General features: G+C 72.2%; 49 protein-coding genes (1 of these 49 cut by a window edge). 28 read left to right on the top strand and 21 right to left on the bottom strand.

All coding sequences use genetic code 11. From position 1 onward, the window contains the following. Nucleotides 1-1,051, bottom strand: the 5' portion of a protein-coding gene (locus ACTZWW_RS07915) for an ATP-binding protein (RefSeq protein ID WP_444780401.1). Its footprint begins 1,007 nt before the window's first position; 1,051 of the gene's 2,058 nt are visible here — the first part of the coding sequence; its start codon is at nt 1,049-1,051; its stop codon lies beyond the left edge, outside the window. Between the two features lie 222 nt (nt 1,052-1,273). Between ACTZWW_RS07915 and ACTZWW_RS07910 the strand changes: the two genes are divergently transcribed. The 8 genes from ACTZWW_RS07910 to ACTZWW_RS07875 all read left to right on the top strand — a co-directional run bounded on the left by ACTZWW_RS07910 (nt 1,274) and on the right by ACTZWW_RS07875 (nt 13,191). Beyond that, nucleotides 1,274-6,526, top strand: a complete 5,253-nt coding sequence (locus ACTZWW_RS07910; protein WP_444780400.1) for an alpha-2-macroglobulin family protein — start codon at nt 1,274-1,276, stop codon at nt 6,524-6,526. A 13-nt stretch (nt 6,527-6,539) separates the two neighbouring features. After that, a complete protein-coding gene (pbpC, locus tag ACTZWW_RS07905; protein ID WP_444780399.1) occupies nt 6,540-8,663 on the top strand; it encodes a penicillin-binding protein 1C in 2,124 nt (707 codons plus the stop codon). Between the two features lie 216 nt (nt 8,664-8,879). Beyond that, complete coding sequence (gene rplM, locus ACTZWW_RS07900) at nt 8,880-9,341, top strand: 50S ribosomal protein L13 (protein ID WP_029031177.1); 462 nt, start codon at nt 8,880-8,882, stop codon at nt 9,339-9,341. Nucleotides 9,342-9,343: 2 nt separating this feature from the next. Next, nucleotides 9,344-9,823 (top strand): 30S ribosomal protein S9, encoded by a 480-nt coding sequence (rpsI, locus tag ACTZWW_RS07895; protein WP_444780398.1) that lies wholly within the window; start codon nt 9,344-9,346, stop codon nt 9,821-9,823. 320 nt (nt 9,824-10,143) lie between these two features. After that, complete coding sequence (locus ACTZWW_RS07890; RefSeq protein ID WP_444780397.1) at nt 10,144-10,353, top strand: hypothetical protein; 210 nt, start codon at nt 10,144-10,146, stop codon at nt 10,351-10,353. 11 nt (nt 10,354-10,364) lie between these two features. Further along, on the top strand, nt 10,365-11,108 hold the full coding sequence (locus tag ACTZWW_RS07885) for an iron-containing redox enzyme family protein (protein ID WP_444780396.1): 744 nt from the start codon (nt 10,365-10,367) through the stop codon (nt 11,106-11,108). Further along, nucleotides 11,105-12,109 (top strand): NAD/NADP octopine/nopaline dehydrogenase family protein, encoded by a 1,005-nt coding sequence (locus ACTZWW_RS07880; RefSeq protein WP_444780395.1) that lies wholly within the window; start codon nt 11,105-11,107, stop codon nt 12,107-12,109. The genes ACTZWW_RS07885 and ACTZWW_RS07880 overlap by 4 nt, the downstream gene beginning before the upstream one ends. Then, a complete protein-coding gene (locus tag ACTZWW_RS07875) occupies nt 12,085-13,191 on the top strand; it encodes an NAD/NADP octopine/nopaline dehydrogenase family protein (RefSeq protein ID WP_444780394.1) in 1,107 nt (368 codons plus the stop codon). The genes ACTZWW_RS07880 and ACTZWW_RS07875 overlap by 25 nt, the downstream gene beginning before the upstream one ends. Before the next feature lie 97 nt (nt 13,192-13,288). Here the strand turns inward: ACTZWW_RS07875 and ACTZWW_RS07870 are convergent, their stop codons facing one another. After that, nucleotides 13,289-14,470, bottom strand: coding sequence for a YbfB/YjiJ family MFS transporter (locus tag ACTZWW_RS07870; RefSeq protein WP_444780393.1), 1,182 nt, complete (start codon nt 14,468-14,470; stop codon nt 13,289-13,291). A 221-nt stretch (nt 14,471-14,691) separates the two neighbouring features. Between ACTZWW_RS07870 and ACTZWW_RS07865 the strand changes: the two genes are divergently transcribed. From ACTZWW_RS07865 to ACTZWW_RS07855, 3 genes are all read left to right on the top strand, one after another. Next, a complete protein-coding gene (locus ACTZWW_RS07865) occupies nt 14,692-16,464 on the top strand; it encodes an SLC13 family permease (protein ID WP_444780392.1) in 1,773 nt (590 codons plus the stop codon). Nucleotides 16,465-16,585: 121 nt separating this feature from the next. Continuing rightward, complete coding sequence (locus ACTZWW_RS07860) at nt 16,586-18,277, top strand: GNAT family N-acetyltransferase (RefSeq protein WP_444780391.1); 1,692 nt, start codon at nt 16,586-16,588, stop codon at nt 18,275-18,277. 76 nt (nt 18,278-18,353) lie between these two features. After that, on the top strand, nt 18,354-21,116 hold the full coding sequence (locus ACTZWW_RS07855) for an HAD-IC family P-type ATPase (RefSeq protein WP_444780390.1): 2,763 nt from the start codon (nt 18,354-18,356) through the stop codon (nt 21,114-21,116). Between the two features lie 85 nt (nt 21,117-21,201). On the opposite strand, the gene ACTZWW_RS07850 is transcribed toward ACTZWW_RS07855, so the two are convergent. The 11 genes from ACTZWW_RS07850 to ACTZWW_RS07800 form a co-directional block, all read right to left on the bottom strand. Continuing rightward, nucleotides 21,202-21,993: a cyclase family protein gene (locus ACTZWW_RS07850; RefSeq protein WP_444780389.1), complete on the bottom strand. Its 792-nt coding sequence runs from the start codon at nt 21,991-21,993 to the stop codon at nt 21,202-21,204. 125 nt (nt 21,994-22,118) lie between these two features. Beyond that, nucleotides 22,119-23,081, bottom strand: a complete 963-nt coding sequence (locus ACTZWW_RS07845; RefSeq protein ID WP_444780388.1) for a ChaN family lipoprotein — start codon at nt 23,079-23,081, stop codon at nt 22,119-22,121. Between the two features lie 74 nt (nt 23,082-23,155). Next, the gene (locus tag ACTZWW_RS07840) at nt 23,156-23,773 is read right to left on the bottom strand and encodes a helix-turn-helix domain-containing protein (protein ID WP_444780421.1); all 618 of its coding nucleotides are present in this window, start codon (nt 23,771-23,773) and stop codon (nt 23,156-23,158) included. Nucleotides 23,774-23,913: 140 nt separating this feature from the next. Then, complete coding sequence (locus ACTZWW_RS07835) at nt 23,914-24,312, bottom strand: hypothetical protein (RefSeq protein WP_444780387.1); 399 nt, start codon at nt 24,310-24,312, stop codon at nt 23,914-23,916. Between the two features lie 4 nt (nt 24,313-24,316). Beyond that, a complete protein-coding gene (locus ACTZWW_RS07830; RefSeq protein ID WP_444780386.1) occupies nt 24,317-24,787 on the bottom strand; it encodes an META domain-containing protein in 471 nt (156 codons plus the stop codon). Nucleotides 24,788-25,015: 228 nt separating this feature from the next. After that, nucleotides 25,016-25,996: an ATP phosphoribosyltransferase gene (gene hisG, locus ACTZWW_RS07825; RefSeq protein WP_444780385.1), complete on the bottom strand. Its 981-nt coding sequence runs from the start codon at nt 25,994-25,996 to the stop codon at nt 25,016-25,018. Beyond that, nucleotides 25,993-27,120 carry an ATP phosphoribosyltransferase regulatory subunit gene (locus ACTZWW_RS07820; protein ID WP_444780384.1) on the bottom strand — a complete coding sequence of 376 codons (1,128 nt, stop codon included), beginning with the start codon at nt 27,118-27,120 and terminating at the stop codon, nt 25,993-25,995. The genes hisG and ACTZWW_RS07820 overlap by 4 nt, the downstream gene beginning before the upstream one ends. Before the next feature lie 86 nt (nt 27,121-27,206). Beyond that, nucleotides 27,207-29,324, bottom strand: a complete 2,118-nt coding sequence (locus tag ACTZWW_RS07815; protein WP_444780383.1) for a dipeptide ABC transporter ATP-binding protein — start codon at nt 29,322-29,324, stop codon at nt 27,207-27,209. A 4-nt stretch (nt 29,325-29,328) separates the two neighbouring features. Next, nucleotides 29,329-30,270, bottom strand: a complete 942-nt coding sequence (locus ACTZWW_RS07810; protein WP_444780382.1) for an ABC transporter permease — start codon at nt 30,268-30,270, stop codon at nt 29,329-29,331. A gap of 13 nt (nt 30,271-30,283) precedes the next feature. Further along, a complete protein-coding gene (locus ACTZWW_RS07805; protein ID WP_444780381.1) occupies nt 30,284-31,216 on the bottom strand; it encodes an ABC transporter permease in 933 nt (310 codons plus the stop codon). 51 nt (nt 31,217-31,267) lie between these two features. After that, nucleotides 31,268-32,971 carry an ABC transporter substrate-binding protein gene (locus ACTZWW_RS07800; RefSeq protein ID WP_444780380.1) on the bottom strand — a complete coding sequence of 568 codons (1,704 nt, stop codon included), beginning with the start codon at nt 32,969-32,971 and terminating at the stop codon, nt 31,268-31,270. Nucleotides 32,972-33,443: 472 nt separating this feature from the next. On the opposite strand from ACTZWW_RS07800, the gene ACTZWW_RS07795 reads away from it, so the two are divergent. Beyond that, nucleotides 33,444-34,286, top strand: coding sequence for an AAA family ATPase (locus tag ACTZWW_RS07795; RefSeq protein ID WP_444780379.1), 843 nt, complete (start codon nt 33,444-33,446; stop codon nt 34,284-34,286). Between the two features lie 33 nt (nt 34,287-34,319). Here the strand turns inward: ACTZWW_RS07795 and ACTZWW_RS07790 are convergent, their stop codons facing one another. Together ACTZWW_RS07790 and ACTZWW_RS07785 are read right to left on the bottom strand one after the other, a co-directional pair. Then, nucleotides 34,320-35,519: a DUF3800 domain-containing protein gene (locus ACTZWW_RS07790; RefSeq protein ID WP_444780378.1), complete on the bottom strand. Its 1,200-nt coding sequence runs from the start codon at nt 35,517-35,519 to the stop codon at nt 34,320-34,322. A 55-nt stretch (nt 35,520-35,574) separates the two neighbouring features. Next, nucleotides 35,575-35,952 (bottom strand): hypothetical protein, encoded by a 378-nt coding sequence (locus ACTZWW_RS07785; RefSeq protein WP_444780377.1) that lies wholly within the window; start codon nt 35,950-35,952, stop codon nt 35,575-35,577. 50 nt (nt 35,953-36,002) lie between these two features. Between ACTZWW_RS07785 and ACTZWW_RS07780 the strand changes: the two genes are divergently transcribed. The 6 genes from ACTZWW_RS07780 to ACTZWW_RS07755 all read left to right on the top strand — a co-directional run bounded on the left by ACTZWW_RS07780 (nt 36,003) and on the right by ACTZWW_RS07755 (nt 39,433). Next, nucleotides 36,003-36,215, top strand: a complete 213-nt coding sequence (locus ACTZWW_RS07780) for a ribbon-helix-helix domain-containing protein (protein WP_444780376.1) — start codon at nt 36,003-36,005, stop codon at nt 36,213-36,215. Between the two features lie 23 nt (nt 36,216-36,238). After that, nucleotides 36,239-37,408 carry an AAA family ATPase gene (locus tag ACTZWW_RS07775; protein WP_444780375.1) on the top strand — a complete coding sequence of 390 codons (1,170 nt, stop codon included), beginning with the start codon at nt 36,239-36,241 and terminating at the stop codon, nt 37,406-37,408. A gap of 97 nt (nt 37,409-37,505) precedes the next feature. After that, nucleotides 37,506-37,784 (top strand): acylphosphatase, encoded by a 279-nt coding sequence (locus tag ACTZWW_RS07770; protein WP_444780374.1) that lies wholly within the window; start codon nt 37,506-37,508, stop codon nt 37,782-37,784. A 101-nt stretch (nt 37,785-37,885) separates the two neighbouring features. Beyond that, nucleotides 37,886-38,062, top strand: a complete 177-nt coding sequence (locus tag ACTZWW_RS07765) for a hypothetical protein (RefSeq protein WP_444780373.1) — start codon at nt 37,886-37,888, stop codon at nt 38,060-38,062. Between the two features lie 169 nt (nt 38,063-38,231). Beyond that, nucleotides 38,232-38,786, top strand: a complete 555-nt coding sequence (locus ACTZWW_RS07760) for a sigma-70 family RNA polymerase sigma factor (protein ID WP_444780372.1) — start codon at nt 38,232-38,234, stop codon at nt 38,784-38,786. A gap of 11 nt (nt 38,787-38,797) precedes the next feature. Beyond that, nucleotides 38,798-39,433 (top strand): NrsF family protein, encoded by a 636-nt coding sequence (locus tag ACTZWW_RS07755; RefSeq protein WP_444780371.1) that lies wholly within the window; start codon nt 38,798-38,800, stop codon nt 39,431-39,433. A 13-nt stretch (nt 39,434-39,446) separates the two neighbouring features. Here the strand turns inward: ACTZWW_RS07755 and ACTZWW_RS07750 are convergent, their stop codons facing one another. The 3 genes from ACTZWW_RS07750 to ACTZWW_RS07740 all read right to left on the bottom strand — a co-directional run bounded on the left by ACTZWW_RS07750 (nt 39,447) and on the right by ACTZWW_RS07740 (nt 42,208). Beyond that, nucleotides 39,447-40,955, bottom strand: coding sequence for a sensor histidine kinase (locus ACTZWW_RS07750; RefSeq protein WP_444780370.1), 1,509 nt, complete (start codon nt 40,953-40,955; stop codon nt 39,447-39,449). A 13-nt stretch (nt 40,956-40,968) separates the two neighbouring features. Continuing rightward, entirely contained in the window at nt 40,969-41,784 is an 816-nt protein-coding gene (locus ACTZWW_RS07745) for a Crp/Fnr family transcriptional regulator (RefSeq protein ID WP_444780369.1), read from the bottom strand. Nucleotides 41,785-41,890: 106 nt separating this feature from the next. Further along, nucleotides 41,891-42,208, bottom strand: coding sequence for a hypothetical protein (locus ACTZWW_RS07740; protein WP_444780368.1), 318 nt, complete (start codon nt 42,206-42,208; stop codon nt 41,891-41,893). A gap of 259 nt (nt 42,209-42,467) precedes the next feature. On the opposite strand from ACTZWW_RS07740, the gene dapD reads away from it, so the two are divergent. The 4 genes from dapD to ACTZWW_RS07720 all read left to right on the top strand — a co-directional run bounded on the left by dapD (nt 42,468) and on the right by ACTZWW_RS07720 (nt 46,176). Continuing rightward, nucleotides 42,468-43,304: a 2,3,4,5-tetrahydropyridine-2,6-dicarboxylate N-succinyltransferase gene (dapD, locus tag ACTZWW_RS07735; protein WP_444780420.1), complete on the top strand. Its 837-nt coding sequence runs from the start codon at nt 42,468-42,470 to the stop codon at nt 43,302-43,304. A gap of 7 nt (nt 43,305-43,311) precedes the next feature. Next, nucleotides 43,312-44,472 (top strand): succinyl-diaminopimelate desuccinylase, encoded by a 1,161-nt coding sequence (gene dapE / locus ACTZWW_RS07730; protein WP_444780367.1) that lies wholly within the window; start codon nt 43,312-43,314, stop codon nt 44,470-44,472. Nucleotides 44,473-44,608: 136 nt separating this feature from the next. Further along, nucleotides 44,609-45,550: a ring-cleaving dioxygenase gene (locus ACTZWW_RS07725; RefSeq protein WP_444780366.1), complete on the top strand. Its 942-nt coding sequence runs from the start codon at nt 44,609-44,611 to the stop codon at nt 45,548-45,550. 14 nt (nt 45,551-45,564) lie between these two features. Then, on the top strand, nt 45,565-46,176 hold the full coding sequence (locus ACTZWW_RS07720) for an alpha/beta hydrolase (RefSeq protein WP_444780365.1): 612 nt from the start codon (nt 45,565-45,567) through the stop codon (nt 46,174-46,176). Here the strand turns inward: ACTZWW_RS07720 and ACTZWW_RS07715 are convergent, their stop codons facing one another. Next, a complete protein-coding gene (locus ACTZWW_RS07715) occupies nt 46,177-47,157 on the bottom strand; it encodes a LacI family DNA-binding transcriptional regulator (protein ID WP_444780364.1) in 981 nt (326 codons plus the stop codon). It abuts the gene before it with no gap. A gap of 424 nt (nt 47,158-47,581) precedes the next feature. Between ACTZWW_RS07715 and araD the strand changes: the two genes are divergently transcribed. From araD to ACTZWW_RS07685, 6 genes are read left to right on the top strand one after another with little or no spacing between them, the layout of a single operon-like run. Beyond that, the gene (araD, locus tag ACTZWW_RS07710; protein WP_444780363.1) at nt 47,582-49,318 is read left to right on the top strand and encodes an L-arabinonate dehydratase; all 1,737 of its coding nucleotides are present in this window, start codon (nt 47,582-47,584) and stop codon (nt 49,316-49,318) included. Between the two features lie 7 nt (nt 49,319-49,325). Beyond that, entirely contained in the window at nt 49,326-50,132 is an 807-nt protein-coding gene (locus ACTZWW_RS07705; RefSeq protein ID WP_444780362.1) for an HpcH/HpaI aldolase family protein, read from the top strand. A 23-nt stretch (nt 50,133-50,155) separates the two neighbouring features. Then, a complete protein-coding gene (locus ACTZWW_RS07700; RefSeq protein ID WP_444780361.1) occupies nt 50,156-51,055 on the top strand; it encodes an aldose 1-epimerase in 900 nt (299 codons plus the stop codon). Continuing rightward, complete coding sequence (locus ACTZWW_RS07695) at nt 51,052-51,945, top strand: SMP-30/gluconolactonase/LRE family protein (protein WP_444780360.1); 894 nt, start codon at nt 51,052-51,054, stop codon at nt 51,943-51,945. Before ACTZWW_RS07700 ends, ACTZWW_RS07695 begins: the two co-directional genes overlap by 4 nt. Nucleotide 51,946: 1 nt before the next feature. Then, nucleotides 51,947-52,732, top strand: a complete 786-nt coding sequence (locus tag ACTZWW_RS07690; protein WP_444780359.1) for an SDR family NAD(P)-dependent oxidoreductase — start codon at nt 51,947-51,949, stop codon at nt 52,730-52,732. 13 nt (nt 52,733-52,745) lie between these two features. After that, nucleotides 52,746-54,761, top strand: a complete 2,016-nt coding sequence (locus ACTZWW_RS07685; RefSeq protein WP_444780358.1) for an alpha-glucosidase — start codon at nt 52,746-52,748, stop codon at nt 54,759-54,761. A gap of 82 nt (nt 54,762-54,843) precedes the next feature. Here ACTZWW_RS07685 and hemF read toward each other — a convergent pair whose 3' ends face one another. Further along, complete coding sequence (hemF, locus tag ACTZWW_RS07680; RefSeq protein ID WP_444780357.1) at nt 54,844-55,758, bottom strand: oxygen-dependent coproporphyrinogen oxidase; 915 nt, start codon at nt 55,756-55,758, stop codon at nt 54,844-54,846. Nucleotides 55,759-55,995: 237 nt separating this feature from the next. Then, the coding region (locus ACTZWW_RS07675; protein WP_444780356.1) for a hypothetical protein at nt 55,996-56,650 on the bottom strand (655 nt) is incomplete at its 5' end.

Raw genomic sequence — 56,650 nt, 5'->3', positions numbered from 1 at the left:
GATCGGGATGGTGGCGGCGCACGAGCGCGATGCCGGCGAGAATCACGTGCAGCACGTTGTTGACGTCGTGCGCCACGCCGCCGGCGACGCGCCCGAGCGCCTCCAGCCGCGCGGTCCGCTCGCGGGCGAGCGCCTCGTCGCGGCTCACCTTCAGCTCGCGCCGGAACAGCCATGCGAAGGTCGCCGTCAGCACGATCGCGGCGAGGCCTCCGACGGCGACGAGGCCTGCCGAGCGCACCAGCGGCTCGCGATAGAGGGCGAGGGGGATGGAGACGTGGCTCGACCAGCCGGTCGCCGGGTTCCGCACGAAGGCGGTGACGACCGGATCGCCGGAGGGCGTCTCTCCGGCGTAGATGCCCTCGTCGCCGCTCGCCCGCGCAGAGACCGCGTTCGCGCCCGCGGGCTCGCCGATCACCTCGGGCGCCGCCGTCGCCGCGGCGATGCGGCCCGATCCGTCGATCAGGAAGGGCCGCCAGCCCGCCGGTGTCTCGCTCGAGGCGAGGATCGCGCGCAGCCGGTCGAGGGAGACGACGGCCACCAGCACGTAACGTACGAGCCCCTCGCGCACGACCGGCACCCTCAGCGTCGCCCGCGGCAGCCCGTCCTCGCTGAAGGGGCCGGGGCCGGTGAGGTCCCCGATCTCCGAGCGGCCCGACTCCAGCGCACGGCGATGGCCTTCGCGATCGACCACGGCCGGCAGCGGGGTGCCCTCGGGGACGAAGGAGTTGAAGATCTGCCGCTCGTCGCGGTCGCTCACGATGATCCGATCGATGATCGGCCACGCGCGCTCGATCCGCTCGGCGAGGATGCGCAGGCGCACGAGGTCGGGCGTCTCCTCGTCGAACAAGGGCGACTGCGCCAGGATGCCGAGAACCTCGAGGTAGCTGTCGAGCTCGCGGTCGACGTCCGCCATGATCGCGCCCGCTTCGGCGAGCGCGCTTTCGCGCATGGCCTCCTGCTGCTGGCGCAGGGTGGCGAAGCCGAGCCCCGCGGCGAGGAGCGCGAGCGGGACGAGCGCGGCGAGCGCGAGCAGGATCAAGGGGCGCCGCATCGCAGCCGCTCTCGAGATGTCGCGTTCCGTCCCGCTGCGCCGATCCTCACGATGTGCCCGCCGCCCTCTGCCGTGCTTCCCACGATGGTGTATGGCGCGACCGGCCCGGCGGCAAGCCGCGGGCGCGCAGGTGGCCCGATGATCCGGGCGAATGCGGATGCGCTCCCGGGTGCGCGCCGCTGCTGGTAAGCTCGCGTGCTCATGTTCGCACGAGGCACCGCCATGACCTCCTTCGCCCCTGCGCTCGCTCGCACGCTCGCCGCTCGCGCCCTCGGCGCGATCGTGCTCGCCTGGCTCGCCTGCGCATGGCTCGCGCTCTCCCCCGCCGCGGGGCAGACGCGCGCCTACGAGAACGCCGCGCTCGCCGCGATGACCCGGCAGGTCGAGGCGCAGATCACGCAGGAGACGCCGCGGCCGGAACGCTCGAGCCGGGAGCTCCTCGTGGAGGGCCGCGGCTTCCTCGCCGCCGGCGCGCCGCGCGACGCGCTGTGGAGCTTCGCCCAGGCGATCCGGGTCAACCCGGAAAGCTACACGCTCTGGTCCGCCTACGCCCGCGCCGCGTTGGCCGTGCCCTACCAGGACTGGAACGAGCGCTGGCGGATGCAGGAGCGGGCGACGGTGGCCGCCTACATCGCCTGGGGCCACGCCGAGGACGACGCCGAGGCGGCGGACGCGCTCGCCGCGCTGGGCGAGGCCTTCGCCGCGCGCGAGATGTGGCGCGATGCGCTCACCGCCTACAAGGCGAGCCTCGCGACCCGAGCCGTCCCCGCCGTGCAGAACGTGCACGACTTCCTGCGCACCCGCCACGGCTTCCGCATCCTCGACTACCGGGTCGAATCGGACACGCCGGCCCCGCGGGCCTGCTTCGTCTTCTCCGAGACGCTGCCGCCGCGCGTCGACCTCGCGCCCTACGTCGCCGTCGCCGGCACGAGCGGCGTCGCGGTGACGAGCGAGGGCAACGAGGTGTGCGTCGACGGTCTCGTCCACGGCGAGCGCTACGCGATCGTGCTCCGGCAGGGGATACCCTCGACCGTCGACGAGGTGCTGGAGCGCGCCGCCGACTACGAGGTCTACATCCGCGACCGGGCGCCCCAGGCCCGCTTCACGGGCCGCAACTACGTCCTCCCGCGGCTCGGCCAGGAGGGCATCCCCGTCGTCTCGACGAACACCGACGCGGTGGCCGTCGCGATCTACCGCATCGGCGACCGCAACCTCCTGCCGACCCTGCGCGGCGGCGACTTCCTCGACCAGATCTCCGGCTGGACCGAGACGCGCATCGCCGAGGAGCGCGGCGCCCCGATCTGGTCGGGCACGCTCGACGTCGCCATGGAGCGCAACGTCGACGTCGTCACCGCCTTCCCCGTGTCGGAGGCGGTGGGCGCGCTCGAGCCCGGCGTCTACGTCATGACCGCGCGCGCCGACGCCACGATCGCGCCGGACGACGACTGGGACGATCGCGCCACGCAGTGGTTCGTCGTCTCCGACGTCGGCCTCACCGCCTTCTCGGCGAGCGACGGCGTGCACGTGCTCGTCCGCTCGCTCGCGAGCGCCGAGCCGGTGTCCGGGGCGCGCGTGCGGCTGGTGGCGCGCAACAACGACGTTCTCGGCGAGCTGACGACGGACGCGACGGGGCACGCGCGCTTCGACCCGGGCCTCGCCCGCGGCTCGGAGGGGCTCGGGGCCGGCATGGTCACCGCCGAGAGCGGCGGCGACTACGGCTTCCTCGACCTCGGCCAGGCGCCGTTCGACCTGACCGACCGCGGCGTCGCCGGGCGCCCGCCGGCGGGGCCGATCGAGGCTATGGTCTTCCCCGAGCGCGGCGTCTACCGCTCCGGCGAGGAGGTGCACCTCACCGCGCTCCTGCGCGACGGCGAGGCGCGGGCCGTCCCCGCCGTGCCGCTCACGCTCGTGATACGCCGGCCCGACGGCCTGGAGCATACGCGCATCCTCGGCCGCGACGCCGGCGACGGCGGGCGCGTCCACACGCTCGCGCTCCTCGACGACGCCATGCCCGGCACCTGGCGGGTGAGCGCGCACGTCGACCCGCAGGCGCCTGCGATCGGGGAGGCGGCGTTCCTCGTCGAGGACTACGTGCCCGAGCGCATCGCGCTCGAGCTCACCCCGGCGGACCCGGCGGTGACCGCGGGCGCCCCCGCGATCGTCGACGTCGCCGCGCGCTACCTGTTCGGCGCGCCGGGCGCCGATCTCGCGATCTCGGGCGAGGTCTCGGTCTCCGCCGCCGACGCGAGCGCGGTGCCGGGGCTCGCGGGCTTCGTCGTCGGCCTCTCCGACGAGCCGGTCGAGGGAGCCTATGCCGCGCTGCCGGAGGACGGGATCACCGGGGCGGACGGCGCGGCGCGCGTCACGGTTCCCGTGCCGGCGCCGGCCGCGGCGCGGCCGCTCGCTGCCGAGATCACCCTGCGCGTCGCCGAGCCCGGCGGACGCGCGGTCTCCCGCAGCCTGACCCTGCCGATCCTGCCGGACGCACCGGTGATCGGCGTGAAGCCGCTCGAGAGCGATCTCGCCGAGGGTGATCTCGCCGCCTTCGACGTCGTCGCCGCGCGGCCCGACGGCTCGCGCCTCGCGGGCGAGGCGACGTGGAACCTGCTGAAGGTCGAGCGCCGCTATCAATGGTACCGCAGCGGCGGCGAATGGGGCTTCGAGCCGGTGACCACGACCGAGCGCATCGCGAGCGGCACGCTCGCGCTCGCGCCAGACGTGCCGGCGCGCATCGAGGCGCCGGTCTCCTGGGGCACGCATCGGCTCGAGGTCGTCGCCGCCGATCCGGCGGTGCTGCCCACGAGCGTGACCTTCGACGTCGGCTGGTCCGGCGACGCGACGGCGCGCGCGCCCGATCTGCTGCCGCTGACGCTCGACAAGGCGGCCTACGCCGCCGGCGACACGCTGGTGGCGACGATCGACGCCGCCTTCGAGGGCGAGGCGACGCTCGCCGTCGTCTCGGACCGGGTGCATACGCTCGAGACGATTCCCGTGACGGGGGAGGGGACCCGCGCCGAGCTCGTGGTCTCGCCGGACTGGGGCGCGGGCGCCTATCTCGTCGCCATCGCCCACCGCCCGCTCGACGAGGCCGCGCGGCGCCAGCCGGGCCGTGCCATGGGGCTCGCCTGGTTCTCCGTCGACCGCGAGGCGCGCGATCTCGCCATGACGCTCGCGCCGCCCGCGGAGATCCGCCCACGCGGCACGCTCACCGTGCCCGTGCGTCTCGACGGGATCGCCCCCGGCGAGAGCGCCCACGTGGTGCTAGCCGCCGTCGACGTCGGAATCCTGGCGCTGACGGACCACCGGGCGCCGGACGCCACCGAGTTCTTCCTCGGCCAGAAGCGTCTCGGGGCCGAGGTGCGCGACCTCTACGGCTTCCTCATCGACGGCATGCAGGGCACCCGCGGCGCGATCCGCTCGGGCGGCGATTCCGCGCCCGCCGGCCTCGCCGCCCCGCCCCCGGACCAGCCGCCGCTGGCGCTGTTCTCCGGCATCGTGGAGGTCGGGCCGGACGGCACGGCGACGGTGGACTTCGCCATCCCCGCCTTCAACGGCACCGTGCGCGTGATGGGCGTCGCCTGGTCCGCGGGGAAGGTCGGCGACGCCGCCGCCGACGTCCTCGTGCGCGATCCCGTCGTCGTCGCGGCGACCGCCCCGCGCTTCCTCAACGCCGGCGACGAGAGCCGCCTGCACGTGCGCCTCGACAACGTCTCCGGCCCCGCCGGGACCTACACCCTCGAGGCTCTGCCCCTCGGCTCGGTCGACATCCCCGTCGGCCGTCGCCTCGCCGAGGTGACTCTCGCCGAGGGCGCGCGCGGGGAGGCGACCTTCCCGCTCACCGCGGGCGATCCGGGGGCGTCGGGCGTCTCGCTGACGCTGACCGGGCCGGGCGGCCTCTCGCTCGCGCAGGACGTCGCGTTCCCCGTCGCCCCGGGGACGGACGGCGTGGTGCGCCGGGAGATCGCGCGGCTCGCGCCCGGCGAGAGCCTGCGCGTCACGAACGACCTCCTCGCCGACATCCAGCCCGGCACGGGGCTCGTGAGCGTCGCCGTGACGCCGATCGCCCGGCTCGACCCGCCGGGCATGATCCAGGCGCTGGCGCGCTACCCCTACGGCTGCACCGAGCAGCTCGTCTCCCAGGCGCTGCCGCTGCTCTACGCGGCGAGCCTCGTCGGGCCCGAGGCGCTGGCGCTGCCGCGCGACCGCGAGGAGACGATCCGCGACGTCGTGGCCCGCGTGCTCGGGCGCCAGACGCCGTCGGGCTCGTTCGGCCTCTGGTCGGCGCGCGGCACCGACGATCTCTGGCTGACGGCCTACGCGACGGACTTCCTCACCCGGGCGCGCGAGGAGGGCTTCGAGGCGCCGCAGGCGGCGCTCGACCGGGCGCTGGAGCGCCTGCGCAACCACGTCGCCAACACGACCGAGGTCGAGGGCGACGAGGGCACGGCGCTCGCCTACGCCGCCTACGTCCTCGCCCGCAACGGTCGCCCGGTGATGGGCGACCTGCGCTACCTCGCCGACGCGCGGCTCGACGACTTCGCGACGCCGCTCGCCCGCGCGCAGATCGGGGCGGGCCTGGCGCTGCTCGGCGATTCCGGCCGCGCCGAGGTCGCCTTCGCGTCCGCGGCGCGGGCGCTCGACGGCGGTGGGCGCGAGCGCGGCTGGCGCTCGGACTACGGCTCGCGGCTGCGCGACGCCGCCGGCATCCTCTCGCTCTCGGGCGAGGCGGGGGTCGCCGCAGACGCGCTCGGCCCGATCGCGGACGCGATCGAAGAGGAGAGCGCGGAGAACCCGCTCCTCTCGACGCAGGAGATGGCCTGGATGGCGGTCGCCGCGCGGACCGTCGCGGACGAGGCGCGGGACATCCGGCTCGAGGTCTCGCGCGGCCTCCACGAGGGACCGCTCTCCGTGGGCTGGGACTCGGCCGCCCTCGGGGGCGGCGGCATGGTGATCCGCAATACGGGGGCGAGCGCCGTCGACGTGGCGTTGACCGTGACCGGCAATCCCCTGTCGTCCGAGCCGCCGCTCGAGCAGGGGTACACGATCACGGGCACCTACTACGACCTCGAGGGCAACACGGTCGATCCGGCCGAGGTCGTGCAGAACACGCGCCTCGTGGCCGTGCTCGAGGTGACCGAGGCCGACGGGCTCGCGGGGCGGCTCCTCGTGGTCGACCGCCTGCCCGCGGGCTTCGAGATCGACAACCCGGCCCTGGTCGACGGCAGCGACGTCTCGGCGCTGCCCTGGCTCGCCGAGGAGCGCGTTCCCGATCGCGTGGAGTTCCGCGACGACCGCTTCGTTGCCGCCTTCGACTCGCTCGGCAGCGGCATCGGCACCGTGCGGCTCGCCTACATGGTGCGCGCCGTGACGCCCGGCACCTACCTGCACCCGCCGGCGAGCGCGGAGGACATGTACCGTCCCGAGCGCTTCGGCCGCACGGGCGCGGGCACGGTGACCGTCCTTCCGGCGCGCTGAGGGGAGGGGCGGCGTGCGGAGCCTCCTGCGCCGGCGCGGCCTGCGCCTCGTCGCTGGGGCGCTCGCCGTAGCGCTGATCGTGACGGGGCTCGCCGGGGCGGCGAGCGTCGTGGGCTACCGCCACTTCGCCGCGTCGCTCGGCCCGCTCGATCTCGCGCCCGCGCAGGCGCGCTCCGTCCTCGTGCTCGACCGCGGAGGCGCGCTGCTGCGCCCCTACGCCACGCCGGAGGGGCGCTGGCGCCTCCCCGTCGGCGTCGCGGACGTCGACCCGACCTACCTCGCCATGCTCCTCGCCTACGAGGACGCGCGCTTCCGCGCGCATGGCGGCGTCGACGTCCGCGCGCTCGCCCGCGCCGCCGGCCAGCTCCTCGCCAACGGGAGGATCGTCTCCGGCGGCTCGACGCTGACGATGCAGGTGGCGCGCCTCGTCGAGCCCCGGGCGGAGCGAAGCCTCGCCGCGAAGCTGCGCCAGATCGTGCGGGCGGGCGAGATCGAGGCGGCGATGGGGAAGGACGAGATCCTCGCTCTCTACCTCTCGCTCGCCCCCTACGGCGGCAATCTCGAGGGCGTGCGCGCCGCGAGCCTCGCCTATTTCGGCCGCGAGCCCAAGCGGCTCTCGCATGCCGAGGCGGCGCTGCTGGTGGCGCTGCCGCAGAGCCCCGAGACGCGCCGGCCGGACCGCTATCCCGAGGTGGCCCGCGCCGCGCGTGACCGCGTGCTCGATCGCGCGCTCGCCCGGGGCGTGATCACCGCCCGCGAGCGGGAGGCCGCGGCGCGCCAGCCCGTGCCGACCGCACGCATCGCCTTCCCCATGCTCGCGGCCCACGCCGCCGACGCCGCCCGCGCCGAGCGGGCGGATGCCGACGTCCACCGGCTGGCCATAGACGGCGCGCTCCAGGCCGGCCTCGAGCAGCTGGTCGCCCGTCGCCTCGCGCGGCTCGGGCCGGATCTCTCGGCCGCGATCCTCGTCGTCGACAACGCGAGCGGCGAGGTCCTCGCCCATGTCGGCTCGGTCGGCTACCTCGACCGCGCGCGACGCGGGGCCATCGACATGACGCGCGCCGTGCGCTCGCCCGGCTCGGCGCTCAAGCCCTTCATCTACGCGCTCGCCTTCGAGACGGGCCTCGCGCACCCCGAGACGATCCTGGAGGACCGGCCGGTGCGCTACGGCGTCTACGCGCCGGAGAACTTCGACCTCGGCTACCAGGGTGCCGTGACCGCGCGCCGCGCGCTGCAGGAATCGCTCAACGTGCCTGCGGTGGCGCTGCTCTCCGAGCTCGGCCCCGCCCGCTTCGTCGCGCGGCTGCGCCAGGCCGGCGCGCGGGTCGTCGTGCCGCGCGAGACCGCGCCGGGGCTGGCGGTCGGCCTCGGCGGGCTCGGCATCACGCTCGAGGACGTCGCGCGGCTCTATTCCGGCCTCGCCCGCGGGGGCTCGGTCCCGACGCTCGCGACCCGCGCGGACGCGCCGCCCGTCCCCGGGGGGCTCGCGCCCTCGGTCGCCGATCCGGTCGCCGCCTGGTACGTCTTCGACGTGCTGCGCGGCGCGCCGGCGCCGGAGAGCGCGCTCGGCGGACGGATCGCCTACAAGACCGGCACGTCCTACGGCTTTCGCGACGCCTGGGCCGTGGGCTTCGACCGGGGGCTGACGATCGCGGTCTGGGTCGGGCGCGCGGACGGCGGGGCCACGCCGGGCCTGACCGGCCGCAACGCGGCGGCGCCGCTCCTGTTCGACGCCTTCGCCCGGACCGGGCGCGAGCCGCAGCCGCTCGCGGTCCCGCCGCACGCGCTCCTCGTCGGCACCGCCGACCTGCCGCCGCCCTTGCGCCACATCCGTCGCGACCGGCCCAAGACCATCGCGGCGACGGCGGTGGCGCGCCTCGCCATCGCCTTCCCGCCGGACGGGGCGCGCGTCGATCTCGGCCTCGTCGACGCGGCGGGCGGCGCCCGCGAGCCGCGCCTCGCGCTCAAGGCCCAGGGCGGCGCGCTGCCGCTGACCTGGCTCGTCGACGGCGTGCCGGTCGGGGCGGCGAGCCTCAGGCGCGAGGCGGACTGGCGCCCCGACGGTGCCGGCTTCGCCCGCATCACGGTGATCGACGCCGCCGGCGAGACGGACACCGTGTCGGTGCGGCTCGAGTGAGGACCGCCGGACGGTATTCTGGTACGCAATGATGTGGTATCTCGGTAAGAGCGTGCCGAACCGTTGCCTGCCAAGGCTTTCGGGCTCGCGTTTTCGTCGAGCGGGGCTTGACGGGGCGCCCGTTCGCGCATAGACACCGCCCACCTGCCGCCGGGTCCGCCCGGCGGCTTCTCGTTTCGCACGGGGCCGACCGGCCCCCGACAGGGAACCAGCGCGATGAAGACCTTTTCGCTGAAGCCCGCCGACGTCGAGAAGAAGTGGGTCGTGATCGATGCGGACGGGCTCGTCGTGGGCCGGCTCGCGTCGATCGTGGCGATGCGCCTGCGCGGCAAGCACAAGCCCGCGTACACGCCCCACGTCGATTGCGGCGACAACGTCATCGTCATCAATGCCGACAAGGTGAAGTTCACTGGCCGCAAGCGCGAGCAGAAGGTGTACTACCACCACACCGGCCATCCGGGCGGCATCAAGGAGCGCACCGCGCGCTCGATCCTCGAGGGCCGCTTCCCGGAGCGCGTGGTCGAGAAGGCCGTGGAGCGCATGCTCCCGCGCGGCCCGCTCTTCCGCAAGATCATGGGCAACCTGCGCGTCTACCCGGGCACGGAGCATCCCCACGAGGCGCAGCAGCCCGAGGTGCTCGACGTCGCGGCGATGAACTCGAAGAACGTGAGGATCTGACGATGGCGACCCTTCAGTCCCTCTCCGATCTCGGCCAGGCGCAGACCACGACGCCCGCCGAGGAGCGTCCGGTCCACGTCCAGAAGCTCGACGCCTACGGCCGCGCCTACGCCACCGGCAAGCGCAAGGACGCCATCGCCCGCGTCTGGATCCGCCCCGGCACCGGCAAGATCACCGTCAACGACCGCACGCTCGAGGTCTACTTCGCGCGCCCGGTCCTGCGGATGATCCTCAACCAGCCGCTCCAGCTGACGAACCGTGTCGACCAGTACGACATCACCGTCACGGTCGCCGGCGGCGGTCTCTCCGGCCAGGCCGGCGCGGTGCGCCACGGCCTGTCGAAGGCGCTGACCTACTACGAGCCGGAGCTGCGCGGCGTGCTCAAGAAGAACGGCTTCCTGACGCGCGACTCCCGCACGGTCGAGCGCAAGAAGTACGGCAAGGCCAAGGCCCGCCGCTCGTTCCAGTTCTCCAAGCGCTGATCTCGTCGCGAGCGTTTCGCGATCGGAGGGGCCCGCGTTCGCGCGGGCCCCTTTTTCGTTTCACGCGCCGATCCGCGGCATCGCACACGCGCCTCGGCGGCGGTCTCCGAATCCACCCCTCAGTCAATCGCGACGATTACCTACTACCTTATGTTTATCGAATGGCGTAAGCTGAAATTGCGTCGACCGAGGGAGGTCCAATCGGGGCCGTCGCAGAGCCCTCGTCTTCGGCCGGCCCTCCGCGGTCGGGCCGATCGTCTCGCTCGTCGCCGGTCGCCCGTGCGGTGCGATCGCCATCATCGACGTAGGGATACGCGGACATGAGCAAGCGGGACGTGAGCAGCGCCGACCTGAAGGCCGTGCAGGCCCGGGTCGCGGAGAGCAACCTGTCCGACGGGGACAAGTCCGTCCTCGCCGGCATGCTGGACAGCGCGATCGAGCTGAAGGCGCTGCTCGAGAACTCCAGCAAGGATCACGGCGGGAAGAAGGTCATCGCCAGCCTTCCCTTCGGCTTCGACATCGTCAAGTGACGGTGCGGGCCATGGGCGTCCTTTCCGTCGCGCAGGTCGACGGCATCCTCAGCGGCCGCATGGCCGCCCAGATGCTCGCCGTCCGAAGCTCCTCGACAACGGCCGACGCCTTCGCGACGGACCCACGACGTCTCTCGGCGTGGGTTCTCGCCCGGCACTCGGCCGAGCACGTGATCCGCATCCGGCAGTTCCGGCAGCTGGACAGCGAGGCGACGCGGATGATCGCGCAGGCGGATCCCCGTGCCGCCGAGATCTGGGCCGGCTACGCCCGGTCCGAGGCCGTCCACGATCGCTACTACCTCCGCGACCTGGAGGGCATGGGGATCGGGCGCGAGGCGGTCGATGCGCTCGAGCCGCTCGCGGCCACGCGCGCGCTCGTGGCGTACGTCCGCGGCGCGATGGCGCTGCACGGCCCGCTCCCCGTGGTGCTCTACTCCTTCTGGGCGGAGAAGTGCTCCGACCTCGGCTCCACGCCCGTGATCGAGACGGTGCGCGCGCGCTTCGGCGACGCCGCGGTGCGCGGTGCGAGCAAGCACCGGGCGCTCGACGAGAATCTCGATCACGCCGAGGTCGTCGCGGAGGTGCTGGCCACGCTCGTCGGCGACACGCGGCGGCTGTTCGCGGCCGATGCGATCCTCGCCGGCATCTCGCGGCTCGTGGCCGACTACTTCGCCGAGCTGGAGGCGCTCGACCACCTGTGGCACGCGCGCACGCCCGCCGGCGGAGATCCCGCGGGAGGCGCCATCCGGCGATGACGGCCGTCGCGATCCTGGGCAGCGGCGGGATCGGGCTCGCGCTCGCAGCGCTCCTCGGAGGGAGGGCGGACCTCGAGGTCTCCCTCTGGGGGCGTCGCGCGGTCGGGCTCGGCTCGCGGACATTCCGCTGCGTCAATGCGGGTGCGACCTGCGCGGCCGGCCGCGCGACCGTGCGGCCGGACCCGCGCAGCGCCGTCCACGACGCCGCGGTCGTCGTCCTGGCGGTGCCGACCGACGCCCGGCCGGACCTTCTGCGCATGCTCGCGGGCGCCATGCCCGCGTGCCGCGTCCTCCTCGCCTGGGAGGGGACCGGGCCGTTCCGCGAGGAGCTCGCGGCGATCGATGCGCTCTGGCCCGCCTGCGCGGGCCTGCAGCGCAGCCCCCTCGTCGCCCGCCCGCTCGCGGACGGTACGGGCTGCGACCTGCGCGGCGTGCGCAGCTCCGTCGTCGCCGCGGCGGTCGACGCGGACGATCGCGCGCTCGTCGGCGATGTCCTCGGCGCGCTGCTCCCGGTCGGGATCGAGATGGCGCCGTCCTACGACCATGTCAGCGTGTCGCCGGGCAACCCGTTGATCCACCCCGCGCGCCTCTGGGCCATCGCCAGCGGCCCCGGCGAGGATCGCGCCGCCGACGGGGGAGGGTTCTACGCGGGCTGGGACGACCGCGCGTCCGAGATCCTCCTCGCCCTGCACGGCGAGCTCGCTCGTCTTCGCGACGCGCTCGGCCTGTCGCGAAGCCACGTGCGGACGCTCGTCGACCGCGATCCCGTGCCGAACCCGGCGCGGGTCACCGCCGAGATCCGCGGCGAGGCGGCGCTCGCGGAGGTGCCCGTGCCGATCCGAATCGTCGACGGACGCCCCACGCTCGACCGGGAGCACCGCTTCGTGCGCGAGGACATAGGACGCGGCCTCGCCTACGTCGTCGCGCTGGCGCGGCGTGCCGGACAGGCGATGCCGACGGCGGAAGCCATCGTGGCGTGGCAGTCTCGGACGGGGAGGTGAGCGTGCTGCGCGTCGTCGTGTGCGGGGAGGGTCCGATCGCCCATTCCGTCGCCTTCGCCGCGGCGCTCGCGGGGCACGGCGTGCGGATGCTCGTTCCCGCGCCGGGCGCCTGGTCGGACCGGCTGCGGGGCATCCTCCCGGACGGACGCGCGGTCGACCTGCCGCTGCGCGGTGCCTTCCAGCGTGCGCAGGACTGCATCCCCGGCTGCGACATGGTGCTCGTGTGCGTTCCCCATGCGGAGATCCCGGCCGCGCTCGCGGCGATCGCGCCGCATCTCGACGCCCGAACCCTGGTGGGCGGCGTCCCCGGCTTCGGCGGCTTCGGCATCGTGGCGCGCCGGCTCCTGCCCGTGGAGAGCTGCGTCTTCGGGGTCCAGCGGATACCTTTCGTGGTGCGCGCGCACGAGGCCGGACGGCTGGTCTCCCTCTCCGGCGTGAGGCGGCAGAGCTACGTCGCGGCGATGCCCGCGGAGCGCTCCGCCCCGGTCGCCGAGCTGGTGGCGCGGCTCCTCCAGGTGCGGACCGTGCCGGTCTCGCACTACGTGAACATCGAGCTCAGCCCGTCGAACTCCGTCGTCAACCCGGCACGGCTCTACGCGCTCTTCGAGACGGGGAGGCGGCCGACCGGGAGCCTGGAGTTCTTCACCGATTGGGACGAGGACGCCACCCGCGTCCTCCTGCGCCTCGACGCCGAGCTCCAGGCGGGGCGCCGGGCGATCCCGCGCGACACGTCCTTCATTGCGCCGATCCTCTTCCAGTACGACGCGAACGACGCCGCGACGCTGACGCGGCGCTTCCGAGGCCTGCACACCCTGTCCGGCCGCCCGGCGCCGATCCGTCCCGCGGCCGAGGGGGGTGGGATCGCGCCGTCGTCGCCGTACGTCACCGAGGACATCGACCACGGGCTCGCCTGCGTGCGCGCGATCCTGCGGCTCGCCGGCGCAGCGACGCCGTGCGCCGATGCGATCCTGCGCTGGCGGGCGACGCTGGAGCCGGACGCGCCGCCGCCCGAGGCGCTCCCCGGTACGGCGCTGGTCGCGCCGTTCGACGGGATCGAGGCGTTGATGGCGGCGCTGGGTTGAGGCGCATGCAAGATCAGTCGTGCAATCGGCACTGCGTGATTTCCAACGCTTGGTCGGCGCCCCTTCGAGGGCGGCCTCGGCTACAGTCGCCGCTCGCTCACCCCCGCCCGAGCATCCGCACGGCCCCGATCGCCGCCACACCGCCGACGGCGAGCACCGCGGCGCCCGCCGCGAACAGCGGCAGGTGCGAGCCGCTCGCGGCGAACAGCGCCGAGAGCGCGTAGGCCCCCGCCGCCTGGGCGACGGCGAAGGCGATCGTCATCGTCCCGAACAGCCGTGCCTGGGCCGGGCCGCTCGCGAGGCTCGCCGTGAGGCCCGCGGCGAGGGCGACCATGCCGGGCGTCAGCGCGCCCGCGACGAGCGCCGAGAGCCAGATCGCCGCGGTCGCGGTGGAGACGAGGGGCAGCGCCACCGCGAGCGCCTTGACGAAGAGCGCGCCCACGAGCGCGCGCCCGGCACCGATGCGCGTCGCGACGAGCCCGGACAAAGGCGCGCCGACGAGGGCGCCGATGCCGAAGGCCGTCCAGGCGAGCCCGCCCGCGGCCTCGCCCCGGCCGAGCCCGCGGGCGACGAAGTCCGACAGGAAGAGCGTGTGGGGGATGAAGCCCGCGCCGTCCGTGGCGTAGGCGAGGACGAGGAGCGCGATGGCCGCGGGGGCCCGCTTCGGCATCTCCCCGCCGACGGACGCGCCCGCGCCGTCCGGCCAGCGCCGCCAGGCGATCGCGGTCAGCAGGAGCGCCATCCCGGCGAGCGCGAGCCAGGTGGCGACGAGCCCGAGCGTCGCCAGCGCCGGCAGCAACGCGCCCGAGAGCACGATGCCGACGCCGACGCCCGCGAAGACGATGCCCGACACCCGGCTCTTCGCCTCCGGCGGCGTGCGCGAGAGGATGGCGGAGGGTCCGAGCACCATGACGAGCCCGCCGGCCACGCCGGCGAGGAAGCGGAACGCGGAGAGCCAGAGCGCACCGAGCGGCGCCGCGCAGGCGGCGAGCGAGACGACGGCGAGGGCGAGCGCCGTGTTGAGGATCGCGCCGCGCTCGGGCCGTGCGGCGAGCGCCTGCGCGAGGAGGGCACCGACGAGGTAGCCCGCGAGGTTCGCCGCGCCCGCGAAGGCGGCCTGCGGCGCGCTCACCCAGTCGCGCTCGACGAGGAGCGGCAGCAGCGGCGTGTAGGCGAAGCGCGCGAAGCCGATGCCCACGAGGACGGCGAGCAGCGCCGGCAGCCACGGCGCGAGACCCTCGCCGACGGCGGCGCGCCGTGCCCCGAGCTCGTCCGCCATGTGCGCCTCCCGTGCGTCTCCGGCAGACAGGGGTAGGGCGCGCCGGTTGCGACCGCAAGGCGCGGGGCGGCAGGGTCGTCATGTCCGGGGCGCGGCTCCCCGGGGCTTGCCCGACGTGCCGATGTGTGTTCGAACTTCGCTCGAAGCGCGGCGCTCGCGGACGAGGCGCCGCGCGGGAGGCCGTCGCCCTTGCCCGCAGCTCGGATCGGTGGGAACGGCCCATGACGGCGCCTCAGGTCATGATCCTGGCGATCATCGCGGTCGCGATGGGCCTCTTCCTCTGGGGCCGATGGCGCCACGATCTCGTCGCGGTGGCGGCCCTGATCGCCTGCGTACTCGTGGGCCTCGTGCCGGCCGAGGCGGCGTTCACGGGGTTCGGCCATCCCGCCGTGATCACGGTCGCCGCCGTGCTCGTCCTCAGCCACGGCCTCGCCGCGAGCGGCGCCATCGACCGTGTCGTGCGCCGCGTCCTGCACGAGGGCGCAGGCGCCTGGTCGATCATCCTCACGCTGTGCGCGCTCACCGCGTTCATGTCCGCCTTCATGAACAACATCGGCGCGCTCGCGCTGATGATGCCCGCCGCGCTCGCCGCCGCCCGCAGGGCGGAGGTGGCGCCGGGGCAGATCCTGATGCCGCTCTCCTTCGCCTCGATCCTGGGTGGCATGACGACACTGATCGGCACGCCGCCGAACCTCATCGTCGCCGGCTTCCGGGCGAGCGCGACCGGCACGCCCTTCGGCATGTTCGACTTCGCGCCCGTCGGCGTCGCGGTCGCCGGGGCGGGCGTGCTCCTCGTGGTGCTGGGCTCGCGGTTCCTCGTGCCCAACCGTCCCCGCGGCGCGGGGCAGAATTTCGACATCGGCGCCTACCTCACCGAGGCACGGGTGCCCGCCAAGGCGCGGGCGGTGGGCATGACGTTGAAGGAGGTCGAGGAGACGCTCGCTGCGGCGGAGGCGCAGGTCGTGGGCCTCGTGCGCGACAACGCGCGCATCCCCGCCCCGCAGAACTGGCGCAGCCTGCGCGAGGACGACATCCTCGTCATCGAGGCGGATTCGAAGAACCTGCCCCAGGCGCTCGCCAAGCTCGGGCTGACCCTCGAGGAGGACAAGCGCACCGGCGTGCGTGCGCTCGAGGCCGAGCACACGGTGATGGCCGAGGTGGTGGTGCGCCCGGGCTCGCCGCTGATCGGGCGCACGGCGCAGCACCTCAAGCTCCGCTCGCGCCATGCGATCAACCTCCTGGCCATCTCGCGCCAGGGCCGGCGCTCGATCTCGCGGCTGCGGCAGACGCGCCTCGCGCCCGGCGACGTGCTGCTCCTCCAGGGCACGCCCGAGACGCTCGCCGATTTCTCCGCCCATTTCGACTGCGTGCCGCTGGCCGAGCGCGCGCTGCGCTTCCCGGCGAAGCGCGACGCCTGGCTCGCGACCGGCATCATGGCCGCGGCGGTGGGCGCGACGGCGCTGGGAATCCTCCCCGTCGAGATCGCCTTCACCCTCGCCGCGCTCGCCTACGTCCTCGCCTCCATCGTGCCGACGCGCGAGCTCTATGGAGCCGTCGAGTGGCCGGTGATCGTGCTGCTGGGAGCGCTCATCCCCGTGGCGGGCGCCGTCGCGTCGACCGGTGCTGCGGACGCCGTTGCGCGCGGGATGATGGGGCTGATCGGGGAGGGGAGCCCAGTCCTGGTGCTCGTCGGCCTCATGGTGATGACGATGTGCCTCACGGATTTCATGAACAACGCGGCGACCGCGACGGTCATGTGCCCGATCGCCATCGGGATCGCCGGCGTGATGGGGGCGAACCCCGACCCGTTCCTGATGGCGGTGGCGATCGGTTCGTCCTGCGCCTTCCTGACCCCGATCGGCCACCAGAACAACACCCTCATCCTCGGCCCCGGCGGCTTCCGCTTCGGCGACTACTGGCGCCTCGGCCTGCCGCTCGAGATCGTCGTCCTGTGCGTGGGGATCCCGATGATCCTCGTCGTCTGGCCGCTGTGAGATCGAGGCCTCGGCTGCGGCGCCGGCTTTCCCGTGCGGGCGACCGGTATCCAATCCGGGCCGACTTGCGCTAGTCTGTTCGAGGCTGCCGGCACGTCCGGCGAAGACGAGTGAGGCTTTCGTGACCGAGAACGCCGGCGACACGACCCCGACGCGCATGCGCGACGGCTCAGGAGAGGCGACCCCCGGGACGGCCGTGAAGCGCGCCGCCGCCAAGGCGTCGAACGCGCGCGCGGCCAAGGCGAAGGAACGCGCGGAGACGCGGCCCAAGCTCTTCGTCCGCCCCGCGCTCCTCAAGGACATGCGGGCCATCCAGGCCCTGTGCCGGCGCGCCTATCCGTCGATGGAAGCCTATTCCCAGGCGCACCTGCGCGGACAGATCCAGATGTTCCCCGAGGGTCAGTTCGTCGCGATCTACGAGGACGAGCTCGTCGGCTACGCGGCGACCTTCCTCATCGACGAGCAGACCGCACTCGCGCCGCACGATTGGAAGACCATCACGGGCAACGGCTTCGCCTCCCGCCACGACGACGACGGGGACATCCTCTACGGCTTCGAGGTGATGGTCGATCCCAAGCACCGGGGCCTGCGCATCGGCCAGCGCCTCTACAACGAGCGCAAGCGCCTCGCCATCGACCTCAAGCTCAAGGGAATCGTCTGCGCCGGCCGCATGCCCGGCTACGCCAAGGCGAAGCGCCGGAAGCAGGTGGCGAGCCCGGAAGAATACCTGGAGGCGGTGGTCGAGCAGGGCCTGCGCGATCCCGTCATCTCCTTCCAGATGCGCAACGGGTTCGAGCCGCTGCGCGTGCTGAACGACTATCTGCCGATGGACCAGGAGAGCCGCGGCAACGCCGTGCATCTCGTCTGGTGGAATCCCGCCGTCGCGCCGGACCCGAACGCGCGCCACGCCAAGCAGCGCCGCAGGCCGCAATCGACGGTGCGCGTCGCCTGCATCCAGTATCAGCAGCGCAAGGTGGATTCCTTCCAGGAATTCGCCGATCAGGTCGAGTATTTCGTCGATGCGGTGGCGGACTACAAGTCCGACTTCTGTGTCTTCCCGGAGCTGTTCACGCTCCAGCTCCTCTCGATCGACAACGAGAACCTCCCGCCCGACAAGGCGATCGCGCAGCTCTCGCGCTATACCGAGCGCCTGAAGGAGATGCTCTCGCGGCTGGCGGTGCACTACAACATCAACATCATCGGCGGCTCGCACCCGACGCGGGACGAAGACGGCGACATCATCAACGTCTGCTACGTCTGCCTGCGCGACGGCTCGATCCACGCCCGCGCGAAGATCCATCCGACGCCGAACGAGCGCTATTGGTGGTCGATCGTCGGGGCCGACGAGGCCGACACGATCATGACCGATTGCGGGCCGATCGGGGTGATGATCTGCTACGACTCGGAATTCCCCGAGCTCGCCCGGCATCTCGTCGACCAGGGCGCGCAGATCCTGTTCGTGCCGTTCTGCACTGACGAGCGCAAGTCCTACCTACGCGTGCGCTACTGCTGCCAGGCGCGGGCGGTGGAGAACCAGGTCTACCTGGCGCTCGCGGGCAACGTCGGCAACCTGCCCAACGTCGAGAACATGGACATCCAGTACGCGCAGAGCTGCATCCTCACGCCCTGCGACTTCCCCTTCGACCGGGACGGCATCGCCGCCGACACGACGCCCAACTCGGAGATGGTCGCCATCGCCGACCTGAACCTCGACACGCTGCGCCAGGCCCGCGCCAACGGCACGGTCCAGAACCTGCGCGACCGGCGCTTCGACCTCTACTCGGTGCAGTGGAGAAAGGAGAAGTCGCGGTGATCCGTCCCTGTCCGGCGCCTCCCCGACGGGTGGTGCCGGCGCGGTGCTTCCGAACTGACGGTGATCCCTCCACGCCATGGCTTCCTCGGACGACGTGACTCCGGACGACGTGCCCCGCCCCGCCGACGCCCACCCCTGGCACGCCATCCCCCACGACGACGCGCTCGCCCGCCTCGACACCGCCCCGCACGGCCTCACGCAGGAGGAGGCGGCGCGGCGGCTCGAGCGTCACGGGCCGAACCGCCTGCCGCAGGCGAAGCAGCGCGGGCCGCTGCAGCGGCTCGTCGACCAGGTGAACTCGGTCCTCATCTGGATCCTGCTCGCCTCGGCGGCGGTCACGGCGCTGCTCGGGCACTGGATCGACACCGCCGTCATCCTCGCCGTCGTCGTGGCGAACGTCGGCATCGGCTTCGTCCAGGAGGGCAAGGCGGAGGCTGCGCTCGAGGCGATCCGCGGCATGCTCGCGCCGCAGGCGGCGACACTGCGCGACGGCGAGCGCGTCGGCATCCCCGGCGAGCACCTCGTGCCCGGCGACGTCGTCCTCGTCGAGGCGGGCGATCGCGTGCCGGCGGACCTGCGCGTCGTCGAGGCGCGCAACCTGCGCATCGAGGAGGCCGCGCTCACCGGCGAGAGCGTGCCCTCCGAGAAGTCCGTCCACCCGGTGCGGACGGACGCGCAGCTCGGCGACCGCGCCTCCATGGCCTATTCCGGCACGATGGTGGCGGCAGGCTCGGGCCGCGGCGTCGTGGTGGCGACGGGCGGGCGCACCGAGATCGGGCGCATCTCCGGCCTTCTCGCCGACGTCGGCGAGATGACGACGCCGCTCCTGCGCCAGATCGACGTGCTGGCGAAGACGCTCGCCGTCGTCGTCGTCATCGCCGCGGCGCTGGTGCTGGCCTTCGGCGTCTTCGTGCGCGACTACGCCTTCGACGAGCTCTTCATCGCCGTCGTCGGGCTGATGGTGGCGGCGATGCCCGAGGGCCTGCCGGCGCTGCTCACGATCACCCTCGCCATCGGCGTCCAGGGCATGGCGCGGCGCAACGCCGTCGTGCGCCGGCTGCCCGCCATCGAGACGCTGGGCGCGGTCTCCGTGATCTGCTCGGACAAGACCGGCACGCTCACCCGCAACGAGATGATGGCCGCCACCGTGATGACGGCGGACCTCGTCTACGAGGTCACCGGCGAGGGATATGCCCCCGAGGGGACGTTCCTGCGCGACGGCGCGCCCGTCGATCCTGCTGGGGAGCCGCTGCTCGCGGACCTCGCCCGCGCGGCGCTCCTGTGCAACGACGCGGCGCTCTCGCCGGCCGAGCACGGCTGGCACGTCGAGGGAGATCCGATGGAGGGCGCGCTCGTCGCGCTCGCCGCCAAGGCGGGCTTCGATCCGCGGGCGGAGCGCGCCTCCTGGACGCGGCGCGACGCGGTGCCCTTCGACGCGCAGCACCGCTTCATGGCGACGCTCGACGCGCCGAACGAGGCGGAGCGCGGAGCCTACGTCTTCGTCAAGGGCGCGCCCGAGCGCATCCTCGCGATGTGCGACGTCGCGCGCGGGGCGGACGGGCGCGAGGTGCCGATCGACCGCGGCCATTGGCACGCGGCGGTCGAGTCGATCGCCGCGAAGGGCCAGCGCGTCCTCGCCTTCGCCGGGCGACCGGCCGGGGAGAGCGAGGGCGTCGACGAGACCATGCTCGACATCGAGGGCGTCGGCGACGGGCTCGTGCTGATCGGCCTCGTCGGCCTGATCGACCCGCCGCGCGAGGAGGCGGTGGACGCCGTCGCCGAGTGCCGGGCCGCCGGCATAGACGTGAAGATGATCACCGGCGATCACGCCGCGACGGCCTCGGCCATCGCCCGCGCTCTCGGCCTCGATCGCCCCGACGACGTGCTCACCGGCCGCGATCTCGACGCCCTCGACGATGCGGCCCTGGCCGAGCGCGTGCGGGACGTCGACGTCTTCGCCCGCACCAGCCCCGAGCACAAGATCCGCCTCGTCGCGGCACTGCAGGCGCAGGGGCTGGTCGTGGCGATGACGGGCGACGGCGTCAACGACGCGCCGGCGCTCAAGCGCGCGGACGTGGGCGTCGCGATGGGCCGCAAGGGTTCCGAGGCGGCGAGGCAGGCCGCCGACGTCGTGCTGCTCGACGACGACTTCGCGACGCTCGAGGCCGCGGTGCGGGCCGGACGAACCGTCTACGCCAACCTGCGCAAGGGCATCGCCTTCCTCCTGCCGATCAACGGCGGCGAGGCGGCGAGCCTCGTCATCGCGCTGCTCGCGGGCCTCGCGCTGCCGATCATGGCGGTTCAGATCCTGTGGGTGAACATGGTCTCCTCGGTCGTCCTCGGCACCAGCCTCGCCTTCGAGCCGCCCGAGCCCGACGTCATGCGCCGGCGCCCGCGCGACCCGACGCGGCGCATCCTCGACGGCTTCCTGGCGTGGCGCGTGGCGTTCGTGTCCGCATTGTTCACGATCGGCATCTTCGGCGCCTATCGCTGGGGGATCGCGGAGGGTCTGGAGCCGGAGGCGGCGCGGACGATCGCCGTGAACGCGCTCGTGGCGATGGAGATCTTCTACCTCTTCGCAGTGCGCTATCTCGACAGCCCCTCGATGACCCTCGCCGGTGCGCTCGGCACCCCCGCGGTGCTCGTCGTCGTGGCCGCCGTGAGCCTGCTCCAGCTCGCCTTCACCTACGTCCCCTTCATGAACGCGATCTTCGGCTCGCGCCCCCTCGGCTGGACCGAGATGGGGGTGGCGCTCGCGGCGGGCGTCGGCGTGCTCGTCATGCTCGAGGCGGAGAAGCTGGTGCGCCGCGGCGTCGTGCGCCTGCGCGGGAGGGGCTGACGGACTCCCGCCGCGGCGATTGCGTCGGGCGGGAGCATCGGGCCACCGCGTGGAATCCCGGTCGGCGGGATGACGCCGGAAGGCTCTAGCCGGGGACGAAAGCCAGAACCCGCACCGGGCTGCCGGTGCCGTTGACGAGCTTCAGCGGTGCCGCGACGAGGATGGCCCCCTTGGGCGGAAGGCGGTCGAGGTGGGCGAGGCTGGCGAGGCCGTATCGGTTGGCCTGATGCATCAGGTAATGGGCAGGGAAGGGCGGGTTCATCCCCGCGGCCGCGCCCGCATCGGTGCCGACGCACTCCGTGCCCCAGCCCATGATGCCCTTGGAGACGAGGTACTCCATGCAGTCGACGGACGGTCCCGGGGAATGCGGGCCGGCCTCGTCCGCGTTCAGGAAGGTCTCCACGCTGCCGTTGCGGCGATGCCAGTCGGTGCGCATGAGGACCCAGCTGTCGCGCTCGATGGCGCCGTGCTCGGCCTCCCAGGCCTTCACGCCATCCGCGGTCAGGAGGAAGTCCGGGTCCGCGGCCGCCTGCCGTGAGCAGTCGACGACGTTGACGGGGCCCACGAAGTTGCGCGGCGGGATCGTGTCGGTCGAGCCGTCGCTCGTATGGTCGCGCCCGGAGATCCAGTGGATCGGCGCGTCGAAATGCGTGCCGGTATGCTCGCCGAGCTTGAGCCAGCGCCAGGCCCAGTAGGGACCCTTTTCATTGTACCAGGAGATCTCGTGCATCTCGACGGCGGGCGTGTTCACGCCGATCTCCGGCGGCAGGTAGAGCACCGGCGTGTCCGGCCCGAGCGGCGCGGAGAGATCCACGACGGTGATGGACCCGCTCGCCAGCCCGGCGGCGAGGTCGGTGAGCGTCTGGCGTGCGGTCATTGGGGCCTCCCGGTGCCTCGTCGTTGCTCTCGCCGCTCCGGTGGCGTCCGGGCGGGGGGGCATCGTACGTCCGAGTCTCGCGAATGCAAGGAACTGCCGCGCTCGCGCGTCGGCGCGGACGCGCCTCAGCCACCGCCGAAGCGGGCCCGCAGGTCGGCGCAGACGTCGCCGCGCTCGACCGCCGGCGTGAACCAGGCGACGTCGTAGTGCGCGCCGGCGGTGCCGAACCCGCCGACGAGATCCGCCGGATCCGAGACCCCCGGCGGCGCCTCGACGAAGGCGATCGAGAGGGTTTCGCGCGCGGGCGCTCGCGCCTCGAGGTAGAACGGCACCGCCTCGTCGCCGACGTGACCGGCGCCGGCGATCAGCACCGCGGGGCTGGGGGCCGCGAGGAGCGAATCGGCGAGCGCGGCGTCGCGCAGGCGCTGGGCGACGGCGAACCCCGGCACGGCCGCCTCCGGCAGGAGCCCGCAATGTCCGTCGACGATCGCCTGCTCCATGCGCACGCGCCCCGCCTCCGGCAGCGGGCGATCGAGGCGCAGGCGGGCGCGCTCGTCCGGCGCGAGCGCGTCTTCCCGACCCTGCGCCAGCGCCGCCGTCAGCGCGCGCTCCGCGTCCCCCGCGTGGAGCGTCCAGCCGGCGGCGAGGGCGGCCTCCAGGATCGGCGCGTACATCGCGAAGTCCGGCCAGCCGCTCGCCTCCCACCCCAGCGCCTCCCCCAGCGCGGCGACGTCGCCGGCCCGGGCGTCGGCGAGGGGGCCGCCCTCGTCGCGGCGCACCATCTCGAGCACGAGCCCGCCCGCCGGCGCGTTTGCGGCGGCGATCGCGACGGCCCAGGCCTGGAGGGCGTGGTGATCCGGGTTGTCGTGCCGCTCGCCGAGGAGGACGATCTCGGCACCCGCGATCCGCGCGGCGACCTGCGCGTGCGTCAGCGCGGCGCCGGTGCGGGCGTCGTGGACGGCGCCGACGAGCGGGCTGTCCGACGCCGTCCCACCCACGAAGGCGGGCGGCGCGGGGGTCGCTGCTGGGGCGGGCGAGGCGAGAGCGGTGGCGAGGCCGGCGAGGAGGGCTGTGGTGATCGCGCGCATGCGTCGGAGATAGAGCGGAGGAGGGCGCTTCGGAAGGGCGCTGCGATCTCGGGCCGACGAAGGTCCGAGCTCGTTCACTCCATCACGGCGGCCTTGAGGATGCACACCATCGTGGCGCGGCCGGGCTCCCCGGCGATGCAGCGCACCGTGTGCGGCCGGTCGCAGCGGTAGCGCAGGGTCTCCCCGGCGCGGGCGCGCTGGACGACGCCCGCCACCTCCACCTCGAACTCGCCTTCCAACACCGAGAGATGCTCCACCGAGCCGCGCTGGTGCGCATCCGAATCGAGCACGCCACCGGGCTCGGAGGCGATGTCGTACCATTGCAGCCACTCGACCGTCTTGATCCAGCCGATGATGGAAAGTCGCATCTTGCCGTCGTCGGAGACGAGGATCGGCGTGTCGGGCCGTGAGGACTTCTGGATGAAGGGCTCGTCGTCGACGGTGGCGAGCACGCGCTCGATCGAGACGTCGAGCGCCTGCGAGAGGCGCCAGATCGTGGCGAGCGTCGGGTTGGTCTCGTTGCGCTCGATCTGGCTGATGATCGACTTCGCGACGCCGGATTGCTCCGCCAGCTCCGACAGCGACAGATTGTAGGCCTTGCGCAGACGCTGGACCGTCTTGCCGAGCTGGCCCGACAGGATCTGGGCTCCCGCCTCCAGCTCCCGCGTGCGCTCCTTGCCCTCGACGCCCATCACGTTCTTCCCGCTCGCCGGGGCGTTCCTTTGGCCGAACGCCCGTTTGTCACTTCAAACGCACCATGCCGAACGGCGCAATCCGACGCAAGGGACCGGGCCCCGATTCGCGCGCCCCGAGCGTGGCCCCGACGCCCCGCTCAGCCGGCCTCGAGGTCGAACCGCTCGACCACCGCCGGCTGGATCGCGCCCGCCGTGATCGTGAGCAGGACGAGGCGCGCGTCGAGGCTCTCCTCGTCCTCCAGCGCCCGCTCGATCCGCGCCTCGACGCGGGCGAGCGCCGCCTCGCCGTTGGCATGGACGAAGATGTCGGGGCCGACGATGCAGTAGGAGAGGAGCTCCGCCGCGGGCGCGTAGGCCAGCGGCGGCGGCTCGGCGCCGTCCGCCGCGTCCTTCATCAGCGAGACCGCTGCGAGCTTGATCGGCTCGCGCACCATGGCCGGATGCACGTCGCAGCGGCGCAGCGCCTCGTCGAGGCGCCGCAGGTCCTCCGAGCGGCCGAAACGGCCGAACAGGCCGATGGACGAGCCGCGCTTCACCGGCTCAGAGCGCGCGCTCGAGCACGAGCTCGCCGCGCGGCCCCTTGATCGTCAGGCGCGGCCCCTCCGTGTCCCAGGTCTGGGCGGCGCGCAGCGCCTCGAGGAAGGTGCGCTCCTTCTGCATTGTCGAGTTGTCGCACTCGCGGCGCGTGAGCGCGAACGGCCCCACCGCGAAGCCCTGGTCGCGCAGCGGGTAGGCGGTGGCGGAATAGTTGTTGCAGCCCGAGAAGCCGCGCAGGCGCAGGGTCTCGTCGAGAGTCAGCGCCGGGCGCTCGCCCTCGAAGGCACGTCCGTTGAGGGTCGTCGCCTCGAAGGTCACGCCGAGCGGGAACTGCTTGGGCATCATCGGCGGCGGCACCGCCGGCGCCTGCTGCTCGGACGGATCGGGCATGCCGAACCCCCCCTGTGCCGACGCCTGCGGTGCGGCGGCGAGGGCGGCGAGGAGCGCGAGGGCCGCGACGCGCGACGCTGTCATGGATGGAGAACTCCGGTCTCGACGGGACGCGCGGGACCATAAAGAGACGGGCGCGGCCGCGCAAGAAAATGCGCGCGCGGCGTGATCCGGCGCGGCGGTGGAAGCGTAGGCGTCAATGAAGTTCGGTCATGAGCTTCCTTCCCGCGGCGCTCCCCTTCCCGCGCGCGCCGCAAACTCCAAGCCGCCCCACACGGGGCGGCTTTTTTCGTCTGCCAGGCGGGATGACGTCTAGCCCGGCTGCGGGCCGATCCGCGCCTCGAGACGGGCGAGGAGCGCGTTCTCGGAGCGGAACACGTAGTCGAGGCTGCGCACCGTGACGTCCGCCGCGCCGGCGGCGGCCAGCGCGTCGACGAGCGCGAACACGCTCTCCTTGGGGCAATGCAGCACCAGCTCCGGCGCCGTGATGCCGTACGGGGCGCGGGCGCCGTGGCGCTCGCCCTGCGCGATCGCCGCCCCGGCGTCGTCGGCGGCGATGCGCGCGCGGATCTCGCGGGTGGTGCGCGCCGCCTCCTCCGCGGCGATCCGCCCCAGGATCGCGCGCGCGGCGGCCCGCGCCTCATCCGTCCAGGGCGCGTGCAGCGCGGCGACGAGGTTCGCCTCGGAGCGCAGCATCACGCCGTCGTCGAGCACCTTGAGGGCGTTGGCGGCGAGCGTCGCGCCGGTCGTGGTGATGTCGACGATGATCTCGGCGGCGCCCGACGCGGGTGCGCCCTCCGTGGCGCCGAGAGATTCGACGATCCGGTAGTCGGCGACGCCGTGGCGGGCGAAGAAGCGCCGCGTCAGGTTCACGTACTTCGTCGCCACCCGCATCTTGCGGCCGTGGCGCACGCGCAGGTCGACCGCGACCTCGTCGAGGTCGCTCATCGTGCGCACGTCGATCCAGGCCTGCGGCACGGCGACGACGACGTTCGCCTGCCCGAAGCCGAGCGGCGTGAGCAGCGTGACGGCGGCGTCGGCGTCCGGCATCTGCTCGCGCACGAGGTCCTCGCCGGTGACGCCGAGATGCGCCTGGCCGGTGGCGAGCTGGGTCGTGATCTCGCTCGCGGAGAGGAACTTCACGAGGACCCCGGGCAGGCCCGCGATGGCGCCGTGATAGTCCCGTGCGCCGCGGCCCTGCTGGAAGCCGAGGCCGGCGCGGGCGAAGAAGGCGCTGGCGTTCTCCTGGAGCCGGCCCTTGGAGGGCACGGCGATGACGAGGGGGGCGTTCATGCCGTCTCTCCGCTGTCCGCCTTCGCCAGCGCCGCCGCGATCCGGTCGATCCAGAACGAGCAGCCCACCGCGGGCATCGGCTCGGGCGCGCCGAGCCGCGTCAGCAGACGGTCGTAGCGCCCGCCGCCGACGAGCGGCCGGCCCTCGGCGTCGTCGCGCGCCGTCGCCTCGAAGATGAAGCCGGTATAATAATCGAGGTTGCGGGCGAAATCGGCGTGGAAGGCGAGGGCGCCGACGTCGACGCCACGCGCGGCGAGGAAGCCGGTGCGCTCCTCGAACAGGCCGATCGCCGGCGCGATGGCGAGGCCCGCGTCCGCCGCCAGCGCGCGCACCCGCGCCGCCGCCGCGTCGGGATCGCCGCGGATGGCGAGATAGGCGCTCAGCACCTCGCGGGCGCGGGCGTCGAGGCCGTTGCCGCGGCGTCCGGCGCGGGCGAGGAAGCGCTCGGCGATCTCTCCGGCGCTGCGCCCGCCCACCGTGCTGATGCCGGCGATGGCGAGCACGTCCTCGACGAAGGCGTGGGCGGCCTGCGGGTCCTGGCCCTCGAGCGCGGCGAGCAGCCCCGCGTGCTCGACGAGGTCGGGCTCGGGGGCGGCGTCGAGAATCGTCGCGGCGCGGCCCGAGACGATGGCGCGGATGAGCCGGCTCTTGGCCGCGGGCGCGACGCCGAGCGCGTCGACGATCGCCTCGAGCAGGCCGACGTCGCCGAGCCTGACGTCGTGGGCGACGCCGAGCGCGTCGAGCGCCTCGAGCGCCAGGGCGAGGGCCTCGGCGTCGGCGGCGGCGACGTCCCTGCGGCCGATCGACTCGATGCCGGCCTGGCGGAACTCGCCGGTCTCGCCCGCGCGCAGGCGGAAGACCGGTCCCGCGTAGCAATGCGCCGCGGCGCCGGTGCCGTGCGCGGCGAGATGCGCCCGGCAGACGGGGATCGTGTAGTCCGGCCGCAGGCAGAGCTCGGCGCCGCTCGCGTCGCTCGTCACGAACAGCCGCCGGCGGATGTCCTCGCCGGAGAGGTCGAGGAAGACTTCCGCCGGCTGCAGTACCGGCGGCTCGAGCGGCACGTAGCCCTCGCGGTCGAAGAGGCCGAGGAGAATCTCCTCGGCGCGTGTCTCGTATGCGTTCATGGTCCCGCTCCCGCCGGGACCTCTAGCAGGGCCGGCGCCGCTGGGAAACGGGCTTCTCCGCGCAGGGTGAATGCTCCCTGCGCCGCTCACCCCGCGGTCGCGGGCGAGGGCGCCTCGCGGAAGACCGGCTTCACGGCCTCGAGCTCGGGGAGCGGGATGTGGCAGGCGATGCGGTGGCCGTCCGCGCGCACGTGCTCGGGCGGGCGAGCCGCGTCGCAGATCGGGCCGAGCTTGCGTGGGCAGCGCGTGGCGAAGGGGCAGCCGGCGGGCGGGTCGAGCGGGCTCGGCAGCGCGCCTTCGAGCACGATCCTCGTCTTCTCGATCGACGGGTCCGCCACCGGCACGGCCGAGAGCAGCGCCTCGGTGTAGGGGTGATACGGCGGCTCGAACACGTCCGCGGTGCGGCCCTGCTCCATGATTTGCCCGAGATACATCACGACCACCCGGTCGGCGAGGTAGCGCACGAGCGAGAGGTCGTGGCTGATGAAGACGAGCGTCGTGTCGTTGTCGCGCTGGATGTCCATCAGGAGCTGCGTCACGGCGGCCTGGACGGAGACGTCGAGCGCCGAGACGGGCTCGTCCGCCACGACGACGGAGGGGTTCCCGGCGAAGGCGCGGGCGATGCCGATGCGCTGCTTCTGGCCACCCGAGAGCTGGCGCGGCATGCGCCCGGCGAAGTCGCGCGGCAGCTTGACGAGATCGAGCAGCTCGTAGACGCGCGCCCAGATCCGATGATGATCGGTCTCCACGCCGAACTTGCGGATGACGCGCGCGATCTGCCCGCCGACGGTCTGGCTCGGGTTGAGCGTGTCGTTGGGGTTCTGGAAGATCATCTGCAGGTTGGCGACCTGCTCCTTCGGCCGCCCTGTCACCGGCGCCTCGGCGATGTCGTCCCCCTCGAAGCGGATGGCGCCGTCGGTGGCGGTCTCGAGGCCCATCAGCACCTTGGCGAAGGTGGACTTGCCGCAGCCCGATTCGCCGACGATGGCCACGGTCTGGCCGCGCCGCGCGTCGAATGTGAGCGCCTCGTTGGCCTTGACCCAGCGCACCGAGCGTCCCTGGAGCATGGCGAGGATGGAGCGGTCGAAGACCGGGTAGTACTTCTGCATCTCTGCGACCTCGAGCACGACGTCGCCGACCGGCGCACCGGCCTCCGCCCCCCGCACCGCGCGCCGGCGCGCCAGCGGGTCGATCGCGTCGAGCCTGAGGCACCGGGCTCGGTGGGACGTGTCGACGGCTGCGTCGCGATCGCTCGCATCGCGCATCGGCACGGGCCCGGCGTCGCAAAGCCCCTCGCGGAAGAGGTCGCAGCGCGGGCCGAAATTGCACCCGCGCGGGCGCTCGTGCGGCAGCGGCAGCTGTCCGCGGATCGCGGTGAGCGGGCGCGCGTGCTTGTCGGCCGCCGGCACCGGGATGCAGCCGAACAGCCCCCGCGTGTAGGGGTGGCGCATGGCGGTGAAGACGTCCTCCACCGCGCCTTCCTCCACCACCTCGCCGGAATACATCACCGCGACCCGGTCGCAGACCTCGCGCACGAGGCCGAGATTGTGGCTGATGAACAGGATCGCGGTGCCGAACTTGCGCTTGATCTCGCCGATCAGCTCGACGATTCCCGCCTCGACCGTGACGTCGAGCGCGGTCGTCGGCTCGTCGAGCAGCAGGAGCGAGGGGTTGGCGAGGAGCGCCATCGCGATCACGACGCGCTGCTGCTGCCCGCCCGAGAGCTGGTGCGGGTAGGCCGCGAGGATGCGCTCGGGATCGGGCAGGCGCACGTCCGCCAGGATCTCCGCCGCCTTCGCCAGCGCCTCGGCTTCGGAGAGGCCGTGATGCACGGTCGAGACCTCGGAGAGCTGCCGGCCCACGGTGAGCGAGGGATTGAGCGCCGCGAACGGCTCCTGGTAGACCATCGCGATCTCGTTGCCGCGCAGCCGCCGCAGCTCGTCGGGGGACATCGCGAGCATGTCGCGCCCCTTGAAGCGCATCGCGCCCGCCGCGATCCGACCGTTTCGTCCCATGTAGCGCATGATGGCGTTGGCGACGGTGGACTTGCCGCAGCCGCTCTCGCCGACGAGCGCGACCGACTCGCCGGCGCGGATCGTCAGGTCGAAGTCGAGAACCGCAGGAATCTCGCCCGCGCGGGTGACGTAGGAGATCGCGAGCCCCTCGATCTCGAGCACCGGCTCGTGCGTGGCGGTATCCTGCATCGCCTCAATCCTTCAGGGAGATCTCGCGGATGCCGTCGGCGAGAAGGTTGAAGCCGAGCACGAGCGAGGAGATCGCAATCACGGGGAAGATCGTCATGTGCGGCGCGAAGGTCGCCATCGAACGGGTCTGGTTGACCATTCCGCCCCAGTCCGGGTCCGGCGGCGGCAGGCCGAGCCCGAGGAAGCCGAGGACGCCGATGGTGATGATCGTGTAGCCCAGCCGCAGGCAGGCGTCGACGATGAGCGGCCCGCGGGCGTTGGGCAGGATCTCGACGAACATGATCCAGGCCGTGCTCTCGCCCCGCGTCTGCGCGGCGGCGACGTAGTCGCGGTTCCTCAGGTCGAGCACCAGCCCGCGCACGATCCGCATGATGCCGGGCGCGCTCGCGAAGGTGACGGCGAGCACGATGTTGATGCCCGAGGCGCCGAAGGTCGAGATGATGACGACGTACAGAACGAGGATGGGGAAGGAGAGGATGATGTCCGACAGGCGCGAGAGCACGTCGTCCACCCAGCCGCGCTTGTAGCCCGCCAAGAGCCCCATCACGATCCCCACCGCGAAGGCGCAGCCCGTGGCCACGGGGGCGTAGAACAGCACCGTGCGCGAGCCCCAGATCACCCGGCTGAGGATATCGCGCCCGAGATGATCGGCGCCGAGCAGGAAGGTGCCGCCGTCCGGGTGCGGCGCGCCCGGGGGCGCGAAGGGCACGAACTGCGAATTCGGGTCGAAGGGCGCGAGCCAGGGGGCGAGGAGCGCGACGACGACCCAGAAGCCCACGAGGCCCGCGCCGATCATCGCGACCGTGCTCTCGCGCACGAGCGCGAGGCCGCCGAAGAGGGAGCGCAGCGGCCCGACGAGCCGCGCGCGCGGGCCCCGCGGCGCGGCGGCCCCGGGGAGCGGCGGCCGGGGCGCGATGTCGGGGCGCACGGCAGAGGTGTCGCTCATCGTGCGGGCCTCCTCACGCGAAGCGGATGCGCGGGTTGAGATACGTGTAGCCGATGTCCGCTATCGTCTGCGTGGTGACGGCGACGAACACGGCGACCATGGCGCAGGCCTGGATCAGGTAGATGTCCTGGTTCAGTGACGCCTCCAGGAGAAGCGCGCCGAAGCCCTTGTAGGCGAAGAAGAACTCCACCACGATCACGCCCGAGAGCAGCCAGTTGACCTGCAGCATGATCACGGTGAACGGCGCGATCAGCGCGTTGCGCAGCGCATGGCGCAGGATCACCTGGCGGTAGGGCAGGCCTTTCAGGATCGCGGTGCGGATGTAGGGCGTCTGCATCACCTCGGCCATCGAGGCGCGGGTCATCCGCGCGATGTAGCCGAAGCCGTAGAGCACGAGCACGGTGACCGGCAGGACGAGCTCGCGCCAGGCGAAGCCGTCGTTCATGGAGCTCGTGCCCGGCAGCCAGCCGAGCCAGAACACGAAGAGGAAGGTGACGAGCACCGCGCTCGCGAACTCGGGGATCGAGGTCGTGACGATCGAGCCCACCGAGATCGAGCGATCGAGCCGCGAGCCCTCGCGCATTCCGGCGAGCACGCCGAGCACGAGCGCGAGCGGGATCATCACGCCGAAGGTGACGGCGCCCAGGATCGCGGTGTTGGCGAGCCGCGGCCAGAGCACCTCCGAGACGGGCACCCGGAAGCGGATCGACTGGCCGAAATCCCCGCGCAGGATGTCGCCGAGCCATTCGGCGTAGCGCACGTGCAGCGGCCGATCGTAGCCGTTCGCCGTGAGCCACAGCGCGCGCTGCTCGTCGGTCGTATAGGGGCCGAGCACCTTCACGGCGACGGCGTCGCCGTTCACCTCGAGCAGGAGGAAGAGGAGGATCGAGACCGCCAGCATGGTCAGCGCCATGAAGGCCAGCCGCTTGCCGAGGAAGACCAGCATGGCGCGAGAGCCCGCGTCGGCCCCGCCGTGGCGGCGGGGCCGGGGTGCGGATCAGCCCTGCGACAGCCAGACCTGCTCGAAGTGGTGCTCCTCGGCAGGGTGGTGGGCGTAGCCCTGGACGGCCTGGCTCGAGGCCGTGGCGATGGAGCGCCAGTAGGGCTGCACGATCACCGCGTCGGTCTGGAGCATGCGCTGGAGCTCCTCCATGATCGCGCGCCGCTCCTCGACGTCGAGCGTCGCCTCCGCCTCGTCGAGCAGTGCGTCGAAGTCCGGGTTGGAATACGACGACTCGTTCCAGGGCACGCCCGAGCGATAGGCGAGGGAGAGCACCTGGGTGCCCAGCGGTCGGTGCGTCCAGGAGGTGAAGCCGAAGGGCGTCGTCGTCCAGCGGTCCCAGTAGGTGCCGCCGGGCATGATGTTGACGGCGAGGTCGATGCCCGCCGGCCGCAGCATCTCGACGAGCGCCTGCGAGGTGTTGGGCTCCCAGGTCGGCTGGGCGACGCAGTCGATCTGGATCTCGAGTCCGTCCCCGTAGCCGGCCTCCGCCAGCAGCGCGCGGGCGCGGTCGTAATCCTGCGTCGGCTTCGCGATCGCCGCGTACTCGGGATGGACCGGCGAGACGTGGTGGTCCTCGCCGGGCGTGCCGAGGTTCTGGTAGGCCAGCGCGAGCAGCCGCTCGTGGTCGATGCAGGACTGGATGGCCTGGCGCACGCGGATGTCGTCGAACGGCGCCTGGTCCACCTTCATGCGGGCGACGCCGGTCTGCGCGGTGTCGGCCTGGTAGAGGACCAGCGTGGGGATCGCCCGCGCGGCGGGCACCTGCTCGACGTTGAGCCGATAGAGCATGTCCACCTGGCCCGACGCCAGCGCCGCGAGCGGGGCGGCCGGATCGTCGCCGTGGTCGACGTAGTCGATCCCGTCGAGGAAGACCTCGCCGCCCCACCAGCCGCTCTCCTTGCGGCGATAGCGCGCCCGCGAGCCGACGGTGAGCTCCACGAGCTCGAAGGGGCCGGTTCCGATCGGGTTCTCGACCCAGTTGCCGCCCTGGAAGGAGCGGTGCGCGATCATGCAGGGATAGTCGCCCATCGACTCCGGCAGGGCGAGGAAGGGCACGCGCAGGTTGAACTCGACGGTGTGGTCGTCGATCTTGACGACGCCGTTCTCCAGCATCGGCGAGCCGTCGTCGTTGGAGGTGCGCAGCGCCGAGAAGCGGCCGTAGTTCGAGGAGCCGACGGCGGGGTCCATCCAGCGCACGAAGTTCGCGACGACGTCGTCGGCCCCGAAATCGTCCCCGTTCGACCACTTGACGCCCTGGCGCAGCCTGAACGTCCAGGTCCGCAGGTCCTCGGACGCGCTCCAGCTCTCGGCGAGATGCGGCACGGCGACGTTGTCCGAGGAGATGCGTACGAGCGGCTCGATGACGTGGCGCAGCTCGTTGCCCTTCTCGGACCAGTCGACGGTCGCGGGATCGGAGATCTCCTTGATGTTCATCGACACGCGCAGCGTCCCGCCCTTCACGGGGCTGCCGGACTGCGCCCGCGCCGCCGGCACGAAGGGCTCGCCCGTCAGGCGCCCGGCCATCGCGTAGGCCGCGCCGGCGGAGAGGCCGAGCAGGGTCGCCGTGCGCAGGAACTCGCGGCGCGAGACCGTCCCCTCCTCGACGCCCGCCGCCACCCGCGGCAGCTTCGGATGGACCCGCTCCAGGGCCTCGACCGCCTCGGCGTCGAGGCGCGTGCCGTCGTTCTTCTCGGTCATCGTCTCCGGTCCTCTCGCCCGTTGCCGCGGGCTTCTCGATTCTCGCTGCGGAAGCCGCGCGAGGCGGCCACGGAACGGCTCGCGACCGGGTTGCCCCCACGGCCGAGCTCGATCGCGAAGTTATCGCGTGCGGCATGGGGGGTGTCAAACGTATATCCGCACTCGCCGCGCGACGACGTCGTGCCGCGCCGCACAAGATCCACGGGGCGCCGATCGTCGATCGTATGCGCATCCGTGTCTCGTACGGTGCGAGATCCGGCGTGCGTGCGGCTGCGCCCCCGATGGCCGGGCACGGAATTCCGAGGTGTAGCCGCTAGTCTTCACGCCATGCGGGCTGGTCTGCCGGGCGAGCGCGGCTCGACTGCACGCGGCGTGCGCGGCCGCATCCGCGCCCCGCGGCGTTGCGCGCCGCGGCGTGGCGTGGGACAAGCTCTGCGCGCGCCGCGGCGCGCGAGACGAGGACGAACGCCCCATGCGCTTTGCCGGAACCCCCGACTACGTCGCCACCGAGGACCTCTCGGTCGCCGTGAACGCGGCGATCGCGCTCGAGCGCCCGCTTCTGGTGAAGGGCGAGCCCGGCACCGGCAAGACCGTGCTCGCCGAGGAGATCGCCAAGGCGGTCGGCGCGCCGCTGCTGACGTGGTCGATCAAGTCCACCACGAAGGCGCAGCAGGGCCTCTACGAGTACGACGCGGTCTCGCGCCTGCGCGACTCGCAGCTCGGCGACCCGCGGGTCTCCGACATCGCGAACTACATCCGCCGCGGCAAGCTCTGGGACGCCTTCACCGCGCCCGAGCGCCCGGTGCTGCTCATCGACGAGATCGACAAGGCGGACATCGAGTTCCCCAACGACCTCCTCCAGGAGCTCGACCGTATGGAGTTCCACGTCTACGAGACCGGCGAGATGGTGCGCGCCGCGCGCCGGCCGATCGTGGTGATCACCTCCAACAACGAGAAGGAGCTCCCCGACGCCTTCCTGCGCCGCTGCTTCTTCCACTACATCAAGTTCCCCGACCCCGACACGATGGCGGCCATCGTCGAGGTGCACTACCCGGGCATCAAGCAGAGGCTCGTCAAGGAGGCGCTGGACGTCTTCTTCGCCGTGCGCGAGGCCCCGGGCCTGAAGAAGAAGCCCTCGACGAGCGAGCTGCTCGACTGGCTGAAGCTTCTGCTCAACGAGGACGTCGCGCCGGAGGTGCTGCGCGAGACGAGCGCGAGGAAGCTGATCCCGCCGCTGCACGGGGCCTTGCTGAAGAACGAGCAGGACGTGGCGCTGTTCGAGAAGATCGCGTTCATGACGCGGCGGGGTGGGTGAGGGGGGAATTGCCTCGCCTGGCACCCCGCGAAATCAGGGGGCATCGGCTCTTGAGGCTCGCATAAACGGAGGCAGACCGTCTTCGTTGTAGCGCTGAATTGAGAGCTGGCGATGCTCTTCCATTCGCCGCAGAAGCTCCATCGCTTCTCGTGCCTTTTCTGGAGGGAACGGTGCCTCAAACACCTCTTTTATCGTCGGTTCGATCTGCCTTGAAATACCGTCAAAGGAAAAATCTGTTTCCCATCCGTGCTCTAGCACATACATGACAAGCATGAGGCACCCGCTAGGGAGCTCTTTGCCTTTCCTGAACTGGTGATAAAGCCAGAGTACGACGTCGGCAATTTGTACACCGGGCGATAAAGAGTCTTTGGAGATAATCAATTGGCTAGATGGTACCAGCTGAAACTTGTGTTCCTCGCCTGCCCATCTGAATGTTTCCTCTGACGCATTGCTGAACATAGTGTGGTAGGCGGTAAGTGTCTTCGAAAATTCAGACTGTTCATCGTGCGTGATCTTATGGACAGGACGTCTCCAGAGACTCGAAAGATTATCAAGGCCCTTAAGAAGATTTGTAAATGCAACTAGATTTGGGAAGTGGCCCTGCCGCGACTGCTTTCTTTCAACGTAGATCTGTATCGATTCCGGATGATCTCTGGCCCAGATAAGGCCAGCTTGGAGGACCTCCTTGGCTCGTGGGTCCTTGAGTGATTCTACATCGCCAAGTATTGCCTTACATGCTACTGGGAGACCAGCGTAGGCACGTTTCTCATTCGGTTCCAGAATGCAATTCCAGAGGAGGCGTGCAGAATTTTCTTGCATCACGCTCGCTAGTTTGAACGTGAGCATGAGTCTTTGGAGTCTCAAATTATAGTGATGCCATGCGACCGCTGCATTTTCACCTGAGTCAAAGAGGACATCGAATACTTTTGTTGCTAAGAGATAGCGCTTCTCAACGCGGGACACGAAAAAGTGCGCGCGTGAAGACTGGAAAATCTGATATAAATCTTTCGAGACGTCCTCTATCCGCCAAAATCCAAGCTCTTTACCATGAAGAGATTCATGCCCAAGATGGCGTGCAATCTCGCGCGTACGCATCCCATGGGACGCATCGAAGTCGCCTCTCGTTATGAGTGCGCCTGTGAAGAAATCGGGTTGCGTTTTGTCAAAAAGATTGTGCCCAGTATTTCCTGTTTCGTCTACATAAGCATAAATGGGTATCTTTGATTCAGCCACGGATCTTTTCTCCCGTCACCGAAGAAGCTTTAGAACGCCCGAGTCGCTGGTGCGCTTAAACGAGCTTAATATGTGTAGCCTCCACCATCAATCCCGCCACCAACCGCTCCTCCTCCTCCGCATCCTCCGCGAACAGCTCCGGGTCCAGCTGCTCCCTCAGCGCCGCCACCTTCAGCGGGAAGTCCTCCGGCAGCTCCCGCGGCAGGCGGATGATCGTGCGGGCCAGCGCGTCGCAGGCGTGGAGCAGGGCGACCTGGGCTTCGTCCAGCGTGGCGTACTTGGCTTGCAGACGAGCGTCGTCCGCGGCCGCCAGCGCGGCCGTCTCGGCCGGGGTGACGATCGCCCAGAGCGCCCGGTGGCAGGCGCGCGCGTCGGCGAGGATGGCCGAGAGCCGCGCGATGCGCGTATTCGTGCTATGAACCGCCTGCGGCATGCCGATGGCTCCGTCCCGGTGATTGCGTTGAATATGGGTACACCTGAATTATGTCCGATGCAAGTGAGGTGCACCAAAAAAGAAGACGCGGGCGTCCCGCGACCGGCCGCGATCCGCTCGTGAGCCTGAGGCTGCCGAAGGACGCGCTCGCGCGGGTCGAGGCGATCGCGGCCGGGGAGGGGGTGTCGCGGTCGGAGGTGTTGCGGCGGGCCGTTGTGGAGTGGCTCGCCGGGAGAGACGACGGCGACAGTCTCGACTCCTGACGGCGCAGCCAGCGAGGTCCACCATGCTCACCGCCATCGCCGTCTCCGGCTACCGCTCGCTGCGTGAGATCGTCGTGCCGCTCGGGCGCGTCACGGTGGTCACCGGGCCCAACGGCGCGGGGAAGTCGAGCCTGTATCGGGCGCTGAGGCTCATCGCGGATGCGGCGCAGGGGCGGCTCGTGGGGTCGCTCGCCGCCGAGGGCGGGCTCGCCTCGACCTTGTGGGCGGGGCCGGAGCGGATCTCGCGGGAGATGCGCGCGGGCACCGTGCCCGTCGAGGGCACCGTGCGGCGCGAGCGCGTGGCGCTCAAGCTCGGGTTCTGCAGCGCGGGCGAGGACGATGCGCTGGGCTACGCGGTCGACCTCGGCCTGCCGGTGACGACCACGTCCGCCTTCGGGCTCGACCCGGAATACAAGGTCGAGACCGTCTTCTCGGGGCCGATGCGGGCGCGGCCCGTCGTGCTCGCCGAGCGGCGCGGGCCGATGGTGCGGGTCGCGGACGACGAGGGCCGGCTGCGGATCGTCGCGCAGCACCTCGCGCCCTTCGACGGCATGCTCACCCACGCCGCCGACCCGCGCGGCGCGCCCGAGCTCCTGGCGCTGCGCGAGCGGCTGAGGGCGTTCCGCTTCTACGACCACCTGCGCACCGATCCGGATGCACCGATGCGCCAGCGACGCGTGGGCACCCGCACGCCGGTGCTCTCCGGCGACGGCGGCGACCTCGCCGCGGCGCTCCAGACCATCCGCGAGATCGGCGACCCGCGAGCGCTCGACGCGGCCATCGCCGACGCCTTCGACGGCGCGCGCGTCGCCATCGACATCGAGGCGGGCCTGTTCGAGACCGTGATGCACCAGCCGGGCCTGCTGCGCCCGCTCGGGGCGCGGGAGCTCTCCGACGGCACGATGCGCTATCTGGCGCTCGTCGCGGCGCTGCTCTCGCCCCGCCCGCCGGCGCTCCTCGTCCTCAACGAGCCGGAGACGAGCCTGCATCCCGACCTGATCGCGCCCCTCGCCCGGCTCGTCCTCGCCGCGGGCGAACGCGCGCAGATCGTCGTCGTCACCCACAGCGCGGCGCTGGCGGGTGCGCTCGCCGGCGCGCCGGGTGCCGTGGTGCATCGCCTGGAGAAGTCGCTGGGCGAGACCCGCCTCGCCGAGGACGTGGACGCGCCGGGGTGGGTATGGCCCAAGCGGTGAGGCGTCGCGCATCCGTCTCGCGGCGATCGGCCCCGGCGTCCTCTCGACGGCCCGCGCGTTCGTCCGCATGATCGGAGCCGAACGAGGGAGACCGGAGATGGCCGAGAGCGCCGTTCGTATCGTCGTGACCGGACGCGTCCAGGGCGTGGGCTACCGCGCCTTCGCCGCCTCGCGCGCGACGGAGATCGCCTTGCGGGGCTTCGTGCGCAACCGGGAGGACGGTTCCGTGGAGAGCGTCGTGGCGGGGAACCCCGCGGCGATCGAGGCCTACCTCGCGGCCCTCCGCGGTGGCCCGCCGGGTGCCTCGGTCGCCGGTCTGGCGGTCGACCACCTCGAGGTGCGCAACGTCGTCGAGAGCACGTTTGTCGTGCGTTGAGGCACGTCCGGCGTCGCTCCGTCGCCGCCTGTTGCCGGCAAGCAACAACATCGATGGTGTCGTCGTGTTAACCGGTCCGCCTCGTGTACGGAGACGATTCCATGAACGACGACGATCTCGACCGCCGAGACGATGTCCGCGCCGACGCGGACGGGGAGCGCCCCGCCGTCGTCGCCTACGACCCCTACTTCCCCGCGTCGCGGACCGCGTCCGACGACGCGCGGATCGCGCCCTACGATCCGCACTTCCCCCAAGACGGCGCCAGCGACTTCGAGTGAGCGCGCTCGGCTGATCCTTCGAGGGCGGGCATGACCGCCCTCGCGCCGGCGTGATCCGCGCTCGCGGGACCGCTCACGCCGATGTGCGCGTGCCGCACGCGCCCGTGACGACCGTGCGCGCGCCATTCGATGTAACAGGGAGACCTCTCGTCACGAAGAGGGGTCTGCCATGTCGAACCCGATCGAGACACATTGGTCGAGCCTGATGCGCGCCGCCAACCGCGGCGACGAGGGCGCCTATCGCCGGCTCCTGTCCGAGCTCGCCCCCGCCATCCGTTCCAAGGTCCGCGGCAAGGCCGCGCAATGGGGGCTCTCCGGGGCGGACGTCGAGGACGCCGTCCAGGAGACCCTGCTCGCCATCCACGTCAAGCGCGCCACCTGGCGCGAGGACGAGGCGATCCGCCCGTGGGTGTTCGCGATCGCCGGCTACAAGATCGTCGATCAGATGCGGCGACGCTACCGGCACGCCGAGGTCGACATCGCCGATTTCACGGAGATCCTGCCGGCGCAGGCCGAGCCGGATCCCACCACCTCCACCGACATGGACCGCGTCGTCGCGCGCCTGACGGGCCGTGCCGGCGAGATCGTGCGCGCGATCGGCATCGAGGGGGCGAGCGTCGGGGAAGCCTCTCGGCGCTTCGGAATGTCGGAGGGCGCGGTGCGGGTCGCGCTCCACAGGGGCCTGCGCAAGCTGGCCGACCTACGCGCGAGCATGGTGGCATGAGGACGATCGCGATGAGAACGGACGACCTGATCGACACGCTCGCGGCCGACCTCGCGCCGCGCCGCCCGCTCGCGGCCGGCCTCGCCACCGCCTGCGCCGTGGGGCTCGGCGTCACGCTGACGCTCTTCCTCACCGGCTGGGGGCCGCGTGCGGACCTCGCGTCGGCGGTGGAGAGCCTGCGCTTCCTCGCCAAGCCCCTCGTCGGGGCCCTCCTGGCGATCGGCGCGCTCGGGCTCGCGGTGCGCCTCGTCTACCCCGGCGCCTCGGCCCGGGGCTGGGCGATGGCGCTCGCCGCCGCGCCGGCGGCCGTGGGCGGCTTCGTCGCGCTCGAGCTCGTCGCCTTGCCGGCGCAGGCGTGGGCACCCGCGCTCGTGGGCGACAACGCCCTCGTCTGCCTCGTCTCGATCCCGGTGCTGGCGCTCCCCGTGCTGGTCTCGCTGATCTTCGGCCTGCGGCGCGGAGCGCCCGTGCGGCCCGGCCTCGCCGGCGCGGTCGCCGGGCTCGCGGCCGCGGGCGTCGCCGCAGCGCTCTACGCGATCTTCTGCACGGACGACAGCCCCCTCTTCGTAGCGACATGGTACACGCTCGCCGCCGGGATCGTCGCGGCGGCGGGGGCAATCGCAGGGCGGCGCTGGCTGCGCTGGTGAGCGGGTCCCGCGCTCAGGCGAGAACCCGCGCCGCGAGCGGCAGCGACATCACGCACAGGACGGCGCCGTCGCCGATCTCGTAGCGCACGATCGCATCGAGCTCGTAGGGGAGGGTCCGCCGCAGGAGCTCGGTGCCGAAGCCCTGACGCTCGGGCCGCTCGGTATCCGGCACGACCCCGTCCTCCCGCCAGGCGAGCCGCAGGAGCGGCGGCTCGGCGCTCCCGTCGATCTCCCAGGTCACGGAGACGGTCCCCGTCTCGCCCGCGAGCGCGCCGAACTTCACGGCGTTCGTCGCCAGCTCGTGGATCGCGAGGGTGAGCGTCTGCGCCGCCTGGCTCTTGAGCAGGATCTTCGGCCCGCCGATCGTCACGCGCTCGCCCTCGCGCGCCGCGCAGGCGGTCAGCTCCTCGGCGACGAGATACTCGAGGTCGATGCCCGCGCGCGGGTCGCGGGTGACGTGGGCCTGGGTGCGGGCGATCGCGTTGAGGCGCCCCTCGAAATGCGAGGCGAAGTCGCCAACGCTCTGGGCCGTGTCGCCGGTCCGCCGGGCGATGGAGCGTACGACGGCGAGCGTGTTGCGCACGCGATGCTGCAGCTCGCCGAGAAGCAGTTTCTGCTGGTCCTGCAGGCGGCGCTGGTCGTCGATGTCGCTCGACGAGCCGAACCACTCGCGCGGCGCACCCTCGACCTGCGGCGCCGCCTGCGCGCGCGTCTGGAACCAGCGCGATCCGCCGCCGGCGAGCAGCAGCCTGTGGACGACCTCGAGCTTCCCGCTCTGCGCCGCCGCCGCCCAGGCCGCGCGCACGCGCTCGCGATCGTCCGGGTGAACGGCGTCGAGCCAGCCGAGCCCGAGGCTCGCCTCGGCCGAGAGCCCGGTCGTCTCGATCCATTGGGGGCTCGCCCAGGTCCAGTCGCCGCCGTCGTGGGACCGCCAGACGAGCTGTGGCAGGTTCTCGACGAGCGCTCGCAGCCGCGCCGCGCTGGTGCGCGCCTCCTCGCGGGCGAGAACCCGCTGCGTCACGTCGGTCGCGACGACGAGCACGCCGCCCACCCCGTTCGGCGCATCCGGATCCGGGAGCGGGGAGTAGACGTAGCTCCACCAGAGGGTTCGCGTCGCGCCGTCGCGGGTGATCGGCAGCGCCACCTCGTCGCGCCGCACGGCGCCGCCGCCGGCGCGGACGGTGGCGAGATCCTCCGCGACCCGCGGCCAGATCTCGGACCAGACCGCTGCTGCGGGACGGCCGATCGACGGGTGCCGCTCGGAGCCCATCAGCGCCCCCTGGGCATCGTTGTAGAGCTGGATCAGCTCCGGCCCCCACAGGATCGCCATGGCCACCGGCACCGGCAGGATCGCCTCGAGCGCGCCGCGAAGCGTCCGCGGCCAGGTCTCCACCGGGCCCAGCGGAGAGGCCGCCCAGTCGTGTGCGCGCACGAGCCGCGCGGCCTCGCTCTCGCCCGCGGGCCAGGCGGAGCCGGCCGCGTCCGGGCTCGGGGAGTCTTTCGGCGTCGATCGCTCTTCCATGCGTCGGCTCCGGTCACGTTTCTGTCGCGATGCTGCGCAGGACGAGCACCGGCGCGCGGCCGTCCGCGTGCGTCGGCGCGGCATGCGCCGCCTGGTCGAGGTGCAGATAGGCGGCGCTGAAGAGGCCGGCGGTCTCCAGCGCCTCGAGGTCGTGAATCGTCATGTGGCGACCGCGCAGGGTGATGAGCTCGGCGGCGCGCAGCTCCTGGAGCGTGCGGTTGACGTGGACGGCGGAGATGCCCGTCGCGTCCGCCAGCATCGCCTGCGTCACCGGCAGCTCGTAGGAGAGGCCGTGGGTGAGGCCGACCGCCCGCAGGCGGTGGAACAGCTCGCAGATGAGGTGCGCCATGCGCTCGAGCGCCGAGCGCTGGCCGAGATTGACGGTCCACTCGCGCTGGAGCGTCTGGGCGCACAGGTCCGACCAGGCGAGCGCCGCCGACAGCCGCGGGCTCGCGGCGGAGATCTCGGCGACGCGGGCGGCCGCGATCTCCGCGACCGCCACCGGGGTGATCGCGCCCAGGCTGTGGTCCGCCCGCGGCAGCATCAGGACGTGCTGCTCGCACAGGTCTCCCGGCAGGACGAACGAGAGGACCTGCCGGCGCCCGTCCTCCAACGACTTGTAGCGCACCGCCCACCCGTCGAGCAGGACGTAGAGGGCGTGCGGGCGCTCGCCCTCGCGGACGATGTCCTCGCGCGGGCCGATGCGGCGGACGCGCTCGCGGCAGGCGTCCTCGAGGAGGCGCGCGTCGTCGTTCGTCAGCGCGACGTAGGAGGACAGGCGCCGGACGGTGGGCTCGGCGTTCATCGGCACGCGCACCGCCGCGGGCATGGCTGCATCATCGACCTCGTCCTCGCGACCGCCCGTCCGGCGGGCGCGCGTCGCTCGGGCATGCTCGCGGGAATTCGTGTCGACGGCAAGGCCCGTTCCTCTCCCGTCACGCGCGCCCGGTCTCCAGCCGGTCGTGCGCCGCGTGGGCATGGCCCCGACGGTCCGCGAGGAAGAGATAATACCCGGTGAGCGCGACTCCATGGCGCGCCGCGCCCGCGTCGAAGCCCAGCGGGGCCGCCATCGCGTTGTCGAGGCGCCCGCCGAAGTCCCAGGCCTCCCCGATGATGAAGGAGGGGACCGGGTAATGCTCCGGCACCGCGCAATAGAGCTGTGGCTCCTCGTGTCGCCTGAAGAGATTATAGGCCGGATCTCCCTCGGCGCTCGAGCTGCTTCGTTTCGTTAATGCCAGCGAAATGATGTTCATGACCGTCACCGACATCGGCCTGCGAGCCAACCGGCCCGAGTCTTAGGGACCGCCACGGCCGCGTCTACAACATTGGTTAGCTCGGGCGGACCTCGAGTACATCCACGGGTGGGCTCGTCGCCTGCCGACCGGTCGCGAGCGCCGCCGCCGCCGCGCCGCGGCCGGACGGCGCGGCATTTCGGCTTCACCTCGGGCGCGACCGTTGCTAAGCAGCGGACGATCCATCCGCCGGAGCCCGCCCGCCATGACCACGACTGCGATGACCACCCTCGCCGCGACCATAGACGCCGCCTTCGAGGACCGCGCGAGCGTGAGCCCCGCGACCGTCGGCCCCGTGCGGGACGCCGTGGAGGAGGCGCTCGACGCGCTCGATTCCGGCCGCGCCCGCGTCGCCGAGAAGGTCGGCGAGGAGTGGGTCGTGCACCAGTGGCTGAAGAAGGCGGTGCTGCTCTCCTTCCGCCTCAACGACATGAGCGTGATCGCGGGCGGTCCCGGCGGCGCCGTGTGGTGGGACAAGGTCGCCTCCAAGTTCGAGGGCTGGGACGCGGACCGGTTCAAGCAGGCGGGCTTCCGCGCCGTGCCGAGCTGCGTCGTGCGCCGCGGAGCGTTCGTCGCCCGCAACGTCGTGCTGATGCCCTCCTTCGTGAACCTCGGCGCCTACGTCGACGAGGGCACGATGGTCGACACCTGGGCGACGGTCGGCTCCTGCGCGCAGATCGGCAAGAACGTGCATCTCTCCGGCGGCGTCGGGATCGGCGGGGTGCTCGAGCCGCTCCAGGCCGGCCCGACGATCATCGAGGACGATTGCTTCATCGGCGCGCGCTCGGAGGTCGTCGAGGGCGTCGTGGTCGGGCAGGGGTCCGTGCTGTCGATGGGCGTCTTCATCTCGGCCTCGACCAAGATCGTCGACCGCGAGACCGGCGAGGTCTTCCGCGGCAAGGTCCCGCCATATTCCGTCGTGGTGCCCGGCGCGCTCCCCGGCAAGCCGCTGCCGGACGGCTCGCCCGGCCCGTCGCTCTCCTGCGCGGTCATCGTCAAGCGCGTCGATGCGCAGACCCGCGCCAAGACCGGGATCAACGAGCTCCTGCGCGATTGATCCGGCGATGAACCCCCGCTCCGCCGTCGACCTCGCCCAGGCGCTGATCCGCTGCCCCTCCGTCACGCCGACGGAGGGGGGCGCGCTCGCGCTCCTCGCGCATGTCCTGGAGACCGCGGGCTTCGCGGTGGAGCGCCCCGTCTTCTCGGCCCCCGGCACGCCCGACGTCGAGAACCTCTACGCCCGCATCGGCACGGGCGCGCCGGTCCTGATGCTCGCCGGCCACACCGACGTCGTGCCGCCGGGCGACGCGGGCCGCTGGACGCACCCGCCCTTCTCCGGCGAGATCGTCGACGGCGTGCTCTACGGCCGCGGGGCGGTCGACATGAAGGGCGGCATCGCCGCCATGCTCGCCGCCGCCCTCGACTTCGTGGCCACGCGCCCGGGCTTCCCCGGCTCGATCGCCGTGCTGATCACGGGAGACGAAGAGGGGCCGGCGATCAACGGCACGGTGAAGCTCCTCGACTGGGCGACGGCCAGGGGCGAGCGCTTCGACGCCTGCATCCTCGGCGAGCCGACGAACCCCGAGCGGCTCGGCGACATGATCAAGATCGGCCGGCGCGGCTCGCTCTCGGGCACGCTCGTCGTCCACGGCAGGCAGGGCCACGTCGCCTATCCGCACCTCGCCGACAACCCGATCGAGGGCATGGTCCGCCTGCTGGCCGGCCTGAAGGCGACGCCGCTCGACGGGGGCACGGACCATTTCGCGGCCTCGAACCTCGAGGTGACGACGGTGGACGTCGGCAACCCCGCCACGAACGTCATCCCGGGCGAGGCGCGCGCGGCCTTCAACATCCGCTTCAACGACCTCTGGACGCCCGCGACCCTCCAGGCGGAGATCCGCCGCCGGCTCGAGGACGCCGCCGGCAACGCCGTGCGCTGGGAGGCCTCCTTCGAGGACACCAACGCGGTCGCCTTCCTCACCGAGCCGAACGCCTTCGTCCGCCAGATCCAGGACGCCATCGAGGCCGAAACGGGCATCCGCCCGGCGCTCTCGACGACCGGCGGGACGTCCGACGCGCGCTTCATCAAGGACTATTGCCCTGTGCTCGAGTTCGGCCTCGTCGGACAGACGATGCATCAGGTGGACGAGCGCGTGCCCGTCGCCGAGCTGGAGCGGCTGCAGGCGATCTACGTGCGGGTGCTGGAGGCGTACTTCGCCGGCTGAGAAAGCGGCTGAGCGACGCGGCTTCCTTGCGTTTTCGCAATCCCGACCTTTCCAGCCTCGCATTCCGCTTTCCTCATCGCACATTGTCCGGCATGACGGGCGTGCACCGCGCGCCACCCTGCTTCGGAGATGCGCCATGAGCCATTCCACGAACGACACGACGAGCACCGGCCTCCACCACGTGACCGCGATCTCCGGCGAGGCGCGGCGCAACCGCGACTTCTACACCCGCGTGCTGGGGCTGCGGCTGGTGAAGAAGACCGTCAACTTCGACGATCCCGGCACCTACCACCTCTATTTCGGCGACGCGGCCGGCGCGCCGGGCACGATCCTCACCTTCTTCCCCTGGGCGAACGCCACGCCGGGGAAGGCGGGTGCGGGCGAGACCGGCGAGACCGCGTTTCGCGTGCCGAAGGCGGCGATCGGCTTCTGGCTCGCGCGCTTCGTGCGGATGTCGGTCGATCACGAGGGGCCGGCGACCCGCTTCGGCCGGCCGGTCGTGACCTTCCGCGACCCGGACGGCATGCGCCTCGCGCTCGTCGGCGTCGATGGCGCCGAGGCCGAGCCCGCGTGGGCGGTGGACGGGATCGAGGCGGCGCACGCCATCCGCGGCTTCGAGAGCGTGACGCTCGAGGTCGGCGCGCTCGCCGGCACCGCTGCGGTTCTGACCGAGGTCTTCGGCCTCGCAGAGACCGGGCGCGAGGCGGGCCGCGTGCGCTTCGAGGGCACGGCGGCGGTGGGCGCCGCGGTCGAGCTCGTCGAGAGCGCGGCCGGGCGCCCGCGGCTCGGCGCCGGCTCCGTCCACCACGTCGCCTTCCGCGCCGCCTCCGACGCGGCGCAGGCGGCGATGGCGGAAAAGCTCGCCGCCATGGGCCTGCCGGCGACCGAGCAGAAGGATCGCAACTACTTCCGCTCGATCTACTTCCGCGAGCCCGGAGGCGTGCTGTTCGAGATCGCCACCGACGAGCCCGGCTTCGCCGCCGACGAGCCGGCCGACAGCCTGGGCGAGGCGTTGAAGCTTCCCGCCTTCCTCGAGCCGCAGCGTGCGCGTATCGAGGCCGTCCTGCCGCCCCTGTGAGGAGTGCCCGAACCATGGCCGACCTCTCCTTCGTCCACACCCACGCGCCGGGAGATCCGGCGCGTGCGCCTCTCCTCCTGCTGCACGGCACGGGCGGGAACGAGCACGACCTCGTCACGCTCGTGGCCGAGATCGCGCCGGGGCGCGCGTTCGTCTCGCCGCGGGGAAAGGTGCTCGAGAACGGCATGCCGCGCTTCTTCCGGCGCCTGTCGGAAGGCGTCTTCGACGAGGCGGACGTACGCGCCCGCGCCGACGAGCTCGCGGGCTTCGTGGCGCGGATGCGCGAGGCCTACGGGCTCGCCGCGCCGATCGCGGTCGGGTTCTCGAACGGCGCGAACATCGCGGCGGCGGTGATGTGGCGCCATCCCGGCGTTCTCGCCGGCGCCGTCCTGTGGCGGGCGATGACGCCGCTGCGCGAGGCGCCCGCGGGCGGGCTCGACGGAACGCCGGTGCTGATCGTCAGCGGCGCCATGGATCCGATCGTCCCCGCCGACGACGTGGGCAATCTCGCCAGCCGGCTGCGCGAGGCCGGTGCGTCCGTGGCGCACGAGACGCTCCCCGTCGGCCACGGGCTGACGCGGCCCGATCTCGACCTCGCCCGCGGCTTCCTCGCGACGCGCGGGTGATCAGCCCGACACGCGCTCGACGAGCACGAAGCCGGTGTCGATGGCGCGCTCGAGCACCGGCTCGCCGCGCATGCGCGCCAGGACGAGGCGGGCGACCTCCCGCCCGACGAGGTCGCCCGCCGGGCGGATCGTGGTGAGCGGCGGCACGCACGCGGCGGCGAAGGGCAGGTCCCCGAAGCCGACGAGTGCGAGGCGCTCGGGCACCGGCAGCGCCCGGCGCTGCGCCTCGAACAGCGCGCCGATGGCGACGAGGTCGTTCGACGCGGCGATGCCGTCGACGTCGGGCAGCTCGCGCAGCGCGCGGTCGAGGAGCAGCGCGCCGGCCTGCGGGTCGGCGGGGCCGGGGTGGTTGAGGATCGACACGTCGATCCCCTCCGCCCGCGCCGCCGCGGCGAAGCCGTCCGCGCGCTGCGCGGCCCGTCGGTCCTCCTGCATGCGCGCGCCGCAATAGGCGAGCCGCCGCCGACCGCGGGCGATCAGCCGCCGCGCGGCGGTGGCGCCGACCGCGCCGTGGTCGAAGCCGACGCCCATGTCGACCGGCGCCGCGCCCCGCTCCCACATCTCGACGACGGGCACCCGCGCCTTCTTGAGCAATGCGCGCGTGTCCGGGCTGTGCTCGAGCCCCGTCAGCACGATCGCCGCCGGCGCCCAGGCCAGCGCCGCGCGCACCAGCGCCTCCTCGCGGGCGAGGTCGTACTCGGTGTGGCCGAGCAGCACCTGCAGCCCGTGCGGCGCCAGCGCCGCCTCGAGCGCCGAGACGGTCTCGGCGAAGAACGCGTTGCGCACGGACGGCACGATGAGGCTCACCACCCGCGACGATGCCGCCGCGAGCCCGCCGGCGACGAGGTTCGGCACGTAGCCGAGATCGGCGACCGCGCGGGCGATCGCCTCGCGGGCCGGCGGCGAGACGCTCTTCGGCCTGCGGAAGTAGAGCGACACGGTGGAGGCGGAAACGTCCGCGGCGGCAGCGACCTCGGACATGGTCACCGCCTGCATCTTCCGCCGCCCCCGCCGCCGCGGCCCCGCGCCGTCCATTCCCCGTCCCCGATCGTAGCGCTGTGATCATGCGACGTTGGCGGATGCCGGGTGCGGTGTCAAACGGGCCGTCGCCCACGGCCACCCCCCTGTCATCCCGGATTGCGAAGCAAGTCCGGGACCCAGAACCACAGGTGTTCGTCGAGCGGCGTGCAAAGGCCCCGGCGCTCCACGCCTCTATCAGCGTCGGTGGACGCCTGCGCTTCGCGCACGCTGAACACACCTCTGCGTTTCCGTGCCCCGAGCCCGCTTTCGCGACCCGGGGTGCAGGGGTGTGCGGGCGCGCGCAGGCCGGCCTGCCCATCGCCCACCTTGCGCCCGTATTTCGCAGCGCTAAGATGCGCGATCGGTTCCCCCCGAGAGAGGCTCGATGACGACCCGCCGCACCCTCGACAGCCTGCGATCCCAGCGCTGGTACGCCGCCGACGACATGCGCGCCTTCGCGCATCGGCAGCGCACCCAGCAGATGGGCATGCGGCGCGAGGAGTTCATGGGCAAGCCGGTCGTCGCCATCCTCAACACCTGGTCCGACATGAGCCCGTGCCACGCCCATCTGCGCGAGCGGGCGCAGGCGGTGAAGCGCGGCGTGTGGCAGGCGGGGGGCTATCCGGTGGAGCTGCCGGCGCTCTCGGTGGGGGAGGTGATGGTCAAGCCCACCACCATGCTCTACCGCAACTTCCTCGCCATGGAGGCGGAGGAGCTCCTGCGCTCGCATCCGGTCGACGGGGCGGTGCTGCTGGGGGGCTGCGACAAGTCCACGCCGGGCCTCCTGATGGGGGCGTTCTCCATGGACATTCCCGTGATCTACTGCCCGGCCGGCCCGATGTCGAACGGGCAATGGCGCGGCGTGAAGACGGGTGCCGGCACCCACACCAAGAAATACTGGGACGAGTACCGTGCCGGCCGCCTCTCGGCGCAGGACTGGGTCGATCTCGAGAGCCGCATGACGCGCTCCGCCGGCACCTGCAACACGATGGGCACGGCCTCGACCATGACCTCCATCGTCGACGCGATGGGGCTCACCCTCTTCGGCGCGTCCTCGATCCCCGCCGTCGATTCCGGCCACGCCCGCATGGCGGCCGCCTGCGGCGAGCGCATCGTCCAGATGATCTGGGAGGACGTGCGCCCCTCCACCATCCTCTCACGCGAGACCTTCCAGAACGGCCTCGTCGCCTACATGGCCATGGGCGGCTCGACCAACGCGGCCGTCCATCTCGTCGCCATGGCGCGCCGCGCGGGCGTCGACCTGACGCTCGACGACATGGCGGCGGTGTCGGCGCGCATCCCGGTGCTGGCGAACCTGTTCCCGTCCGGCGACTACCTGATGGAGGACTTCTGGTTCGCCGGCGGGCTCCCGGCGCTCCTCAAGAAGCTCGAGGCGCACCTCGACCTCTCGCGTCCGACCGTGGAAGGCCGCACGCTCGGAGAGGCGCTCGACGGCGCGCAGTGCTGGAACGACGACGTCATCCGCGACCTCGCGAACCCGGCGGTTCCGCTGGAGCAGGGCCGGACGCTCGCCGTGCTGCGGGGCAATCTCGCCCCCGACGGCGCGGTGATGAAGACCTCCGCCGCGAGCCCGAAATTCCTGCGCCACGAGGGTCGCGCCCTCGTCTTCGACGATCCGGGCGCGATGAAGGCGGCGATCGACGATCCCGATCTCGACGTCGACGAGAACACCGTGCTGGTGCTGCGCAACGCCGGCCCCGTCGGCGCGCCGGGCATGCCGGAATGGGGCAACCTGCCGATCCCCAAGAAGCTGCTGATGGCCGGCGTGCGTGACATGGTACGCATCTGCGACGGGCGCATGAGCGGCACGCATTACGGCACCTGCGTCCTCCACGTCTCGCCGGAGGCCGCCGTCGGCGGGCCGCTCGGGCTGCTGCGCACCGGGGACGTCGTCGTGCTCGACGTCCCTGCGGGGCGCCTCGACATGAAGGTGGACGAGGCCGAGATAGCCCGCCGCAAGGCGGCGTGGACGCCCGGCGCCTACCGCTACGACCGCTCCTTCGCCGCCCTCTATCAGCGCCACGTCTCCCAGGCGCACGAGGGCTGCGACTTCGACTTCCTGGCCGCGGGACCCGCAGTCCCCGAGCCGCCGATCTACTGAGGCCGCGATGATCGACATCACCAACCGCTTCAAGCGCCGCCTCGCGGCCGGCCCCACCGCGCCCCTCGGGAGCTGGCTGATGGCGGCGGCGCCCTCCACCGCGGAGGCGATGGGCCACGTCGGCTTCGACTTCCTCGTCGTCGACATGGAGCACGTGCCGATCGATCTCGGCGACCTCGCCCACATCCTGCGCGCGATCGGCTGCACGGGTGCGGCCCCCGTGGTGCGCCTGCCCTGGAACGACCAGGTGATGGTCAAGCGCGTGCTGGATCTCGGCGCGGAGACAGTGATGGTGCCCTTCGTCGAGAGCGCCGACGAGGCGCGGGCCGCCGTGTCCTTCGCGCGCTATCCCCCGACGGGCGTGCGCGGCGTCGCCGCCGTGCATCGCGCCTCGCGCTTCGGGCGCGCGAGCGACTATCTCGGGCGCGCCGACGCCGAGACCTTCGTCATCGTCCAGCTGGAGACGCCCCGCGCCATCGCGCGCCTCGCCGAGATCGCGGCGGTGCCCGGCGTCGACGCGCTCTTCGTCGGCCCCGGCGACCTCTCCGCCGCCATGGGGCGGATGGGGCAGGTGGGGCATGCGGAGGTGCAGGCGCTGATCGCCCAGGCGGCGCAGGGCGCCAAGGCCGTCGGCAAGCCGATCGGCATCGTCGGGCCGAACCCGGAGATGGTCGCGCGCTTCCTCGACTACGGCTACGGCTTCGCCGCGGTCGCCTCCGACGTCGCCATGATGACGGGGCGCGCGGCCGATTGGCTCGGAACGCTGCGCGGCGCGAACGCATCCTCCGCAGGCGGCCCCGCGGCCGCATACTGACGGACGGAGCCAGGAGAGCCGCGATGACCGAGATCCTCACCCTCAGCAACGGCGAGCTCGCCCTCGACCTCGCGCCGGGGGTCGGCGGGGCGATCGCGGGATTTCGCGTCGGTGACGTGCCGATCCTTCGCGAGACGACGCCCGAGATGCTCGCGAGCGGGGACGCGACGCTCACCTCCTCGTTCCCGCTCGTGCCGTTCTCAGGACGCATCGACCGGGGGTGCTTCGCCTTCTGCGGCGAGGAGCACCGGCTCGTGCCCAATTTCGGCAGGAGCCCGCATTCTCTCCACGGCTTCGGCTGGCGCAGCGCCTGGGTGATCGGCCCGCGATCCGAGAGCGCGGCGACGCTCGTGCTCGATCATGATCCCGAAGGGGAGGGCGCCGGGCTGTGGCCCTGGCGCATGCGCGCCGAGCTGACCTACGCGCTCGAGACGACCTCCCTCGTCATGACGCTCGCGGTCGAGAACCGCGACGCGCGCCCGATGCCCTGCGGGCTCGGCTTCCACCCCTACTTCCCCCGTCGCCCCGGCGCGGGCCTGCGCTTCCGGGCGGCGAGCGTGTGGATCGCGGACGAGCGCGAGATCCCCGTGCGCCGCGAGGCGCCGACCGGCGACTACGACTTCTCCGCCTTGAAGGAGGTCGAGACCGTCACGCTGGACAACGCCTTCTCCGGCTTCGGCGGCGAGGCGCAGATCGTCTATCCCGATCGCAGGCTCGCGCTCGCCGTCACGGCGGACGCGCTGTTCACGCATTGCGTCGTCTTCGTGCCGCCGGGCAAGGACTTTTTCTGCGTCGAGCCGGTGTCGCACATGCCCGACGCGATCAACCGCATGGCCGAGGTCAAGGACCACGGCCTGCGCATCCTCGCGCCCAACGAGCGCCTCGTCGCGAGCGCGCGCATCGCCGTGGAGCGCCTGCCATGACCGGCGCCGCGCCCGAAGCCCGCCTCGTCCTCGACTGCGCCGCCCAGCTCGGCGAGAGCCCGCTGTGGGACGCGCAGGAGGAAGCGCTCTGGTTCGTCGACATCAACGGCCGCGCCATCCACCGCTACCATCCCCAGAGCGGCGCGCACGCCGTGGCCGCCGTGGGCGAGGACATCGGCTGCATCGGGCTGACCAGGGGGCGCGCGCTCGTCGCCGGCATGCGCTCGGGCGTGTTCCTCCTCGCGCGCGACGGGTCCGTTCTGAGGAAGCTCGCCGACAACCCCGAGGACCGCGCCTGGTCGCGCTTCAACGACGGGCGCGTCGATCCCGCCGGGCGCTTCCTCGTCGGCACGATCGACGAGGAGCGCGGCGGGCGCGCGGGGCTCTACCGGCTCGACCGCTCGGGGCTGACGAAGCTCCTCGACGGGCTGATGACCTCGAACGGCCTCGCCTTCTCCGCCGACGGCCGCACCCTCTTCCACGCGGACACGCCGCGCTTCACGGTGACGCGCTACGCCTACGATCCGGCGACCGGCGCGCTGAGCGACGGCGAGGTGTTCTGCCGGCTCGATCGCGACTCGACGGACCGGGCGCGGCCGGACGGCGCGGCACTCGACGTGGACGGCTGCTACTGGACGGCGCTCTACGAGGGCTCCCGGATCCAGCGCTGGTCGCCCGACGGCGCGCTCCTCGCCGAGATCCCGATCCCGGCGCGCTGCCCGACCATGGTCGCCTTCGGCGGGCGCGACCTGAAGACCCTCTATGTGACGACCGCGCGCGCGGGGCGGCCCGAGCCGGAGCTCGCGCAGACGCCGAACGCCGGCGGGCTCTTCGCGCTCGACGTGGACGTGCCCGGGCGGCTCGAGCCGCTCTTCGATCCGGATCTCTGAGATGGCGAGCGACACGCGAACGGGTCTCCACGATTACGAATCGGTGCGCTACCGCTCGCTGAAGGGCCGCGCCGTCGTGATCACCGGCGGCGCGTCGGGTATCGGCGCGGAAATGGTGCGCGCCTTCGCCGCCCAGGAGGCGCAGGTCGCCTTCCTCGACATCGACGAGGCGGCCGGCCGCGCGCTGGCCGAGGAGACCGGCGCCGCCTTCGACGCCTGCGACATAACCGACGTCCCGGCCCTGCGCGAGACGCTCGCACGCATCGAGGCGCGCTACGAGGGCGTCGCGGCGCTCGTCAACAACGCGGGCCGCGACGATCGTCACGCCATGGAGAGCGTCGAGCCGGACTACTGGCGCCGCACGCTGGCGCTGAACCTCGACCATCACTTCTTCGCGACCCAGGCGCTCGCGCCGGGCATGGCCGAACGGGGCGGCGGCTCGGTGATCATGCTGGGATCGATCTCCTGGATGCGCGGGCGCCCGGGCATGGTGGGCTACACGACGGCGAAGGCCGCCATCAACGGCCTGACCAAGACGCTGGCGCGGGAGCTCGGCGCCTCGGGCATTCGCGTCAACTGCCTCGTGCCCGGCGCTATCCTCACCGAGCGCCAGGAGAAGCTCTGGCTCACGCCGGAGCTGAACCGCCAGTTCCTCGATCTCCAGGCGCTGAAGTTCCGGCTCGACGCGAGCCACGTCGCGCGCATGGCGCTCTTCCTCGCCTCCGAGGAGAGCGGCGGCTGCACCGGCGCGAACTTCGTCGTCGACGCCGGCCTCACCCAGAACTGAAGGCACCCTTCCCATGCACCTCGTCGCTGTCGACGACGGCTTCGACCTGTATCTCGGCGCGCGCCTCGTGCTGCGCCACCGGCCCGACCGGCCCTGCCTCTTCGTCGGGCGCGGCGAGCCCCGGATCGCGATGTATCGCGGCAACTTCGAGATCGAGGACCATGTCGAGGAGCGCGTCGGGCTGCGCCACGCGGCGATCGCGGGGCGCCTCGTCGCCTTCTCGACGAGCCCGGAGGCGAAGCCGCGCCTCGTCGTGGCGATCGAGGGCGACGAGGACGCGGGCGCGCTCGTCTTCGTGGAGGCGGACGCGGCGATCGACCGGTTCTGGCTGCGCGTCGAGGCGGAGGAGGGCGAGCGCGTTTACGGCGGCGGGGAGCAGATGTCGTATTTCGACCTCTCCGGCCGGAAGTTCCCGCTCTGGACCTCCGAGCCCGGCGTCGGGCGCGACAAGAAGAGCGAGATCACCTTCCAGGCGGACAAGAACGGCGGCGCCGGCGGCGACTACTGGCACACCAACTACCCGCAGCCGACCTTCCTCTCGACGCGCCGCTATGCGCTCCACGTCGAGACGACCGCCTATTCCGCCTTCGACTTCCGCCGCCGCTCCTTCCACGAGATCGAGGTCTGGGCCGTGCCGGCGCGCATCGAGCTGTTCGGCGCGCCCAGCCTCGAGGCGCTGGTCACGTGCCTCTCCGACCGCTTCGGCCGCCAGCCTCCGCTGCCGGAGTGGGTGATGAACGGCGCGATCATCGGCTTGAAGGACGGCGCCAACTCGCTCGCGCGCCTGGAGAGATACCTGGAGGTGGGCTGCGCGGTCTCCGCCCTGTGGTGCGAGGACTGGGTCGGCATCCGCGACACGTCCTTCGGGCGGCGCCTGTTCTGGGACTGGCGGGCGAACGAGCGCTGGTATCCGGGCCTGCGCGCGGCGATCGCCTCGCTCGCGGCGCGTGGCATCCGCTTCATGGGCTACGTCAACCCCTACCTCGCCGTCGACGGCACGCTCTTCCCCGAGGCCGAGGCGGCAGGGCACCTCGCGAGGAACCGCGCCGGGGAGACCTACCGCGTCGACTTCGGCGAGTTCGACTGCGGCATCGTCGACTTCACCGCGCCCGCGGCCTGCGCCTGGTTCGAGGAGCGCGTCATCGGTCGGGAGATGCTCGATGCCGGCCTGTCCGGCTGGATGGCGGATTTCGGCGAGTACCTGCCGGTCGACGTCGTTCTCTCGGACGGCTCCGACCCGATGCTGATGCACAATGCCTGGCCCGTGCTCTGGGCGGAGGTGAACGCCCGCGCGGTGGAGAACCGCGGCATGACCGGCGAGGCGTTGTTCTTCATGCGCGCCGGCTTCACGGGCGTTCAGCGCCACTGCCCGTTGCTGTGGGCGGGCGACCAGTCGGTCGACTTCTCGCGCCACGACGGGCTCGTCACCGTCATCTGCGGCGCGCTGTCCTCCGGTCTCGTCGGCAACGCCTACCACCATTCCGACATCGGCGGCTACACGAGCCTGTTCGGCAACGTCCGCACGGCCGAGCTGATGATCCGCTGGGCGGAGATGGCCGCCTTCACCCCGGTGATGCGCACCCACGAGGGCAACCGCCCGCGCGAGAACATCCAGTTCGACGACAGCCCGGAGCTGCTCGCGCATTTCGCCCGCGCGACCCGTATCTGGACGGCGCTCGTGCCGTACCTGCGCACGCTCGTCGCCGAGGCGCGCGAGACCGGGCTGCCCTGCCAGCGCCCGCTCTTCCTGCATTTCGAGGAGGACGCGCGGACCTTCGCCGTGCAGGACGCCTATCTCTACGGCCGCGACCTCCTGGTCGCGCCGGTCTGGCGCGCGGGCGAACGGGAGTGGACGACCTGGCTGCCGGCCGGCGCGCGCTGGGTCCACCTCTGGTCCGGCGAGCGCTTCGAGGGCGGGGCGGACGTCACCGTCGCGGCACCCTTCGGCGAGCCGCCGGTGTTCTGGCGCGAGGCGAGCGGCTTCGCGGAGCTGTTCGAGGGCGTCCGCCGGGAGTTCGCGACCCGCTGACCCGCTGACCCGCTTCCTCGCTGGAGGGGAGGAGTCCGCGCGGAGCGCGGGCGGTGGGGCGGTTCGGGCGCCTCGCCTCCCGTCAGGGCCACCGCACCGTCGGCGGCATCGACGACAGGATCGAGGCGACGTTGCCGCCGGTCTTGAGGCCGAAGATCGTGCCGCGATCGTAGAGCAGGTTGTACTCCACGTAGCGCCCGCGGCGGATCTGCTGCTCGTGCCGGTCCGCCTCGGTCCAGGGCGTGGCCATGTTCGCGCGCAGGATCCGCGGATAGATGTCCAGGAAGGCGAGGCCGACGCCCTTGGTGAAGGCGAGGTCCCGGTCCGGGTCGCCGGACCAGTGGTAGTCGTAGAAGATGCCGCCGATGCCGCGCGGCTCGTTGCGGTGCTTGAGCCAGAAATACTCCTCGCACCAGGCCTTGTAGCGATCGTAGTCGGCGATGTCGGCGAAGTTCTCGCAGGCTCCGCGCATGGCGGCGTGGAAGGCCTCGCTGTCGGGATCGTGCTGCGTGCGCCGGCGCTCGAGCACCGGCGTCAGGTCCGCGCCGCCGCCGAACCAGGGCTTCGTCGTCTTCACGAAGCGCGTGTTCATATGCACGGTCGGCGCGTGCGGGTTCCAGGGATGGGCGATGAGCGAGATGCCCGCGGCCCAGAAGCGCGGATCGGAGTCCGAGCCCGGGATCTGGCCACGGAACTCGGGCGCGAACTCGCCGTGAACCGTCGAGACGTGGACGCCCACCTTCTCGAACACGCGCCCGCGCATCATCGCCATCGTGCCGCCGCCGCCGTCGGCGCCGGTGTGGTCCTTGCGCGACCACGGTGTGCGCTCGAAGCGGCCGGGCGCGGAGGGCGCGTCGGCGTCGAACGGCCCCGTCGTCTCGTCCTCGATCGCCTCGAAGGCGGCGGTGATCCGGCTCTGCAGCTCGGCGCACCAGGCGGGCATCGCCGCCTGGAGCCGCTCGACGTCGGCCGGGTTCCAGGGTTTAGCGTCCGTCATCGGTGATCTCGTCTCGAACGGGGTGCGAGGAGCGTCATCCCGGGTCGCGAAGCGGGCCCGAGACCCAGAACACGTGCCGCCCGCCTCGGGACGCGCGAGAGCGCGTTCCGCCCGCGACGGCGATGGCGGCGTCGAGCGACGAGGCGTTCCACGCCGCTCGGACGAGCACCTGTGGTTCTGGGTCCCGGACCGCCTTCGGCGTCCGGGATGACGGGATCGGGCTCGTGCGCCGGCCGGTCACGCCAGGCGCCCGCTCGCGTGGGCGAGCATCGTGTAGACCTTGCCGGTCTCGGAGGTCAGGTAGGTGCGGGTGAGCACCTGGTCCCGATCGTCGCGGGCGACCTCGGTGAGAAGCCGCTCGAACTCCTCGACGTAACGGTCCACCGTCTGCCGGAAATCCGCGTCGCGGCGGTACTTGCGGCGGATCTCCTCGAAGGTCTGGCGGCCCTGCTGGGTGTAGAGCCGCGGCTCGAACTCGGCCATGACGCCGGGCTCGTAGCGATTCCAGAAGTCCACCGCCGCCTCGTGCACGATCATCCGGGCGATGTCGACGGAGATCGAGTTGAGGCTGTCGAGGGCGTTGCCGCCGCGGGCGCGCTGGGACGCGGGCTCGGACCGGGGCTCCGTGCGGGCGTCCTGCCGCGGCTGGGGCGCCGGCTCGCGGACGCGCTCGGGCTGGGGTGCGGGCGCCCGCACGGGTGCCTCGTCCTCCGAGGCGCGCTCCAGGAGATCCGAAAGCCAGCCGGCGCGGCCGGCGTCGCGCGGGGCGGGGTCGTCGCGCTTGAGGGACATCTTCTCGCCCCGCGCGGGACCGTTGCCGTTCCCGCCCGGGCCGCTCGACGCGCCGGTCGGTCCGGCGGCACCGCGCAGGCCCGGCGCCGTGGCGAAGGGC

Source organism: Salinarimonas sp. NSM, from assembly GCF_052380005.1.
Classification (GTDB): Bacteria; Pseudomonadota; Alphaproteobacteria; order Rhizobiales; family Beijerinckiaceae; genus Salinarimonas.
This window is presented reverse-complemented; position numbering and strand designations above follow the sequence as displayed.

Excerpts from the sequence above, each read along its gene's own strand:
- ACTZWW_RS07910 (WP_444780400.1), top strand. The coding sequence starts at position 1,274 with ATGACCTCCTTCGCCCCTGCGCTCGCTCGCACGCTCGCCGCTCGCGCC.
- rplM (WP_029031177.1), top strand. The coding sequence starts at position 8,880 with ATGAAGACCTTTTCGCTGAAGCCCGCCGACGTCGAGAAGAAGTGGGTC.
- rpsI (WP_444780398.1), top strand. The coding sequence starts at position 9,344 with ATGGCGACCCTTCAGTCCCTCTCCGATCTCGGCCAGGCGCAGACCACG.
- ACTZWW_RS07890 (WP_444780397.1), top strand. The coding sequence starts at position 10,144 with ATGAGCAAGCGGGACGTGAGCAGCGCCGACCTGAAGGCCGTGCAGGCC.
- ACTZWW_RS07885 (WP_444780396.1), top strand. The coding sequence starts at position 10,365 with ATGGGCGTCCTTTCCGTCGCGCAGGTCGACGGCATCCTCAGCGGCCGC.
- ACTZWW_RS07880 (WP_444780395.1), top strand. The coding sequence starts at position 11,105 with ATGACGGCCGTCGCGATCCTGGGCAGCGGCGGGATCGGGCTCGCGCTC.
- ACTZWW_RS07870 (WP_444780393.1), bottom strand. The coding sequence starts at position 14,470 with ATGGCGGACGAGCTCGGGGCACGGCGCGCCGCCGTCGGCGAGGGTCTC.
- ACTZWW_RS07865 (WP_444780392.1), top strand. The coding sequence starts at position 14,692 with ATGACGGCGCCTCAGGTCATGATCCTGGCGATCATCGCGGTCGCGATG.
- ACTZWW_RS07855 (WP_444780390.1), top strand. The coding sequence starts at position 18,354 with ATGGCTTCCTCGGACGACGTGACTCCGGACGACGTGCCCCGCCCCGCC.
- ACTZWW_RS07850 (WP_444780389.1), bottom strand. The coding sequence starts at position 21,993 with ATGACCGCACGCCAGACGCTCACCGACCTCGCCGCCGGGCTGGCGAGC.
- ACTZWW_RS07845 (WP_444780388.1), bottom strand. The coding sequence starts at position 23,081 with ATGCGCGCGATCACCACAGCCCTCCTCGCCGGCCTCGCCACCGCTCTC.
- ACTZWW_RS07840 (WP_444780421.1), bottom strand. The coding sequence starts at position 23,773 with ATGGGCGTCGAGGGCAAGGAGCGCACGCGGGAGCTGGAGGCGGGAGCC.
- ACTZWW_RS07830 (WP_444780386.1), bottom strand. The coding sequence starts at position 24,787 with ATGACAGCGTCGCGCGTCGCGGCCCTCGCGCTCCTCGCCGCCCTCGCC.
- hisG (WP_444780385.1), bottom strand. The coding sequence starts at position 25,996 with ATGAACGCCCCCCTCGTCATCGCCGTGCCCTCCAAGGGCCGGCTCCAG.
- ACTZWW_RS07820 (WP_444780384.1), bottom strand. The coding sequence starts at position 27,120 with ATGAACGCATACGAGACACGCGCCGAGGAGATTCTCCTCGGCCTCTTC.
- ACTZWW_RS07815 (WP_444780383.1), bottom strand. The coding sequence starts at position 29,324 with ATGCAGGATACCGCCACGCACGAGCCGGTGCTCGAGATCGAGGGGCTC.
- ACTZWW_RS07810 (WP_444780382.1), bottom strand. The coding sequence starts at position 30,270 with ATGAGCGACACCTCTGCCGTGCGCCCCGACATCGCGCCCCGGCCGCCG.
- ACTZWW_RS07805 (WP_444780381.1), bottom strand. The coding sequence starts at position 31,216 with ATGCTGGTCTTCCTCGGCAAGCGGCTGGCCTTCATGGCGCTGACCATG.
- ACTZWW_RS07800 (WP_444780380.1), bottom strand. The coding sequence starts at position 32,971 with ATGACCGAGAAGAACGACGGCACGCGCCTCGACGCCGAGGCGGTCGAG.
- ACTZWW_RS07795 (WP_444780379.1), top strand. The coding sequence starts at position 33,444 with ATGCGCTTTGCCGGAACCCCCGACTACGTCGCCACCGAGGACCTCTCG.
- ACTZWW_RS07785 (WP_444780377.1), bottom strand. The coding sequence starts at position 35,952 with ATGCCGCAGGCGGTTCATAGCACGAATACGCGCATCGCGCGGCTCTCG.
- ACTZWW_RS07780 (WP_444780376.1), top strand. The coding sequence starts at position 36,003 with ATGTCCGATGCAAGTGAGGTGCACCAAAAAAGAAGACGCGGGCGTCCC.
- ACTZWW_RS07775 (WP_444780375.1), top strand. The coding sequence starts at position 36,239 with ATGCTCACCGCCATCGCCGTCTCCGGCTACCGCTCGCTGCGTGAGATC.
- ACTZWW_RS07770 (WP_444780374.1), top strand. The coding sequence starts at position 37,506 with ATGGCCGAGAGCGCCGTTCGTATCGTCGTGACCGGACGCGTCCAGGGC.
- ACTZWW_RS07765 (WP_444780373.1), top strand. The coding sequence starts at position 37,886 with ATGAACGACGACGATCTCGACCGCCGAGACGATGTCCGCGCCGACGCG.
- ACTZWW_RS07760 (WP_444780372.1), top strand. The coding sequence starts at position 38,232 with ATGTCGAACCCGATCGAGACACATTGGTCGAGCCTGATGCGCGCCGCC.
- ACTZWW_RS07755 (WP_444780371.1), top strand. The coding sequence starts at position 38,798 with ATGAGAACGGACGACCTGATCGACACGCTCGCGGCCGACCTCGCGCCG.
- ACTZWW_RS07750 (WP_444780370.1), bottom strand. The coding sequence starts at position 40,955 with ATGGAAGAGCGATCGACGCCGAAAGACTCCCCGAGCCCGGACGCGGCC.
- ACTZWW_RS07745 (WP_444780369.1), bottom strand. The coding sequence starts at position 41,784 with ATGCCCGCGGCGGTGCGCGTGCCGATGAACGCCGAGCCCACCGTCCGG.
- ACTZWW_RS07740 (WP_444780368.1), bottom strand. The coding sequence starts at position 42,208 with ATGAACATCATTTCGCTGGCATTAACGAAACGAAGCAGCTCGAGCGCC.
- dapD (WP_444780420.1), top strand. The coding sequence starts at position 42,468 with ATGACCACCCTCGCCGCGACCATAGACGCCGCCTTCGAGGACCGCGCG.
- dapE (WP_444780367.1), top strand. The coding sequence starts at position 43,312 with ATGAACCCCCGCTCCGCCGTCGACCTCGCCCAGGCGCTGATCCGCTGC.
- ACTZWW_RS07725 (WP_444780366.1), top strand. The coding sequence starts at position 44,609 with ATGAGCCATTCCACGAACGACACGACGAGCACCGGCCTCCACCACGTG.
- ACTZWW_RS07720 (WP_444780365.1), top strand. The coding sequence starts at position 45,565 with ATGGCCGACCTCTCCTTCGTCCACACCCACGCGCCGGGAGATCCGGCG.
- ACTZWW_RS07715 (WP_444780364.1), bottom strand. The coding sequence starts at position 47,157 with ATGTCCGAGGTCGCTGCCGCCGCGGACGTTTCCGCCTCCACCGTGTCG.
- araD (WP_444780363.1), top strand. The coding sequence starts at position 47,582 with ATGACGACCCGCCGCACCCTCGACAGCCTGCGATCCCAGCGCTGGTAC.
- ACTZWW_RS07705 (WP_444780362.1), top strand. The coding sequence starts at position 49,326 with ATGATCGACATCACCAACCGCTTCAAGCGCCGCCTCGCGGCCGGCCCC.
- ACTZWW_RS07700 (WP_444780361.1), top strand. The coding sequence starts at position 50,156 with ATGACCGAGATCCTCACCCTCAGCAACGGCGAGCTCGCCCTCGACCTC.
- ACTZWW_RS07695 (WP_444780360.1), top strand. The coding sequence starts at position 51,052 with ATGACCGGCGCCGCGCCCGAAGCCCGCCTCGTCCTCGACTGCGCCGCC.
- ACTZWW_RS07690 (WP_444780359.1), top strand. The coding sequence starts at position 51,947 with ATGGCGAGCGACACGCGAACGGGTCTCCACGATTACGAATCGGTGCGC.
- ACTZWW_RS07685 (WP_444780358.1), top strand. The coding sequence starts at position 52,746 with ATGCACCTCGTCGCTGTCGACGACGGCTTCGACCTGTATCTCGGCGCG.
- hemF (WP_444780357.1), bottom strand. The coding sequence starts at position 55,758 with ATGACGGACGCTAAACCCTGGAACCCGGCCGACGTCGAGCGGCTCCAG.